This window comes from Pseudoalteromonas sp. S554, assembly GCF_005930865.1.
Classification (GTDB): domain Bacteria; phylum Pseudomonadota; class Gammaproteobacteria; order Enterobacterales; family Alteromonadaceae; genus Pseudoalteromonas; species Pseudoalteromonas marina.
The window spans coordinates 1-57671 of record NZ_PNDV01000027.1; the positions used below are offsets into that span (position 1 = coordinate 1).

A 57671-nucleotide genomic window follows, 5' to 3' on the forward strand; every position below is an offset into this window, starting at 1 on the left:
ACACAATATAAAGATTCTTTGTGTTAGTTAAACACTAACGAATTCTGGCCATTGCCTATAAACACATTTTACTTTGCTAAAGCTACTGATTAAGCTCTTAGCCGTTTCTATGGGTTAACTTTAGAGTTATTACTCAAATTTCACAAGCGATAAAAATAAACCTGATAGATGAAAAAAACTAAACTATAGACCTTAGTCTAATAGCCATGCTTTAAGTAACGAAATATTTGCCTGTAAGGCACTCGGTAAATCTTTACTCTATTAGGCATAGAACAACTCAATGCCCCTGTATGAAACTAAGTAAACCATTATTCTTTAATGTTATTTATGACAAAACCAGTCTGTTTCTTATTAAGTAAAATGAATTTTTTAAGTTGAATGTGTATTCGTTCCCTGAACAGCAGGCACAAAAAAAGCGCTATAAAAGCGCTTTTTGTTCTAAAAAAATATTTAAATTATTTGGTTTTCTTTCCAAGCTTGCTCTTTAGCTAAGCGCTTTTTTCGCTTGTCACAAGGATCATCGCAATCACAGGCTTTATCGATGCCTACCGAGCCTAATCCACCGCAGCTGCTGGCCATCGATTTTCTTTGCACGATCATACCTACAGCCATTGCTGTAACAATTAAAATTAGTAAGCCAAAAGTAAGAAAAAAAAGTGACATTGCTTAGCCCCTATTGATCAGCAATAAATTAAGCCCAAACTATTTTTGGGCAGTTAATATTATATACCCAACCTCTATGGAAATAAACCAGCTTTGAATACTTACAAGTAGGGTTCAAATGCAGGGCTTGAATACGTAACTAAGCCATCAGGCGATTTAGCAATTAAATACACTGCTAAGTTATTAGCTTGTGCATAAGCTTGTGCTTTTTCCATACCCATAACTGTTAAAGCAGTTGCTAAGCCATCTGCGGTCATTGCACTTGGGTGTAATACTGTTACAGAAACTAAGTCGTGCTTAATTGGCATTCCTGTTACAGGGTCAATCAAATGGGTGTATGTTTCGCCATCCATTATATAAAAGATACGGTAATCCCCAGATGTAGCAATTCCCATAGTGCCTGGTAGTAAAATTCGGTGCACTTCACGCTTACCTGGCTCTGCATCTGGTTGTTCTATTGCAATTACCCAGCCTTGTCCATTTGGCTTTTCGCCAGACATACGCAGCTCACCGCCAATCTCAACCATGTAATTAGTAATGCTATGGCTTTCTAGTAATTGCGCCACTTTGTCTATGCCGTACCCTTTAGCAGTTGCAGAAAATGATAGTTCTAGTCCATCAACTGTTTTTGCTAAACCTTGTTCATTTAATACAAGCTTATCTACACCAATATTTGCAACCATTGCCTGAAGCTCATCATCAGTGGGTCGTTTGGTCGGCTTTTTATCAGGGCCAAATCCCCATAAATCAATCAATGGTCCCATTGTTACATCAAGTGTATTGGTAGACTCTCCTATACGAATGGATTCGCTTATAACGGCTCTGAAGTCTTCACTTATTGGCATAAATTGATTTGCTGGCAAGCGATTAAATGTATTTATCTCCGAGTCTTTAATGTATGTAGACATAGACTGGTTTACATCGACTAATACAGCATCTATTTGTTCTTGTATTTGAAGAGCAGACATTACCTCTTGCTCGTCATAATATTTAATATGATAGGTAGTCCCCATGGTTTTACCTTCTAAATAGGTTTCCTTTGGGACCGATTCTGCGCATCCAGATAACAGTAAAGTCAGCGTAATGATAAATAAGGCGATTATGCCCTGGGGAGTATTTACTTTGTTCATAACAACCCTACTTAATAGGTTAAAAATTAATAAATAAGAATAAAAAAGCCTCGTAACACAGAGTGCTACGAGGCTGATATTTTAACCAAAACTAATCTGTTTTGATATGCGTGTTAGCCACCGAAATCATCTAATAAGATATTTTCGTCTTCAACACCTAAGTCTTTAAGCATATTGATAACTGCTGCGTTCATCATTGGAGGACCACACATGTAGAACTCACAATCTTCCGGCGCTTCGTGGTCTTTAAGATAGTTCTCAAATAACACGTTATGGATAAAGCCAGTATAGCCTTCCCAGTTATCTTCAGGTTGTGGATCTGAAAGCGCTGTGTGCCAAACGAAGTTATCGTTTTCAGCAGCTAGGCCGTCAAAATCTTCAACGTAGAACATTTCACGCTTAGAACGCGCACCATACCAAAAACTCATTTTGCGCTTAGAATTTAAACGTTTAAGCTGGTCGAAGATATGTGAACGCATTGGTGCCATACCTGCACCACCACCTACAAATACCATTTCAGCGTCAGTTTCTTTAGCGAAGAACTCACCAAATGGACCTGAAATAGTCACCTTGTCACCTTCTTTAAGTGACCAAATGTACGAAGACATTTTACCACAAGGTAGGCTTAGGTTTCTTGGCGGCGGCGTAGCGATACGCACGTTAAGCATGATGATGCCTTCTTCTTCTGGGTAGTTAGCCATTGAGTAAGCACGAATTGTTTCTTCGTCTACTTTTGACTCCAGGTCAAAGAAACCAAAATGATTCCAGTCGCCACGATACTCTTCAGGAACATCGAAATCGGCGTATTTAACATGGTGAGCTGGTGCTTCTATTTGGATGTAACCACCCGCACGGAAAGGCACTGATTCGCCATCTGGAATTTGTAGCTTAAGTTCTTTAATGAAAGTTGCTTTGTTATCGTTAGAGATAACTTCACAGTCCCATTTTTTAACACCGAAAATTGACTCTTCAAGTTCAATTTCCATGTCATTTTTAACATTTACCTGACACGCTAAACGACAACCTTCGCGGGCTTCACCTTTAGAGATGTGATCAAGTTCAGTTGGTAGAATATCGCCGCCACCTTCTTTAATGTGAACGCGACACTGACCACAAGAGCCACCGCCACCACATGCAGAAGATACGAAAATACCCGACTCAGATAGTGCACCTAATAGCTTACTACCTGCTGATGTTTTAATGGCTTTGTCTGCATCGCCATTAATACCGATGATGATATCACCGCTTGCAACTAGTTTAGACTTAGCACCAATGATGATTAAAACTAGTATTACAACGATAGCGATAAAAACACCAACGCCTAAGAAAATATCCATGATTGACCTCGCTATTATTACAGTGAAATACCAGAAAATGACATAAAGCCAAGACCCATCAAGCCAACAGTGATAAAGGTAATACCTAAACCACGTAAACCATCTGGTACGTCTGAATACTTCATTTTCTCACGGATACCTGCAAGTAATGTAATTGCAAGCGCCCAGCCCACACCAGCGCCAATACCATATACAACAGACTCGCCGAAGTTATAGTTACGCTCAACCATGAAGGCTACCGCACCAAAGATTGCACAGTTAACTGTGATCAATGGTAAGAAAATACCTAATGCGTTGTATAGTGGTGGAAAGAACTTATCTAATGCCATTTCAAGAATTTGCACTAGTGCTGCAATAACACCAATGAAAGTTAAGAAACGTAAAAAGCTAAGATCAGCTTCTGGGTAACCTAGCCACTCAAGTGAACCTGGAGCTAATACCGCGTGGTAAACCAAGTTGTTAACTGGTACAGAAATACCAAGTACAACAATAACCGCTACGCCTAGGCCAATTGATGTAGTTACTTTTTTAGACACGGCTAAAAATGTACACATACCTAGGAAGAACGCTAAAGCTAAGTTTTCAATAAAAACGGCTTTTACAAATAAACTAATATAATGTTCCACTTATCGCCCCTTACGCTTTAGCTTCTACTTGGTCTTTCTTATAAGTACGAAGTACCCAAATGAATAAACCAATGATGAAGAATGCACTCGGTGGTAAGATCAATAGACCCATAGGTTGGTACCAACCACCATTTTGTACTAATGGAATAATATCAACACCGAATAGTGAACCCTTACCGAATAGCTCACGAATGAAACCAACAGTAAGAAGTACTACAGAGTAACCTAAGCCGTTACCAATACCATCAAGGAAAGACATTAATGGTGGTGACTTCATCGCGTATGCTTCAGCACGACCCATTACGATACAGTTAGTAATAATCAGACCAACGAATACAGAAAGCTCTTTTGCCGTAGCATAAGAGAAAGCCTGCAGTACTTGGTCAACAACGATTACTAATGACGCAATAATCGTCATTTGTACGATAATACGCACTGACGATGGGATGTGATTACGAATAGTCGAGATAAAAAGGCTTGAAAATGCGGTTACCAAGGTCAATGCGATTGACATGATTAATGCGTTTTTTAAGCTAGACGTTACAGCCAACGCAGAACAAATACCGAGTACTTGAAGTGCAATTGGGTTGTTAGCGAAAACTGGCCCAAACAGGACCGCCTTCATTTCTTTAGTATCAGCCATTATTTCAATGCTCCATTACGTACTTTAGCAAGGAAAGGGCCAAAGCCGTTTTCGCCAGTCCAAAAATCAACCGCGTGATCAACACCGTTAGATGTTAATGTAGCACCTGAAAGACCATCGATTTTATGCTCATCACCGCCCGCAGTTCCTTTAACGATCTGGATTGGTAATTCTTTACCTTCCCACGTTGCAGTCCACTGTGGGTTTTGAATTTCACCACCTAGACCAGGTGTTTCGTTGTGCTTATAAAAGATGATGTCTTTAATTGTTTCACCATCGCTTTCAAGCGAAATAAAACCGTACATCAAACCCCATAAACCATAACCCTGGATAGGAAGAATAATTGCATCTGTAGAGCCATCGTCTTTTTTAGAGATGTAAACAGGTGCACGCTTAGTGATACGTTGTATACCAGCGATGTCCTTAATTCCATTCTCTTTTAAAGATTTGCTCAGCTCTGCATCATATTTGCTTTTTTCAAAGTCAAAGTCTTCTACAGGGTCTGCAAAATCACCGCTTTGCATATCAATAAAGCGTGTTTCGATTTTAGCTTCAAACGTTTCAGCAACGTTATCAACTTTGCTAATACCCGCGGCTGCTAAAATATTGCTTTGAATATCTTTTGCTTTGTTTGCTTTTTGCAAAGGACGAAGTTGCACTGACGTTAGCGATACAATTACTGCACACACCAAACATAATGAGACAACAACAGCTAGCGTTTTGCCAATTGATTCGTTATTACTAGACATTACGTGCCAACCTCCGCTTGATATTAGCTTGCACTACAAAGTGATCGAATAATGGTGCAAACAAGTTAGCAAACAAGATTGCCAGCATGATGCCTTCAGGGTATGCAGGGTTAACAACACGGATCATGATAACCATAAAGCCAATAAGCGCACCGTATGCTAATTTACCTTTATCAGTAAATGCAGCAGATACAGGGTCAGTAGCCATAAAGAACATACCAAATGCAAAGCCACCTAGCACCATGTGCCAGTACCAAGGCATAGCAAACATTGCATTAGTTTCTGAACCAATTGTGTTTAGTATTGATGAAGTGATCACCATACCTAGGAATACACCTAGCACAATACGCCAAGAAGCAATGCGAACGTAAATTAAGAATAAACCACCAATAAGTACAGCAAGCGTTGACGTTTCACCCATAGAACCTTGGATAAAGCCGTAGAACGCATTCCACCACATTTGCATGTTAGCGTAACCTAAGTCACCACCTAACGTACCTGCAAATGCTTGACCTAGCATAGTTGCACCAGAGAACGAGTCTACGGCAGTCCATACTGTGTCACCTGAAATTTGCGCTGGGTATGCGAAGAATAAGAACGCACGACCTGCAAGAGCAGGGTTTAAGAAGTTACGACCAGTACCACCAAATATTTCTTTTGCGATTACAACACCAAAAGTAATACCTAGTGCAACTTGCCATAAAGGAATTGTGGCAGGCAAAATTAGTGCAAATAGCACTGATGTTACGAAGAAACCTTCATTTACTTCATGCTTACGCACAGAAGCAAACAACACTTCCCAAAAACCACCAACAACAAACGTTGTTGCATAAATAGGTAGGAAGAAACACGCTCCGTAGAACATTTTTGCGCCCCAACCTGCATCGGCAGTCAAATCACCACCTAGTAGCTGGAACAAACCTACTTGCCAAATGTTAGCTAGCTCAAAACCATTACCAAGCGCCATAGCTGCTTGATGACCGATGTTGAACATACCAAAAAACATGGCAGGGAACGTCGCCATCCACACTAAAATCATCATACGTTTTAGGTCGATGTTATCGCGAACGTGAGTTGAACCTTTGTTTACATAACCTGGTGTGTAAAAAATAGTCGCGGCTGCTTCATACAGTGCGTACCATTTTTCGTGTTTTCCACCTGGTTCAAAATGCGGCTCGATATCTTCTAAGAAAGTTTTTAAACCCATTTTAGCCTTCCTTCTCGATCGTAGTTAAGCAATCGCGTAGGGCTGCGCCGTACTCGTATTTGCCAGGACAAACGAAGGTGCATAACGCTAAATCTTCTTCATCTAATTCAAGCGCACCTAATGAAATTGCACTGTCTAAATCACGAGACAATAAGTCACGTAGTAATAGCGTTGGCAAAATATCAAGTGGCATAACACGCTCGTAGCTTCCAAGTGGAACCATGGCACGTTTTGAACCACCCGTAGACGTTGTCATTTTGAATAAACGACTCGGAGTAAGGTGAGACAAGAATGTACGCGTTACAGAGAATTTATCACTACCTGGTGCAATCCAGCCAAACAATTCCTTTTCGCGACCTTCAAGTAAAACAGATACTTGAACATGGTAACGACCTAAGAATGCATGAACACCAGACGACGTAGCACCTGCAAGTACAGAACCAGAAATAACACGGTTATCACCGTCTTCTAATTCCCCTGCCACTAAGTCATCTAATGAAGCACCTAATTGTGTTTTCACTAAACGTGGATTTTTAACGCGAGGACCTGCAAGAGAAACAACACGATCTGTGTAAATTTCACCAGTAAGGAATAGGTGACCATACGCAATAACGTCTTGGTAACCGATATGCCAAACTTGCTTGCTAGCAGATACAGGGTCAAGGTTGTGAATATGAGTGCCTACAAGTCCAGCCGGATGCACACCACCAAACTCATGTACTTCTACTTGAGCAATAGATGAGCTAGGGATTTGGCTGCCAGCTTGCTTACAAACAAATACTTTTCCATCGGTCAAACGCGATACAACAGCTAAGCCTGCTTCGAACGCTTGCGCATTTTCAGCAATAATCACTGCAGGATCTGCAGCAAGAGGATTAGTGTCTATAGCGGTAACAAATATAGAGCTAGGATTTGCATCCACAGCCGCTACTTTGCTGAATGGGCGAGCACGTAGTGCTGTCCATTGACCTGACTGAATAAGCACTTCTTTAGCTTTTTCACGATCTAAGCTTATAAGCTCAGATTCAGAGAAAGAGTCAAAGGTGATTTGCTCACTGCCGTTTACTTCAATAACAACAGATTGCAGCACACGTTTAGCACCACGATTTATTTCTTTTACAACACCAGAAGCTGGTGCGGTAAATAGGACGCCTGGGTTCTTTTTATCTTCAAAAAGTACCTGGCCTTTTTTAACTTGGTCATCCATACGAATATGCATGGTTGGACGCATACCTATAAACTCTTCACCTAGCACGGCTACTCTTTTGACGGGTGAACCGTCGTGAATAACTTGCTGAGGTGCGCCATCTAATGGTAAATCCAGACCTTTTTTTATGTTGATCATACGCACTTGCACTACATTAACGGAAAGAAACTGAAAAATCGTACCAACCACGTCGCCATTTAAGCTACCCCAAGTTATTTCAATGTATAAAAGAAAAACTCGCTTTGGTCATTAAACAGGCAACGCGGTAAAAACTCTTCACATATTGCCTTAATTTTAACACCATTGTGGGTGACTATGCGAGTGTATTTATGAAAATTATACGACTGAAACGCTTATTTGGTTTTGTTAGCTAGATTTAATAAAATTTAAGTTAGACCAAAGTGGTAGCTTAAGCAAAGAATGAGGTTTTTTAATTGATAAAAGTCGCATGAAGCGACTTTTAAATTAGGGCATGTTGACTTTATAGGATTAAAGCTTACTGAATCTTAAGGCGGTACCTGTTTAGCAATAATACTTATTTATGGGCAATAACCACACAACATCAGTTCTGTATTACCGAAATGCCAAACAGTTTACCAAAAAAGACAAGCAAGCCCTGACTATTCACTTAATTGATTAATCAATCATATTTGCAATTGCTTGAACTGGCTCTACATCTTGGTCGTAATCAACTGACTCAATGCCAAAACCAAATAAGCGTAAAAACTCATTGTGATAACCAACGTAATCTGTCAACTCGTCAATCGTGCTGGTATCTACTTTGTCCCATACTGCTTGGATACATGCTTGAACATCGTCTTCAAGTTCTTTGTAGTTTTGAAATAAGTGTCCGCCATCATCAAAACGCGGCGTTTCACCGTACAGGTTTTCGGTAAATAAGCCATGAATTTGCTCAATGGTGCCTTCGTATGTTCCGTCCGCCTTCATTACCTTGAATAAAGCTGAAATATACAATGGCATAATTGGTATAGCAGAGCTCGCTTGTGTTACAACAGCATTTAGTGATGAAACATACGCTTGGCCATTTAACGCTTTAGTTGACTCTTTTATCGCAACCATTGCACGGTCTAAGTCTTCTTTTGCTTTACCAATAGTCGCATGCCCGTATATTGGCCACGTTAATTCTTTGCCTATGTATGTGTAAGCTGTGGTTTTAAAGTCATCTGCTAGCACGTCAGCGTCTTGAAGTGCATTAATCCACATTTCCCAATCTTCACCACCCATTACTTTAATGGTGTTGTCGATATCGTCTTGTGTTGCAGCCTCTACAGTAATTTCGTCAATTTCACGCTTTGACGTATTTAGATTTTTTGTTGTAACTGCGTTGCCGATTGGCTTTAACGTTGATGAGTAAACGTCACCCGTATTTGGGTCAGTACGACGAGGCGACGCTAAACTGTAAATGACCAGATCAACCTTGCCTAAATCTGCTTTAATTGTATCAATTGCTTTTTGTTTTATTTCGTTTGAGAAGGCATCACCGTTGATATTTTTAGACCATAAACCGGCTTCGTCTGCTGCATTTTGAAAAGCAGCCGTATTATACCAACCTGCTGACCCTGTTTTACGCTCGGTACCTTCTTTTTCAAAGAAAATACCCAATGTTTTAGCGCCGCCACCAAATGCTGCCGTAATACGCGATGCCAAGCCGTAGCCTGTAGATGCACCAATAACTAACACATTTTTTGGCGCGCTTTTTAATGCACCTTGTTGTTTTACATAGTTAATTTGCTCTTGCACATGTTCACTACAGCCTACTGGGTGAGCGTTTGTACAAATGAATCCACGAATTTTTGGCTTAATGACCATTGATGATCCTATATCTTTTACTATAAAAATTAGCGCTAGTTTAAAGGCTAATACTTAAAACACTGATCTGATCAGTTAAATATGGTTGTAAATAACTGTCAAACCTCAATTAATCAATCTAATTTAGATCCACCTAAACAGTTTGGCGATGCTGGCGCTTCGCCGCCATGTTCAGTGTATTCGTCAGGAGTGTAAGTATGAATAGCCAATGCATGTATGTGGTTTGCAAGCTCTTCTTTTAAAATTTCATTAATTTGACGATGGCGCTGCAAAAGGCGTTTACCTAAAAACTCTTCGCTTACCACAATAACTTTAAAGTGCGAGTCAGTGCCTTTGCTGTGCATATAACTTTCGTTAATAACATTTAAATGCTTACACGCAATAGCATTGCTGACTTTTTCTTGGATTTGTTGCTGCATTGACATATAAAACCATTATTTATAGCTAATTTATGAACTTATCATAGCAAGCAGCCCTGCCCGTTGGCTAACTAAATTACGCAACTAGCCTTGTTTTATATATCTAAAGGTTAAACTTATTCGCGGGTGCACTAAGCTGGTTTGCTTCAAAATAGCATGCTGAAAGTCTCGCTGGCTATTGCCACTCATGACCAAACAACTACCACTGTGTAATTTTAAATCCGTTATTTTATTACTGGTTTTGTCTTTTAGCTTTAATACTCGCTCTGCTCCAAGCGATATACACACTATAGTGGGCTGATGGCCTAACTCAATTTCATCATCACTGTGCCACCCCATAGTGTCGTTGCCATCGCGATAATAGTTGACTAATAAAGAATTAAAAGGCTGGTTTAAATGTGCCTCTAACCTTTTTCGCATTGCCATTAATGCACTAGGCCAAGGTTCAGTTATTAACTTACTGTTTGAATAGCCGTATTCAATTTTATGGTCGCCAATAAAGCATTGCAGCCGTGGAATTGGTCCAGTTTTAGAGTAAACCGTGACTTCTGGCTGCTGCCAGTTAAGGTTTTTTTGCAGATAATAAAATAAATCGAGGCTTTTTTGTGCGCTAAGCGCCTTTGTTTGATAAGAAAAGCCATTAGGCAACTGTTGGGGGTTGGCGTTTTGCCGTTGCATGTTAGAATTTACCTACATTAGTTTACTGATACAAAAACCACTATGACGACGCAAGCCCAGCTAGGCGATAAAACTTTTACTCTTGAACGCTTCCCTTTGGATCAAAAAAACCGCAGTTTACAAGCGTGGGATTCGGGCGATGAGTACCTTATCAATTATGTTAACGAACATCATCCTGATTGTCGCTCATTGCTTATTTTAAATGACAGCTTTGGTGCTCTTGCCTGTAGTTTTAATCAATTAACGGTTTGTTCAGTTAATGACTCGTATATTAGCCACCAAGCCGCAGCATATAATTTACAAGAGAATAAGCTATCTACTGTGCAATTTACGCAATTGGACAGCCTCTCGGCACTTCCAGAAGACGTAGATTTAGTGTTAATCAAAATACCACGTAATGTTGGCTTTTTGCAGTTTCAATTAAGTGAGTTAAGCGAAGTTCTTGCACCAGGCACACCTGTTATTGCAGCTGGTAAAACGAAAGATATTCACAACTCAACAATTAAGGCGTTTGAACAGTTTATTGGTGAGACTAAAACAAGCTTAGCGGTGAAAAAGTCACGCCTTATTTTAAGTAGCGCAAAAGGCGGCTATAAAGCTGCTGATTACCCTGTTTCATGGCAACTTGAAGGCACCGAGTTTAATATTACAAACCATGCAAATGTGTTTTCGCGTGATTCGTTAGATATTGGTGCGCGCTTCTTTTTTAACTACTTGCCGCAAACACCAAAAGCTAAACAAATTATTGATTTAGGCTGTGGTAATGGCGTAGTTGGTGTTATGACCTTAGCGCGCTGCCCTAAAGCCTCTGTAACGTTTGTTGATGAATCGTACATGGCGGTCGAGTCTGCACGACTTAACGTAGAGCAAAACATGGCAGAACGATTTGATGATTGCGAATTTATCGAAAACGATTGCCTAACCAGCTTTGAAAAAAACAGTGTAGATATGGTGCTATGTAATCCACCATTTCACCAAGCACAAGCGGTTACTGATCACATTGCTTGGCAAATGTTTAAACAAGCTAAAGACACGTTAAAAGAAGGTGGTGAGCTGCGTATTATTGGTAATCGTCATTTAGATTATCATGACAAGTTAAACCGAATGTTTGGTAACTGTAAGCTATTAGGTTCAAACAAAAAATTTGTGGTTTTAAGTTCAACTAAAAATAGTGGGGTGTTATAACAATGACAATAATAAACCGTATATTTGGCTGTGCTGCATTTTGTATTTTAGCCGGCTGTGCAAACCAACCAAGCCAAGTCATACTTAACCCGGTTTACCAAAGTGGCCAAGTGAGCACTATAAATAGTAGCCTGAGCACGAGTGTTATTGATGTACGTGGCGATACTTCTACCCTAACTCTAGTTGAGTCAGACAAAACCAAAACATTTGCAAGCCAAGGTATTACAGAGTCTATTAAAAGTGCACTAGACAGTGCACTTAGTCGTAATGGCGCGAGCATTTCAAATTTAGCCACCACTCGATTTGAGCTAGATATAAATGCCTTACAAGCAGTGGTTACTGAAACCTTAGTAAGCCATAAAAGTGAAGCAAAAATTGAACTGAGTGTTCGCGTAATCCGTGCTACAAGTAATTTTACAAAAAAGTATAGCGGTAATGCAGCGCTAGAAGGCCCGCTTGGCCATGACAGAGCTAAAATAGAAGGTCAACTCAATAAGTTGACTGAACAAATGATAACCCGCATTGTGTCAGATCCTGAATTAATACAGTTTTTAGAAGGTTAACCATGAAACGACTTTTTATACTTTGTTTAGCTCTTTGTTTTAGCGCAGCAAGTTTAGCAGCCCAAGAGGGCAGATTTGTACAAAAAGACAATATGTTTCCACGTGTTGAAATAGTGACATCACTAGGCAGTATTATTGTTGAGCTAGACCGTTCTCGGGCCCCTATTACAGTTAATAACTTTTTGACTTATGTATCAGATAAAAGTTATCAGGGTAGTATTTTTCATCGTGTTGAGCGCGACGAAGAAAACGAACGCGATTTTGTTATACAAGGTGGTGGGTATGATAAAGACATGGAAGGCTTACATCAAAACGATCCTATTTTTAATGAAAGCGGGAATGGTCTAAAAAATGATATGTACAGTATTGCCATGGCATACCAAGACAGACAGCCGCATTCAGGTACTCGCCAGTTTTTCTTTAATATGGATAACAATGACCATTTAAATCCTGGAAGAGACTGGGGATTTGCGGTGTTTGGTACTGTAATGGATGGATACGAAACCCTTGATAAAATTATGGCTGTTAAAACAATTTACAACGAAAAAATTGGTTATGACTTTGTGCCAGAAACACCAGTGGTCATTTTAAATATTAAAATGATTGAGCCAACACCATTATAATTAATGAGGTGCGGTATAGCTGCACCCACTCGCCAATGAAGGCCCTATGAGCAACTCTCTCTCTTTCAGCGAATACTTTTCGTATTTTAAAGATAAACGTTTAATTAATGTGTTTATTTTTGGTATTAGCAGTGGTTTTCCCTGGGTATTAATTGGCTCTGTAATGTCGGCATGGCTAAAGGATGAAGGCCTGAGCCGAAGCATGATAGGCGTATTTGGTATTGTATTTGGTGCCTACAGCATCAACTTTTTGTGGTCGCCCTTAATCGACCGTACAAAACTGCCTATTTTATATAAGTGGCTAGGCCAACGCCGTAGCTGGATATTGTTTTGCCAAAGCTTTATTTTTTTAGGAACATTACTTCTTGCTGGCCTTGACCTCAAAGCTAACTTGGCGATTGCTGCAGCACTGTGTTTATTAATTGCAATTGCATCTGCCACACAAGACATTGCGATAGACGCATTTAGAATAGATACCCTAAGCGAAAGTGAATCACACAAAGCAACTGCTGCCGCAGCCATGGCCACCTCAGGATGGTGGACAGGCTACGCGTTATTGGGTGCGATTCCATTTTATATGGCAGATATTCCTTCACTCGGTTGGCCACAAGTTTACTACTTTTTAGCTGCTGTGATATTGGTATTAATGGGAGGAGTGCTATTTGCTAAAGAGCCCGTTTCTAATAGAGAAGCCATTCACGAAGAACTAGAACGTGTTTACATTGAAAAGCTTGCTACTATTAATCAAACACCTCTCAATAAAGTCGTTGCCTGGTTGGTTGTTACAGTAATTGACCCTTTTAGAACATTTTTTGCAAAGAACGGGGTTAAAACTGCACTCGCATTACTTGCTTTTATTTTCTTATTTAAAATTGGCGAAGCGTTTTTAGGACGAATGTCGATTGTTTTTTATAAAGAAATAGGTTTTAGCAATAGCGATATAGCTACTTTTTCAAAAGTTGGCACCGCAGTGCTCACCATTGCCTTTACCTTCGTAGGCAGCTTATTTAATCAAAAATATGGCATTGTGAAAGGGTTATTTGTTAGTGGTGTAGCCATGGCTGCATCTAATTTAGCTTTTTCTGCTATTGCATTAGTGGGCCCTAACTTAGGTTTATATGCTTTTGCTATAGTAATTGATGGCTTTACACAAGCATGGTCTCTCGTTGCTATGGTCGCGTTTATATCTATGCTATGTGACAGAGCGTTTAGTGCAACACATTATGCGTTGTTGGCGTCGCTGGGGAATTTAGGAAGAACATTACTTTCGAGTTACAGTGGGGTTGTTATTGATGATTGGCTAATGGGAAATTGGTCGTTATTTTTTGTATTAACCGCTTTAATGGTGCTCCCCTCTTTACTATTTTTGTATGCAATAAGACACAAATTGTATGAGCTTGAGAAAAACTACCATAGTAGCTATTAAGCTTAATGCATCCATGCATTAATATTTTGCTTAGCACATTTAATATGCCCCTGAATGAACTAAGCAACACACTATTAATCTACTTTAAGCAGGCTTAGTGCTTCATGTGGGTCAACTTCTAGCGCTGTACAATAACGAACAAACTCAACTACATCTAAACGGCGTTCTTGATTTTCAATTTTGCCGATAAACGAGTGAGGCGTTCCAAGCACCTGTGCAAGGCTTCTCATTGTATGGCCTTTTTCATGGCGTTTGCTTTTAAGCCATGTTGTTAACTTAGCGTTCTCTTCTGAAGAAACAGTTTTCCCCATCATTTTACATCTCCTACTAGACGATTAGACAACACCACAAAAGCAGCAGTCGTTACCATAGCTGTAGGCAAGTAAGCAGTAACTTATGTTTTAAATAGCAATCTATCGCTTCTCAAAGCACTGGTTGCTACTCACTCCCACCCACATAGCTAAAAACGACGCTTAAAATGTGGTAAAAAGTTTTTGTTATTAGAATGAAATTTTGCCCGTCTCATTCTTGGATACATTATATACTATTAACACTTTGGTTAAATAGTTAATTGCTCGCCTTAGTCAAAATCAACCCCAGTGAACATTTACAAACACTGAATATTTCAGCTAAGTTATCAAAAACATTAAAAATAATATTTTTATTATAAAAATATAAATAGGCATTTTTATAACAAATTTATTTCATGTTAATGTTATTCGTTTAATATTAGGCAATAATCAACACAAAAAAGGTTACATAATGTTCAGGCTTCTTTTTTTATTACCGATTATTTTATGTGCAGGGTGGTACTTATTCTTGCGCCATAATGGCGTGCCAATTAAGCAAGGTAAAAAAGGGTTTATGTATATTTTAGTACTATCTGCATTTGTACTGGGCTTTTTTGTATTGATGATGCAGATCACAGAGTATGCCCCCTCTAATTTATAGGCATAAAAAAAGCCGCTAATGCGGCTTTTTTTATTAGTCTGTGTTTACACACTAAAACTTGCACCACAACCACATGTGGTTGTGGCGTTCGGGTTAGATACAAAAAAGCGTGCACCTTCTAAGCCCTCAGTATAGTCAACTACACCGTCAACTAAATATTGAATACTCATAGGGTCAACCACTAGCGTTACGCCATTTTTTACAATTTCTAAATCGCCAGGATTTGCTTTTTCATCAAAAGTAAAACCGTACTGAAAGCCAGAACATCCACCACCCGTTACGTAAACACGCAGTTTTAGTTCTGGGTTTTCTTCTTCATCGATTAATTGTTTAACACGAACAGCTGCTGCATCGCTAAACTGAATTGGTAATTCTTCTGACATTTTAAAACCCTCAATATCGTAATGGCGTGATTATCTAATACCCGAGTGTTTTAATCAAGTATAGTCAATTAACGCTTTGCTCTAAGTTATACCCATAAATACATTAAAAATGACTGTATATCGCTTATATCGACTGAAAAAAAACAGCAATTTAATATGCAACTAATGGCATGTGAAATGAGCAATTATTTTAACTAAAAAAACTTCGTTTTATTATTTGCCATAAATAGCTAATTTAAGTTAATAATTTTATAAAATCACAAGGACTTAGTGGTTGGCTTTTGCTAAAATACAGCTGAAAAATGCACTGAGGAAAAAATGCATGTGGCTGGAGCAGCTCAGGCGTCGACTCGCACAACCTAAAACATCTGTACAATTATGCCTTTTAGGCGTAGTTGCTGGGTTAATTGCTGCATTTTTTATCATTTTATTCCGCTTAACAATTCTATTTTTTCAAAGTTTATTTTTAGAAACCCCAGACGACTTTACAACCTTGCCAACTCTTGAACGTGTTTTAATGCCTTTAATTGCAGCATTTTTAATTGCGTCATTTGCCGCTTTTACTGGTTTCAAACATTATCGGTTAGGTATCCCATTCGTTATTCACCGTATTAAACGTCATTACGGGCAAATGCCTTTATACAATACACTCAACCAATTTGTTGGGGGTGCTTTGGCATTAATCAGTGGTTTTTCGGTTGGGCGAGAAGGCCCATCGGTACATATGGGAGCAACGGGCGCCAGTATTTTAGCCGATAAACTCCACTTACCACACAATGCCATGCGTACATTAAGCGGCTGTGGTGTTGCTGCGGGTATTGCAGCATCCTTTAACACGCCTCTTGCCGCCGTTATTTTTGTTATGGAAGTCGTGTTAAGAGAATACAAAGTTCATATTTTTGTCCCTATTATGCTTGCTGCAGTAACAGGTGCACTTGCTACTCAGTTCGTATTTGGGGGAGGATCAGAACTTGCACTCATAACAATTGCTCCCTTGAGTGGTTGGCACTATCCATATTTAATTTTATGCGGTATGGCACTGGGCGCGATTGCATACAGCTTTAATCAAAACTTAATGTTAATTATTAAAACATTTAAACCTTTAAGTATGTTTCCTCGTTTACTCATTGCAGGTTGTATCGCAAGTTTAATTGCTTATGCCGTTCCCCAAGCTATGGGATCTGGCATGAGCGCGATAGCTATTGCGGTGGAGTCGCCAGATAATGTGCAATTACTCACCACTATTTTAATTGCTAAATTACTAGCAACTTTATTTGCTATAGGTTTGGGTATACCGGGAGGGTTAATTGGTCCTGTTATTGGGTTAGGTGTTTTAGTTGGGACTATGATGGCATTTTTTGCTCAGTTTATTAGCCCTGGTACTGATATTGCCGGAACTTATGGTGTATTGGGCATGGCTGGGTTAATGGCTGCCACATTACATGCACCACTTGCAGCGTTAACAACAGTAATGGAGCTTACATCGTCGCCAGAAATAATTGTTCCAGCGATGCTTGTGATAACAACAGCTTATGTAACCGCATTACAAGTGTTTGGTAATCGCTCAATATTTTTGCAGCAACTTGATTTTCAGGGGCTTCCCTATCATGTTTCCCCTGCCACAGAAGCGCTACAAAAGGTGGGAATAATGGATGATATGGATGAAAACTTTAAATTGCTGTTTTCAAATGACAAAGAGCAAATAAAAAATACGCTCGATGCCATGGACAGCCAAACTCCATTGATTGTGTTTGACGAAGAAAACGGGTATCGACTTGCAGAATACGATTTAAGCTTAATGTCTGATCAAGCAATCAACCTGAACTATGTAAACTTACAAGGTATTAGCAGTCAAGCAACGTTAGCTGATGCCTTTGATATACTAAAAGATAAGCGCAGTGGCGCTTTATATGTATACAACCTGTTAGATAATCAACAAATAATGGGGCTGTTACGTTGGGATCAAATTCATCATATTTTAACCATCCGTAACAGCTTACTATAAATAATAAGGGTTATTATGAGCGCATTACTGATTTATAAAACGCTGCATATATTTTTTATGATTGCATGGTTTGCAGGCATTTTTTACTTACCACGGTTATTTGTTTACCACGCAATGAGCCAAGAGCGTGCATGTAACTCTATGCTAAAAGTAATGGAACGCAGGCTCCTTTATTTTGTAACGCCATTTGCTATTTTAACGGCTGTTTTTGGTGTACTAACGATTGTGGAATATGGCCGTGAATGGTTTAAATACAGTATGTGGCTGCACTATAAACTAGTGCTAGTTATAATTTTATATTTATACCATGCGTACTGCTTTAAATTACTAGCCGACTTTAAACACGACAGAAATACTAAAACAGATCGTTTTTACCGAATTTTTAATGAATTACCTGTTATTGCATTACTTATTATAGTTGCACTGGCAGTGATTAAACCGAGCCTTTGAGCTATTTGGTATAAAAAATACCGTATTAATTACACACGACTTAAAATCTAATATGCGCGATTGCGTGCCCCATATTATGGATTATCGCGCCCTTTTGAAAAACTAGGAATAACCCCATGTTAAGTTTCCAAGGTGAACATATTCTGTCTGTTAATCAGTTAGACAGAGACTGCATTGAACGTATTTTTGCAGTAGCAAAAAAGATGGAGCCTTATGCTAAAAAGCAAAAGCAAACAACGGTGCTTGAGGGCGCCATTTTAGCTAATTTGTTTTTTGAACCCAGCACACGTACGCGCGTTAGTTTTGGAACCGCGTTTAACCTGCTTGGTGGAGGCGTGCGTGAAACAACAGGCATGCAAAGTTCAGCTCTTGCTAAAGGTGAATCTTTATACGATACAGCGCGTGTTATTTCAGCTTATGCAGATGCGGTTGCTATGCGCCACCCAGACGCAGGCTCGGTTAGTGAATTTGCCGAAGGCTGTACCGTACCTGTAATTAATGGCGGTGACGGCCCAAATGAACACCCCACTCAAGCACTGCTAGATTTACTTACTATAGAACGTGAGTTACACCGCTTTGATCAAAACATTGATGGTATGCACATCGCTTTGGTTGGCGATTTAAAATACGGTCGTACTGTTCATTCGTTATCAAAACTATTGTGCCATTACAAAAACGTTAAATTTTCAATGGTGGCACCCGATGGCTTGCAAATGCCAACCAGTATTTTAGATGCAGTAGAAAATGCTGGCCATAAAATAGAACTAGTGAACAAAATGGAAGGTAACTTAGCGGCCGATATCGTGTATCAAACACGTATTCAAGAAGAACGCTTTCCATCTCAAGAAGAAGCAAATAAATACCGTGGCGGATTTAGAATTAGCCAGTCAATTTATAATGCACACTGTAAGCCTAATTCAGTGCTAATGCATCCGCTTCCTCGTGATAGTCGTACTGAAGCTAACGAGCTTGATAACGACTTAAACAGCAACGACAATTTAGCTATATTTCGCCAAGTACAAAACGGCGTATTAATTCGTATGGCACTGTTTGCTTTGACGCTCGGCGTAGAAAACAAAGTTGAGCAATATGAAGTAGACGTGCCTTGGTTTAGCCGCAAACGCGACAGCTAACCCTTTTTTAAGTGACAATTTATAGGATTTTTCATGACAATTAGCCAAGACTTATTTGAACGCGCTCAAACCTCTATTCCTGGTGGCGTAAACTCACCAGTGCGCGCTTTTAATGGCGTAGGTGGCACACCATTATTTATCACAAAAGCTGAAGGTGCATTCACCTTTGATGCTGATGGTAATCGTTATATCGATTACGTAGGTTCGTGGGGCCCAATGATCATGGGCCACAATCACCCTGCTATAAAACAAGCGGTTCATGAAGCAGTTGAAAACGGCCTTAGCTATGGCGCGCCAACTGAAGCTGAAATTTTAATGGCTGAGAAAGTAAAAGCGCTTGTACCGTCAATTGAAAAAGTACGCATGGTTAGCTCAGGTACCGAAGCAACTATGAGCGCAATTCGCCTAGCGCGTGGCTTTACTAATCGTGACAAAATTCTTAAATTTGAAGGCTGTTACCACGGCCATGCCGACTCACTTTTAGTTAAAGCGGGCTCGGGTGCATTAACTATGGGCGTGCCTAATTCACCAGGTATTCCTGAAGACTTTGCTAAACACACATTAACAGTATCGTTTAATAACATTGAAGAAGTGAAAGCTATTTTTGAAAAATACGCTGACGAAATTGCCTGTATTATCGTTGAGCCGGTGGCGGGTAACATGAACTGTATTCCACCTGTTGAAGGCTTTTTAGAAGGCCTGCGCGCAGTATGTGATGAATACAAATCAGTGCTTATTTTTGACGAAGTAATGACCGGTTTTCGTGTGGCTCTTGGTGGTGCACAAGCGTATTACAACATAAAACCTGACCTAACATGTTTAGGTAAAGTAATAGGCGGCGGCATGCCGGTAGGCGCATTTGGCGGCAAAACTGAAATTATGGATTACATAGCTCCTGTTGGCCCAGTATATCAAGCCGGAACACTGTCTGGTAATCCAATAGCTATGGCTGCAGGTTTAAAATCATTAGAGCTATTAAGTGAGCCTGGATTACACGACAAACTAGAAGCTATTTCAAAAGCAATATGTGAAGGCTTTGAAGCAGGCGCTAAAAAAGCAGGTATCGCACTTACAACAAACTACGCGGGCGGCATGTATGGCTTTTTCTTTACTGATGCTGAAAAGGTAACCACTTACAAACAAGCGACTGAGTGTGACCTGGAGCGTTTTAAACGCTTTTTCCATCTTATGCTTGAAGAAGGCGTATACCTTGCGCCATCAGCATTTGAAGCTGGTTTTGTATGTGCTGCGCACACGGAACAGGAAGTACAAGAAACTATAGCTGCAGCAGAGCGTTGTTTCGCAAAGCTTTAATCGCAAGTATTGCCTAAACGGGGTTTATATACCTACTTTTAAAACAGGCAATCAATACTAAAGATTGAAAAAGCCCTTTAAGGGCTTTTTTATTTGTAAATTGATATAATTGAATGATAATTAAGCGTAACAAGGTCTACTTATCTTCACCCTACTTTATTAAATACAAGAGAGTCTTATGTCTGGATTACGGCAGTTAGCTGCGCCTGCAATGCGCTTAATGGCGAATCTAAAATACAAAACTAAAATAAGCATCACGTTTGGCATTCTCTTGATCCCACTTGCACTAAGCATGTTTTTTTTGGTGTCGTTATTGAGTAAAAGTATTGATGTGTCGAAAATGGAACAGCAAGGTTTAAAAGGCTATCGGGCAATACTTACCAATCAAATACAAGGGACAACCGATAAAAATATAAATGTGGCACGCTCGCTGGGCTTTAAAATTAAAGACAGCGAAGTAGACGATGTACTTGAGCTTGTTTCTATTCAATCTAATTTAGCGCTAGATAGCGAACTTGCCAGCGCCTATTTAAATCGTGCATTGGTAACCCGTGTCCCTGCTTTTATCACTCAAATAAACCTAACTGCCGCGAGCGCAAATACAGTACTGAACAATAACCAATTTACTCCAGATACCTTTATTACACTTTCAAACCTAAGTAAATCGTTACCCCAATTTGAGCAGCAACTTTTAAAAACACTAGCTATTTCAACGTCAGCGGATAAATCGGTAAATAAAGCGCTCTCTCCCACTTTAAATGAACTACAAAAATCAGTCTCAGCATTCAAGAACGCGATAGATAAAAAACTACTGGAACCCGACGACATAGAGTTAACTCAGCGTGAATTTTCAGCACTCACTGACAATGTTCAAAAAAATATTAGCGCTTTAATCAACATCAGTATTCCAACTCTAGAATCGTTAATTAGTAATAAAATACAAACCCAGCAGTGGACCAGAAACACTGTTCTGATTGCCTCTATAATAAGTTTACTGTTTGCTCTTTATTTAATGGTTGGGTTTTATTTTGCAGTCGTTGACACCATAAGTCGCTTCACTAAAGCAGCCACTAAAGCAGCTAACGGTGACTTAAAGGCAACCCTTAACTCAATCGGGAGTGACGAAATGAGCGTTATTGCTGAGCAATACAACGCCCTACTCAATGCCTTTTCACATCTACTTTCAGATGTTAAAGCCAGTACCAAAGAGTTATGCGATGCCACTCAGTCTCTTTCGCATGCCAGTAGTCAAACCAGTGACGACGTAATAAAACAGCAAACGCGGGTAAATGCAATTAGCCATGCATTAAGTGACATGGCGCAAACTGCACATACAATTGAAGAATCAGCCCATCAGGCAACACTTACTGCACAAAATGCCGCTGAGCATGTAAAACAGGGGTCGAGCAATACCATGGAGCTTGCTCAATACATGCAAGATTTAAAAATGGAGTTTACCGAAAGTCAGCAAGCACTTGACCGACTAGCTCAAGATAGCCAAGAAATTAGTAAAGTAAGTAAAGGGATCAGTGAAATTGCCGACCAAACAAACCTATTAGCACTCAATGCTGCAATAGAAGCAGCTAGAGCGGGTGAACACGGACGTGGTTTTGCGGTGGTCGCAGACGAAGTAAGAACACTTGCATTACGCACACAAACACAAACACAAGAAATTCACCAAATTATTAGCTCACTGCAAAAGGCATCTGACGATACACAAATTAAAATGCGTTCAAGCGTTGAAAAAATGGAGTTATCTGTCGAAGCCGCAAACCAAACAAACACAGTACTGCAAAGCGCAGAAAGTAGTATGGGGGATATAAAGCATCAAGGCGAGGTCATCGCTGAACGAGTTAAACAGCAAGCCAATGCGACGACTCAGGCACTTAATGACTCGCAAGAAGTTAATAACTTAGCTGATCATACATTAGTGTCAGCGCAATCAACGCTGCAAGACGCCGAGCAGCTTTCACGCTTATCGAATGATTTAACAACGTCAATGCGCTTTTTTAAGTCTTAACTTTTAATATCTATAAATAGCGGCTTTGTTATTTGAGTTATCAATTTATACAGCGAGGCCTTGGCTCAAATTCACTCACTCTTAATGGAAGCTGTATCACTTTCCCACACCCTGGAGGAGCTTGTTTACCTGTGTGCTCGTTTACAAAGGCCCAACGGATTGAAGGGGGGCGAGTATCTGCAATGGCTTGTGGGTTGAGTGGTTTTAAATAACGGATATAGGCTTCTAGCGCCCCGACACTGCCAGTTAAACCGGTGCTTTTATTATCATCGCGGCCAAGCCATGCAACGGTTACCGTGTTTTGATCAAACCCTGCAAACCAGCTGTCACGTAAATCATTGCTAGTCCCTGTTTTACCAGCTAGTTGAATAGACGGAAAGTGTAAGTTTAACCGCTTTGCTGTGCCGTCTTTTGTTACACGCTTCATTGCATATTTGGTCATGTACACAGAGGCTTCATCAAAACGAGGCTCTGCACTTACTTGATGTTTGTATAGCACGTTACCTACAGAGTCAGTAAGTGCTGATATAGACGTCAACTTCTTATACTCACCGTCATTTGCTATGGTGGTGTAAAGCTGGGCAACATCAAAACTAGATAACTCTAAAGCACCTAAGAGTAAAGACGGGTATTCATCTATTTGATCTTCCACTCCGAGTGATTTAAGCGTGTTTGCAACTTTTTCCACTCCTATATCTAAGCCTAAATTAACAGCAGGTATATTAATACTATTACTAAATGCTTGATAAAGCGGGATTGCACCACGGTATTGGCGATCAAAATTTTCAGGCTGCCATACATTACCTTCTTCGTTTGTTACCTGTAACGGCGAATCATCAAGTAATGTGGCTAAATTATAATTTGGTGATTGTAGTGCTGTTAAATAAACTGCAGGCTTAACTAAAGACCCTATATTTCTTTTTGTATCTAGCACTCTATTAAAGCCTGAATATCGAACGTCACGCCCTGCTACAAGGGCCGATACGCCACCTTTATCTGAATTTACAGAGATCATAGCAACCTCAAGCTTATCTGTTTTAGGGCGTTTCTCTAAATAAGGTAAGCTTTTCTCAACCGAGTTTTCCATTGCTGTTTGTTTTTGTAAATCAAAGTAAGTAAACACCCTAACACCAGCATCTAGTATCTGCTGATCGGGTAGTAATTTGTTTAATTCACGGTTCACCAGTTCTAAATACCCTGGGTATGATTTTTGTAAACTTTCTTTCATTGGCGCAATGTCAATTGAGCGCTTAAGGGATGCTCGGTATTCTTTTGTGCTTATTAATTTATTTTCAACCATGAGGCGAAGTACTAAATCGCGACGCTCCATAGTGCGCTCTTTGTAGCGGCGAGGGTTGTAATAAGACGGCCCTTTCACCATCGCTACTAGCAACGCTATTTGATCGTATTCAAGCTCATCTACTGGTTTTGAAAAATAAAACTCAGACGCCAAGCCCATGCCATGCACGCCTTGGTTATAAGATTGACCTAAATAAACCTCGTTTAAGTAGGCCTCTAATATTTGGTCTTTTGAGTAACGATAATCAAGAATAAGCGCAATAAACGCCTCATTGATTTTTCGCAGCAGCGAACGTTCACGGGTTAAATATATATTTTTAGCGAGTTGCTGCGTTAACGTGCTACCGCCTTGGACTGTTCGCCCTGCTCTAATATTGGTATATAGAGCGCGTAAAATAGAAAAAACAGATACACCGTGGTGCTCATAAAAATTACGGTCCTCCACTACTAGCAAAGTGTCTTTTAACATAGCAGGAAACTTATCAAGGGGAACAAATTCTCTATCTTGCTTCGAATCGTTACCAATGCGGGCTATTTGAACAGGTTCTAATCGAGCGTTGTTCAAGCGCCTACCAAATTTATCTTTTACAGAGGCTACCTTTTGTCCTGCAAAACGCAGTTCAACAATCTTAGACTTCTCCAGCCCATCATAAAATTCAAACTCTCGTCGGTAAATTTTAATACTATCGGCCGTTTTTACGTATTGGCCGGTCCGGCTGAGCCTATTAACAGATGAATAATTTAGACGTTCGAGTTCAAATTCTACTTCTTGACGTGATAAGAATTGCCCAGGGTAAAACTGCATTGCACGCGCATACACTTGAGCGGGGAGTTGCCATTTATTTCCTTCAAATACACGTGTGGTTTTTGAATCTAAATAAATAAAGTACATGGCCATAGCAATAAAAACAGCCAAACTTAGCTTCCAAAAAACTGACCATGTTTTTCTCATAAATGAGCGTTTAACAACAGTAGTTGCCGTTTTTTTTGTAGATTTGGGTTTAGCTTTACGTGGCGAACTGCTTGCTTTCGTTGCACGCTTTGAAGGGGGTTTACTACTAGGTGTTTTTTTATTATCAGCCATGTAAGTGTAATGTGTTCCAACGGTTTATTTACAAAGGGGAGCTTAGCATATTGGCCATAACCCTAACACCTGAAAAATTAACCTTCCCTGAAACGAAAAAAGCTCTACCTAAAGTAGAGCTTTGATGAACACACTATATAAATTTAGTTATTACGAACAGATACAAACTCAGGGTAAGCTTCTACACCACAGTCGTGTTGATCCATACCGTTAAGCTCTTCTTCTTCTGTAACACGTATACCCATTGTGTATTTTAATATAGCCCACACAATAAGTGACGCTACAAAAACAAATGCCAAAATAGTTACTAAGCCGATTAACTGATTAACAACGCTTGCATCACCGTTTGAAAGTGGAACCAGCATAATACCTAATGCACCACATACACCGTGTACAGAAATAGCACCTACTGGGTCATCAATCTTAATTTTATCTAAAGCTATAATGCTAAATACAACTAATGAACCGCCTAGTAAGCCTAGTAGACAAGCCATTAATGGAGAAGGTGAAAGAGGGTCTGCAGTAATAACAACTAAGCCCGCTAACGCACCGTTAAGTACCATTGTTAAATCAGCTTTGCCCCATAATACTTTACATACAAATAGTGCTGCAATTGCACCCATTGCCGCAGCCGCGTTAGTGTTAAGTAAGATTTGACCTACAGCCGTTGCGTTTTCTTTATCAGATAGTAATAACTGTGAACCACCGTTAAAACCAAACCAACCCATCCACAAAATAAATGTACCTAAAGTTGCAAGCGGTAAGTTAGAACCTGGAATTGGGTAAACTTCACCATTTTTTCCGTATTTACCTTTACGAGCACCTAGTAAAATTACACCAGCGAGTGCTGCTGCTGCACCTGCACCATGAACAATGGCAGACCCTGCAAAATCAACAAAGCCCATTTCAGACAAGAAACCACCGCCCCATGTCCAGTAACCTTCCATTGGGTAGATAAAACCAGTTAAAACAACAGTAAATGCTAAGAAAGCCCATAGTTTCATTCGTTCAGCAACCGCACCAGATACAATTGACATGGCTGTTGCAACGAAAACTACTTGGAAGAAAAAGTCAGACTCTAAAGAGTGGTCGGCATCAGCAGCTTGCGTACCAATTAACGCGCCCAGTGATGGCATAATTCCGCCCTCAGCGTTGTCTACATACATAATGTTGTAACCAACTAACAAAAACATGGTACACGCGATTGAATAAAGCGCGATGTTTTTAGTTAAAATTTCAGTGGTGTTTTTAGAACGAACTAAGCCCGCTTCTAACATGGCAAAACCAGCAGCCATCCACATAACTAATATACCCGATATCAAAAAGTAAAATGTATCGAGTGAAAATTTAAGTTCTACAATTGTATTTTCCATAAGCCCCTCTTAAATTGCCTCTTCGTCAAGTTCGCCAGTACGGATACGAACTATTTGATCTAAGTCGTACACAAAAATTTTGCCGTCACCAATTTTGCCTGTTGATGCAATTTTTGTGATTGCTTCAACAACGCGCTGACAATTTTCTGTACGAGTTGCAATTTCAAGTTTGATCTTTGGAATAAAATCGACTTGGTACTCTGCACCACGATATAGCTCTGTATGACCTCGTTGACGTCCAAAACCTTTAACATCAACTACAGTCATCCCCTCAATTCCTAAATCAGCGAGCGCTTCACGCACATCGTCTAATTTAAATGGTTTTATGATTGCACTAATCATTTTCATAGCGGCCCCCTCGGACTCTTTATTGTTATCCTGTTGGGTAACATAATCCAACCTTTGTGCCACTATTTAATTTAATTTAAAAACAACAACTTAACCGTTAAAGCTGAACTTACCATAAAAAAAACGCACCATTTAGGTGCGTTTTTTTAACAACTCCGCTACATTGGTGCACATATAAAAACGACCCCAAAATTGCGCTATAATATAAACAGTTACCCGATACAGTTTCTGCCTTTGCTTTTTGCTTCGTATAACGCCTTGTCGGCGACACGCATCGCATCTTTTAAATTGGTATTTTGAAACTCTGCAAGCCCAATACTCGCTGTTATCGTGCAAGACTTGTCACTAATAGAAAAATCGTAACTCGCCATTTTTTTTCTAAACGCTTCTAAATATTCGCGTGCTCTGGCTAAATCGATATCTGGTAGAACAATAGCAAATTCTTCACCACCCACCCTTGCTACAGTAAATTTTGCAAAAGTTGAGCGAATAAGAGACCCAACCTGCTTAAGCGCCTGATCGCCGCCTTCGTGACCAAATGTATCGTTTATATTTTTAAAAAAGTCCACGTCGAGTAGCGCTAGCGTATTATTTTGATTTTGGTTTTTTAATAACTTTTCAGCATATTGATAAAAATAACGTCGATTGTATAAACCGGTTAAATGATCTCTAAAAGCACTTTCTTTGATATCTGCAATCAGTGATAACTGTTCCATTGTTTGCAACACCCTGCAGTGAAATTCTTCATTCATAAAGGGTTTAGTCAAAAAGTCGTTTGCGCCATATTTTATAAAGCGTGCTGATAAACCGTGCTTGCCCGCTCCAGATAAACCAATTACAGCTAAATCGTCTCGGCCTCTAAAATTACGAACTGCTTTAACTAGTTCAAAGCCATCCATTGTTGGCATGGCGTAATCGGTCATTAGCAGCTTTATATCTGGATCAGCTTTTAATATTTCAAGCGCTTGCTGGCCGTCATTCGCGGTGCTTACATCAAACAATTGCTTTTCGAGCATTTGCTTCATTAACGAACGACTTAACATAGAATCGTCCGCAATTAATGCCTTACAACCTTGGTTTCTTAAAAGTTGAGAAACCAATTTAACGGCATAATGATAAGAATCACGGTTATCTTTTATAACGTAATCTACCACACCATCTTCTAGCATTTGCTGACGTTTGTACTCGTCTATCTTTGATGTAAGCACAACCGTAGGAATTGCTTTAGAAAGTGTATATTTGGCAACTTCGCCATTTGGGGCATCGGGGAGAGTTAAGTCAACAAGTGCTAATGAATAGTCATACTTTTCTACGTGCTCCTTGCATTCAGCTAATGACCAGGCAAAATCAACGGCAACATCTAAATACAGGGCGGTTAAGTGGCGTAAAACCTGCTGGACTACTTTACTGTCTTCAACCACTAATACTCTTTGCATAGACCTTCTCTTTGTTCTCATTATTTTTGCAACATCTGCTGCAAACACAAAATAATAAAACTTACTGGTACCACACTTTAAGCAGCAAAAATAAGTAAATAAAAAACATCCCAGAGCCATTGTTATTTAACGCTTTAAATACTAAAGCAAATTCCATTAACCAGCTTGTAAATCAATAATTGTAATAAAAACAAGCATGATGGCAAATATACCCGATTTTAATTCTTAGCTAAATAATTAAACAAAAATTTACACCATAAATAACTGATTATTTTACTTATCGGCTTATGTTAATTAACTCAACCAATAATATCGGCAGCTAGTCTCATTACTTTTGTTATTTTACTTATTTTTATCTTTAATACATTATCAAATATAATAAGGACTCCCCATGAAGCTTAGTCGTATTTTACCAATCACGGTTTTTTCATTAATGCTCAGCCCGCTTGCTGATGCTGATAATCAACGCCGTATTGATGTAGACAGTAAAGTAGTCACCCAACACAAAGCTAAAATTAATGGTCAACGCTTTAATTATACGGTTGCCACAGGCACTCAACCCGTATGGGACGACAAAGGTGATGCCGTTGCTACACTACAATACACGTATTACACGCGCGATAAAGTTGATGATAGAGCCAAACGCCCATTGCTCATTTCTTTTAATGGTGGCCCTGGCTCAGCCTCAGTTTGGATGCACTTAGCCTACACAGGCCCTCGCGTATTAAAAATTGATGATGAAGGCTATCCTATTCAGCCCTATGGTGTAAAAGACAACCCGTACTCTGTGCTTGATGTTGCCGACATTGTTTACGTAAACCCAGTAAATACTGGCTATTCGCGAGTTATTGAAAACGAAAAAGGCGAAATGCTTTCTAAAGCTCAACAAAAAGACATGTTTTTTGGCGTTAACGCCGACATCAAATACCTTGGCGAGTGGTTAAATACTTTTGTAAACAGAACAGAACGTTGGCGCTCTCCAAAGTTTTTAATTGGCGAAAGTTATGGCACAACGCGCGTATCAGGCCTTGCACATGAATTACAAAATAGCCAATGGATGTATATCAACGGTGTTGTATTAGTGTCACCAACAGACATTGGTATTAAACGCGAAGGCCCCGTTAAAGCGGCAAATCGCTTGCCGTACTTTGCAGCCACTGCGTGGTATCACAAAGCACTAAACGCCGACTTACAAGCAAAAGACTTAGATGAACTCCTTCCTGAAGTTGAGCAATTTACTTTAAATGAACTAATACCCGCATTAGCAAAAGGCGGTTTTTTAGCGCAAGACGAAAAGCGTCGTATTATTAAAAAAATGGCTGAGTATGCAGGCCTTTCAGAAACCTTTGTCGAGCAAAACAACCTCGATATCCCTACACAATTCTTCTGGAAAGAATTATTGCGTGACCGAGGACAAACAGTCGGCCGTTTAGACTCTCGCTACCTAGGTATAGACAAACGCGATGCTGGTGACTCACCTGATTACTGGGCAGAGCTGACTTCATGGTTGCACTCTTTTACGCCTGCGATTAATTACTACCTACGCGAGGAGTTAAACTATAAAACCGACATCAAATATAACTTATTTGGTAACGTTCATCCTTGGGATAGAAGTGGCAATAATACCGGTGAAAACCTTCGTCTTGCGATGGCTCAAAACCCTTACTTGAATGTAATGGTACAGGCGGGTTATTACGATGGTGCAACTAATTACTTTGATGCCAAATACACAATGTGGCAATTAGATCCAAGTGGAAAAATGAAAGACCGTCTAAGCTTTAAAGGCTACAGAAGTGGGCACATGATGTACCTTCGCCATGCTGATTTAGAAAGCTCAAATAACGACTTAAGGGAGTTTATACAAAACTCACTGCCTAAAGATTCTAAAGCAGCCAAATATTAAAATATTGATCAACCACCTATAAATGGCGTACCTGAGTCATTTATAGGTGAACACCCTTCCAGTTTTACAATAACTTATTTAACGGTTAGTTCGCGTAAATTACAACTTCCAACTTTAATAACCGGTTCGATTGCGGTGTAGCTTTTAGTTTCTAACATTGTCCGTAAGTTAACGAGCGTTTTGAAGGTACTTTTAAGACCCACTTTATTGTATAGCCACGTTGGTATATTTCCCCCTGGTAAAGCGTAAACCTGATACTCAATATTTAAATCTTCGCCCTTTTGTGTAAGTAACCAATGTGCGTTTAGCGTTTTTATTCTAACTACCCGCTTAGTGACTGGTAACTCTTTAGGACGCGATTCAATAGAAAGCTTGGTTTGCTGAGGAGAGAGTCTTGAGTAACACGAATAGGTAACGGCATCACGGTTTGCCACTGGCCAAGGGGAGTCGATATAACTATAAACAAGGTTTTCTGAAGGGCTTAAAGCTTTAATTACACGTACTTTAGACGTGTTTTCAAGCCAGCTTGAAGCAATACGCGTATCACTTAATAAGTCTAAAAAGTCATTGGCTGTTACATCTTCAATATTAAGCTGACCTTTTACAATAAACGTATCATTAGAGAATTGCTGATATTCAATATTTACTCCTTGCTCGTTTTTGTATAATTGCCAACGGGGCTCAGAGTAAGTATTAAAGCTTAACAAAATAATTAATAAACTAATGCACTTTTGCATAGGGGTTAACTTACAAAAGTGCTTTATCATCATTTTTGCCAATAAGGCGCTATGTCATACGAAGCAAGTCTACTTTGCTCCATTGCACTGACTAAATATTCAGACTTTTGCTCCAACCAAGATTGAATTTTTGCAAGGTGCTCATCGTCTTGACCTGCGCATAATTGCTTTAAGTACTCTAGGGTACTGAGTTCATAAACACCATGCGAAATATCTAACCACGGCAACCTAAACTCAAGACGTTCTTCTTTATCGAACATCGATCCTAAGCAATTACCACTTAGCAAGCTGTTTTCAAGCTGCATTCTTAAATTAAGGTAGTCAAGTACACCTAGCGTTTGCTCTTTAGGCAATAATTGATGTAGGTTTTTCCAGTCTTTATTAAACAATCTTTCAGCAATAGAAGACACTGGATTTTCTGCAGCTTGGAGCTCTACCTGCCCCCAATCTTTTCGCCATTGCTTGTCAATCAACCACGTTGTTAACGAGAGCAATAAACGATTGTAACGAGCACTATGAAAAAGCGCATTAATGTCATCAATACTAGGCTGTAGCTCTTTTAAATCGTTAATAACTTGCGCCAAAGCTGGCGCCGCATTTATTTTTTTATAAAATGCATGACGCTTTGACGTATAAGTTTTTAACTGAATTGCATTTTCTACCCATGCTAACTCACTCAAAAGCCACTTAAGCTCGGTACGAAGCTGTTCGGTACTGTCTTTAGAAACTATATCGTCAAACAACCAAAAAGTATGGCGAATTAAACTAATACCATCAGTCACCCTTTTTAAGGTTTTTAAGCTCGGTTTATCGAAATAGCACTGCTCATGCTTTTGCACAAACCGAATACCAAAGTTCATTGCTTCTTTTAAAGCGCTTTCTTGGGTTGCAGAACGAGGAAGCTTAACAAAGCCAATCGACTTACTAGGCTTAAGCGGATTGTCGTCGGCTAAACGGTAGCCGCGTGCTGCTTTTGAATATAAACCGAGTCGAATACAGTTTTGGCTAACTAAAATATCAGCCAAAGCAAACAGCTCATTGCGGCTGCCTTCAATTAATTCTATTTCCAGCTCGCTGATCATCTCAACTTGCCCAGAGGCTGCAATTTCGCCTTTATCAAGCACCACTTCAATTTTTGCACCAGCTTGCGTTTCAATTAACCACGTACGGCGAATAAAGTTAGTGCTGAAAATAGGATACAAATTTTGTGAAATTGCATCTACTTGCATGCCATGTGGCCAAATATCAGCACTAAACGCCATTAAGTTAGGGCGGCTGGAATCAATGGGTAAGTTATATTCTGGGCGCTGATGAAGGCCCCCTACAACTTCGCCGGCAAGCTTGATAGTTTGTTCGCACTGATTGTCAGAACAACGGGTTCTAAAGCCAATATCAAGTGCTCGAAGTTCACGGCTTGGCGTATCGTAATAGGCATTTTGCAAACTACGCGATGGTTTATTTATAACCGTTTTAGCAAATTGAGTAATTAGTGAGGGGATCAGTGGGACAACGGCATCTGATACCAAAAATTTCAGTTCTATCTCAGTATCCATTCGGTCTGCGGATTACCTTTAAAATAAATAAGTGGTCAAAATAAACAAAGCGCTCTAACAATGCAAATTTTTTAGGCTTATTAAGTGCTTTAATCATGTCAGGGTTACAATATCAGCCTTGCTTTTAAAAGGCTAAATCCCTACTATCTTGCATTATATGTGAATTAAAAAACCATGTTCATAACGGACTCAGTAAGAACAACAAGGTAGATAAATGCTAAAACATTGTTTATTCGGGCTACTTTTAACAGCCACTACGTTTATAAGCTACGCACAAGATGAAGCACAAACAGCGAGCTCATCAGATGCAAATACCGCTTACGTTATTGATAATTTGTATACATTTATGCGTTCAGGCGCGAGCAAAAATTATCGACTACTTGGCTCTGTAGACGCAGGAACAAAAATAACCGTACTATCTAGCGAAGAAAACGGCTTTATTAAAATAAAAGACGATAAAGACCGCGAAGGTTGGATTGAAACTAAATTTATTTCTACTACACCTGGGTTACATCAACAATACCAAGTTTTAAGCAGCGAAATGAGCACCATGCAGGAAAATTTACGCCTTGCTCAAATAGAACTACCGCAGCTACAAAAGCAAAATCAAACCTTAACCGATCAAAACCTGCAATTATCAGCGCAAATTACAAGCCTGCAAACAACACTCGCGCAAGAGCGCACGCAAAAAGAAGCCGCTAGTTCAAAAGAAAAACGACAACTACTTACCTACGGCGGTGCGATTGCATTTTTAGGGTTGTTTTTGGGAATTATTTTAACCATTGTTTTGTCGCGCCGTAAGCGTTACGAAGGCTGGGCATAAATTAATTGAATGAATGTTGGTTCAATAAAAAAGCCGCTATTAGCGGCTTTTTTATTCGCATATCAAATATTGAGCTATGCATATATAGCACTGGCTTAACTATAAAAAAATAGATTAACTTACGATTTTACCAGCGGCTGTACTTCTTTATTTTCGTTCATCTCTAACTTTGGCGCATTCATTCCCTTTAATAAACGACCGAATATATCAGCACCAGTAATAATACGCTTCTCATCACCCCATACCAGCACAACGTCGTGATCAATAGCACCATCAAACGATTTATCGAGCGAATGATTTGCGCGTATTTTTAAAATAACCTCACTTAAACGCAGTGTTTCATCCGTTACAATAATAGGTCTGTGGCAAAAATGGTAAGGGTCAAAAATATCTGGCTCAAATAATGCTGATCTTAAAAAACCATCTGCATCAACCACTAATAACGGCCACCCATCGTTGTTAGTCAAAATTACCCAGTTATAGCCCGATTTGTGTAATTTACGTAAAAACTCATTATCGGCTGATAATGTCAGTTCAGGAAAAATAGGTAAATCAAGTTTAGTAGGTAAAGAGATTATAGAATCTGGATCAATTATTTCCCCTTCTTTAGTTACACTGATTTCGTCTAAGCTAAAAAAGTTAAGTGCACCAATACCTTCAACATGTTGCACATCAGCTTCTTCTGCCTCAATGTGTTTACGTATTATTCCTCTAAGCTCGCTTTCAGCAAAATAGGTAATACCTTCTTTGCCCAGCCATGCATCAAGTACCAAGGCCGTTGGTTTAGCAACAACATAAAACAAAACTTGATAAAACTTTATTAATGGCGAAAGCATACTCGCCATTTTTAATGCATTACGAGAAAAATAAGCTTGAGGTGTTATCTCACCGATTATCGTAATCGCAATCGTTGAGAATAAAAACGAGCTAGCGCCCATTAATACAGAATCAGAGAGCAACGTGAGTAAAACGTTAATACCCACGTTACCCCACAAAATGGTTGCTAGTAAAAAGTTAGAGTCGTTACGAAGTGCCATAACCTTAATTGCCGCTTCGTTTCTTTTTGAACTTTCCATTTCAAGCTGTAATCGGCTTAACGAAAAGAACGCCAAATTCAAGCCCGAAAATATTGCCGATTGCGAAATACACAGAGCAATAGCACACCAAATCATGACATCAAACGTCATTTTATTTTCCTGTTAAAAAGTTTATAGCAGCAACAAACTGCCTAAACCTAAAAAGGTCACAAACCCAACAATGTCGGTAACCGTTGTTAAAATAACAGAGCCAGATAACGCTGGATCTATTTTCATTTTGTCTAAAATCGATGGTATTACAACGCCCGCGAGCGAGGCCGCTACTAAGTTTAATAAAATAGCGACTGTAATCGTTACACTTAACATCAAATCGTTAAACCATAAGTAGGTGAGTAAACCAATTACAAATGCCCACACTAAACCGTTAACAGCCCCGACTCTTAGTTCTTTTTTAAGTAACGCATTGCGGTTTGAATCAGTCACCTGCCCCAAAGCCAAACCACGCACGATAACGGTTAATGTTTGACTACCCGCAATTCCTCCCATTGAGGCTACAACCGGCATAAGCACCGCTAAAGCAACCACTTGTTCTATAGTGGCGCCAAATAAACCAATGAACCACGATGCTAAAAATGCAGTGGCCAAGTTTATACCTAGCCAAATACCACGGTTTTTGGCACTTTTTCGCACACTGGCAAATAAATCTTCGTCCTCTCGTAAACCACCGGCCTTTGCGGTGGCTTCATCGGTTATTTCTTGGCGAAGTTCGTAAGCAGAGGCAATTGTTAATCGCCCTAATAATTTATTATCTGAATTTACAACCGGCATAGCCATTTGCTCAGAGTGAATTACGACTTCAGCAGCTTCATATAAATCATCGTCTGCATGCAACGATGAAAAATCATGATTTGCCAGTGTCATTAAATTATCGTTATCGTGTGCTTTAATAACATCGTTAATGGCCACTTCACCAATTAAACTGCCTTTGCGGGTCACTAAATAAATAACTTCGCTGTATTGCGGTACACCTTTGAATAAAAGTTTTTTTGCACCACCAGCTGTTAACTTGTCAGACACCTTTAAAATATCAAAACCTAGCCAGTGACCTAATTGTTCTGGTGGGTATTGCTGTGCTAAATCGTACTGCTTGGTTTGCGCTTCATCTAATTGCTTTCTTGCATAGTCGACAAACCGCTCAGGTATAACTTCTTCTAATTCGAGTAGCTCTTCTACATTTACTTCATCAAGTAATTTAAATGCATCACTGTCATCAAGTGTTTGCAGTAACCATAAACAACTGTCAGGGCTTAAATTTACAAAAATTTCATGCTGTGTATCTTCGTCAAGCAATTGCCAAATTTCGAGTCGCTGCTCTTTGGGTATTGCTTCAAACAATAAAGATAGATGCTCTGTAGAAAGTGTGCTTTGTGCGTCGATCAACAGTTTATTCTTACGTTCTGTGGTGTCGCATTGCAGTAAGTCGTTTATGAGTTGTGGAAGCTGATCTACCGGATACTCAATCATTAAAAAAACCTTAAAATTAAAAAGCACATTATTTACAGTTTACCTTCTCAATTAAAAATTGCAGAAAAAACGGTACTTTAATTAAAGATGTGCATGCTATTTTGCGCATTGTATGGGCAAAACAAAGGCAGTACTATTTATTTTTATATAAATTAAAAGTATGAAATTAAGGTATTAGAAAACAAAAGGGAAAGAAGTTGGGCAACTATGAATACTAAAGCATACAAGCATTATTTTGTATGCTTTAAATAAGTAAGATTAAATTTCGATTAATAACCCTTTGTCTTTTTTTACTTTTTCAATAACCATATAAGTATGGTGTGTGCCTACACCAGGAATATCAACTAAGTCACCCAACACTTGCCTGTACTCTTCCATGTTAGATACACGTATTTTTAATAAGTAGTCGTAACCGCCTGCAACCATGTCACATTCTACAACTTGTTCCATTTTTAATATGTGTTCTTTAAATACTTTAAATACAGCAGTATTTGAGGTAACCAACGACACTTGAACATGAGCCACTAAGCTTTGATTTAACTTAGCTTCGCTTAATTTAGCATAATAACCCTCAATATAGCCTTCTTGCTCTAATCGCTTTACGCGATCAAGGCATGGGCTTGGGCTTAAATTAACTTGTTTTGCTAAGTTAACGTTAGAAATTCTGCCGTTTTTTTGCAAAACGTCTAAAATTGCTAAATCAATGCGATCTAGCATGCGTAATCTATTTGGATTTGTCATACAGAATTTTATGCGGATAAGTTAAATTTATGCCCTGTAAATTATCGTAAATCGACAAATTTAACCAGCATATTCTGCTGAATTTTATTTAGAATGCACTCTCAATATCACTGGTATTTTATTGGTAATTAAATTTACTTTAAATCTTAACACTGCTAAGGGTTGCTTATGTTATTCAACGGCGATTTAACAACTGACTGTCCTATAAGACAAAAAATCCGTGACTTTTACCGCATAGACGAAAATGCGGTTATCGATCATATTTTACCGCTTGCAGAAGTAGGCGTTAAAGCACGAAGCCGTGCCTGGGAAAGAGCCCGCCAAATTGTTTTAAACATTCGTAAAGAACTAGATGGTCAAGGCGGTGTAGATGCGCTACTGAATGAATTCTCGCTTTCAAGTGAAGAAGGCGTAGTGTTGATGTGTTTAGCCGAAGCGTTGCTTCGTGTACCAGACAAAGAAACCCAAGAAGCCCTTATTCGCGACAAGTTAGCAAAAGGTGATTGGAGCTCTCATTTAGGCAGTAGCGACTCTTTATTCGTAAATGCATCATCTTGGGGCCTATTAGTAACTGGTAAAATGGTTAACTACACAGATAAAACCAAAGACCAACAGTTTGGTATGCTTAAAAAGACCATTGGTCGTTTAGGTGAGCCTGTTATTCGTAAGTCTGTAAACTTTGCAATGAAAATTATGGGTAAGCAATTCGTTATGGGTCGTACCATAAACGAAGCAATTGAACGTGCTGCCGACACAGAGCAAAAAGGCTATGTATATTCTTACGATATGTTGGGTGAAGGCGCGCGCACAAGTAAAGATGCTAAACGCTACTTTGACAGCTACATGAATGCCATCCACTCAATTGGTAAAGCGGCAAATGGCCGTGGTCCTATTAAAAGCCCAGGTATTTCTGTAAAGCTTTCGGCTATTCATCCGCGCTATGAATTTACGCATAAAGACCGTGTAATGGCTGAAATTGTACCTAAGCTAAAAGAGCTTGCTCTGGCTGCAAAACAGTACGACATTGGTTTTACCGTTGATGCAGAAGAAGCTGACCGTTTAGATATTTCACTGGATATTATCGAAGCCGTATTTAGCGATAAAGATTTAGATGGCTGGCAAGGGTTTGGCTTAGCTGTTCAAGCGTATCAAAAACGTGCGATTTTTGTTATTGAGTGGCTAACAGAGCTTGCTACGCGTGTAGGTCGTAAACTAATGGTGCGCTTAGTTAAAGGCGCATATTGGGATACTGAAATTAAAACTACACAGCAAGATGGTTTAGATCACTACCCTGTATTTACCCGAAAAGCGACAACCGACGTATCTTATAAAGCATGTGCAATTAAAATGCTAGAAGCACGTGATGTGCTATACCCACAATTTGCAACACACAATGCATACACTGCAGCAACTATTCTAGAAGTGGCTAAAGGCGATAACACAGGGTTTGAATTCCAACGCTTACACGGGATGGGTGAATCGTTATTTGACCAAATTGTAAATGCAGAAAAAATTCAGTGTCGTGTATACGCTCCCGTTGGCCAACACGAAGACCTATTGGCCTATCTTGTTAGACGTTTACTAGAAAATGGTGCAAACTCATCGTTTGTAAATGCCATAGTTGACACCTCTAAACCGGTAGAAACACTGCTGCCAGATCCGGTAGAAACGCTGCAAGGGCTTCGCAACAAATACAATACGCAAATTAAAATGCCAATTGATTTATACGGCGAAGAACGCGCTAACTCTAAAGGCATGGACTTAACCGATATAAACGTGATTACCCCGTTTAAAGAAAACCTAGACAACTGGTTTAACGAGCACCTAATAGATCAAAGCCAAGTCCCTGATGGATCTCTTGCTGTTAAAAACCCAGCAAATCATAAAGAAATCATCGGCCATGTAAAACTACAAAGTGGCGATGAGATGAAAAAACTACTTGCTAATGCAGAAGCAGCGTTTGAGTCATGGTCGCAAACCCCTGTAAAAGACCGCGCTAATTTATTACGTCGAATTGCTGACATTTTAGAACGTCATCACGACGAGCTCGTTGCTATTTGTATCAAAGAAGCGGGTAAAGTAGCACAAGATGGCATAGACGAAGTACGTGAAGCAGTCGACTTTTGTCGTTACTACGCAGCACGAGCCGAAGAACTCTCAGAAGATGAGCGCTTTGAAGCACGGGGTGTAATTCTGTGTATTAGTCCATGGAACTTCCCACTTGCTATATTTTTAGGCCAAGTGGCTGCTGCCATTGTGACGGGTAACACTGTTATTGCCAAACCGGCTGAACAAACAAGCTTAATTGCATTGCGTACAATTGAACTTATGCTATCTGTGGGTTTACCAGAGCACGTCGTGCAACCTGTTATTGCACGCGGTAGTGAAGTGGGTAAAACAATTGTTCCTGATGAACGTATTCAAGCAGTTATGTTTACAGGTTCAACTGAAACCGGCACATTAATTTCTCAAACGCTTGCAGCACGAAACGACATACAAGTGCCATTAATCGCCGAAACAGGTGGTCAAAACTGTATGATTGTTGACTCTACAGCACTGCCTGAGCAAGTAGTTGATGATGTTATAAGTTCGGGTTTCCAAAGCGCTGGTCAACGTTGTTCAGCACTGCGAGTATTGTTTATCCAAGAAGACGTAGCCGAGGGCATCATTGAAATGCTTAAAGGTGCTTTGGCTGAATTACACATTGGCGATCCATCATTGTTATCTACCGATGTAGGACCTGTAATCGATGAAAAAGCACTTAAAAACTTAACCGAACATGTTGAGTATTTAAAAGGCAATGCAACACTTCATTACGAATGTAAAATTCCGGATAACAGTGAAAATGGTGCGTACTTCTTTGCGCCACGCCTTTACGAAATAAAAGACCTTTCTGTACTTAAGCGCGAAGTATTTGGTCCATGTGTTCATATTATTCGCTTTAAAGCGAATCAACTTGATGACGTAATCGATCAAATAAACAATACAGGTTACGGCTTAACAATGGGTGTGCATTCACGCATTGAAGAGCGTTGCGAGTATCTTGCTAAGATGTCTCGTGCGGGAAATGTATACGTAAACCGTAATATGATAGGCGCAATTGTTGGTGTGCAGCCATTTGGTGGCCGAGGCCTATCGGGCACGGGTCCTAAAGCCGGTGGCCCTAACTATCTACAACGTTTGGTGAAAGAAAAAGCATCGCCAGAAAACGTACAAATGACAAACCTAACGCCAGATGAGCTTGATTTACACCACTACAGTGGCGCAAATGCTCAAGTAGAAAAGCTAATGGCTAATTCAATGCGCGATGAAAAAATTTGGCGAGCAACCCCGCTAAATGATCGTGTATCTGCTGTTCGTCAACTACTAGCCAAAATTGCTACGGTTGAAATTATTGATGACCTTGCTGACGATTTAGCTTTAACGCTAGCAGATGCGCGCGCACAGCTAAACCGCCTTGAAAAGCACATGCGTAAATTTACAACATTGCCTGGGCCAACGGGTGAGTCTAACACGCTTCACTTAGAAGCTCGCGGCTGTGTTGTTTGTTATGCAGATAAGAGTACCTCTTTTAACTTTTGGGCGTTATCTATTATCACAGCATTAGCTGCGGGTAATACGGTAATTACAGTTGCCTCTGAAATGTTTTACGAAGAAGCTGAAGCATTCAGAGAGAAGTTTATTGCTACAGGTGTTGCCGAAGGGGTATTTCAGGTAGCTAAACCTAATCAGTTACAAGCTATTTTGGCCCACCCTCATTTAGCAGGTGCAGTTGTTGCAGCGCGTTCGTCGCGTTTAGGTTACTTCAGCCAGCAACTTGCACAACGTAAGGGCGCTATATTACCTGTGATCAGTTCTGAATATTACGACACATTAATCAAGCGTCTTATTACTGAAAAAACAATTAGTGTAGATACAACGGCATCAGGTGGTAATACATCCTTGATGACCTTAGTTGAAGATGATGATTAATTAAGCTAATACTAATTACTTATAATGTTTATTAAAGGCACCTTTTGGTGCCTTTTTTCTATTTAAAGTACGTAAAGTTTGCTATTTTCAATATAGATTTATTAGTTAAGTAGTTAAATTGAAAAAGCTCCCTGTTTCTAAATTACTCCCTGGTATGTTTGTGCAAAGGGTCACAAAACAAACGGGCAGAGTAAAAATAAAAAGCCAAGGCTGGGTAAAAACCCAAACGAGTATTGATAAGCTTATTAAGGCGGGTATTTTAGAGGTCGAAATTGACCCAGATAAAACACTCACCAAAACAGTACCTGAAAAAGAACAAACCAAAACACCTGCCACAAAAATAAAACGCGATCCTTGGCAAAAAACGCATAGTGCAGCTCAAGAAATGAATAAAGCTAAAAAGCTTTATGACGAAGCTAAAACGCTGCAAATAAAAGCATTTAAAGATATAAAGTCCGGCCTGAACATTGATATTGCTCCATTTAAAGAGCTTGCTAGCGGTTTTATGGATTCAGTTTTTAGAAACCAAGACGCCCTAGCCTGCCTCACGCAAATGCGCCAAAAAGATGCATACTTACTAGAGCACTCTATAAACGTATCTATCTTAATGGGTATTTTTGCAAAACACCTTAATATTGAAAAAGACATTATTGTAGAGCTCACCACAGGTGCGCTGCTGCATGATATCGGTAAAATAAAAACGCCAGATGAAGTCCTCAATAAGCCTGGGCGCTTAACCGAAGCCGAATTTGAAATAATGAAGCAGCATGCGGTTTACTCTAAACAAATTTTGGAAGAGTCAGGTTTAACTGGTATTGCTGTAGATATTGCAGGCATGCACCATGAACGCATAGACGGAACTGGTTACCCTTTTGGTAAAAAAGGAAATGAAATAAGCCAGTATGTTCGCATGGCTTCTATTGTAGATGTATACGACGCCCTAACAGCAGAGCGAGTTTATAAATCGGGCATGGAACCCATTAAGGCATTTAAAATATTAAAAGAAGGCTGCCCAAATAGCTTTGACGGCGAATTACTAACTAAGTTTATTCAGTGTATTGGAATTCACCCTGTGGGCACATTAGTAAAGCTTTCAAGCCAAATAGTCGGGCTTGTGACAGAAAGTAATCCCGCGATGCCATTAAAGCCGATTGTTAAAACCTTTTATAGTGCAAAGCACAGCCGTTATACAGAAGTGCTCGATATTGATTTGTCGAACAAGCGAATTGAAGACTCACTCGAAACAACCGTAAAAGCCGGCGATTTCAACATTGATTTAGAGCGTTTTTACAAAAACTCCGTATTACCTTAAATAGTCAAAATAAGCTCAATGTTACTCATTGAGCTTATACTTTTTGTTACTCTGGCCAATCCTGCAAGGCTTTTAAACTAAACTCGTAACCGTCAAAATCTATTACGCTTTGCTCAGGTGTAATTTCTTTTACCATTAATGCACCAATACTATCACCTTCGTGAAGCTCTCGCCCATTTAGCTTTATCCAGCGTTTATCTGCACTTGATGAATAAATATGTGCTTGATACTTTATCCTAGGTAGCATTGCTTGTAGGCCATCTGGTAACAATTCTACAGGCTCTACCCGAGATGACGATTTAGAGGCCTGAGTTACCTCATAATCTTGGTTTTTATCGACATCTTGCACTGCCTGCGCAAACGCATTTTTAAGTGTAGTTGGCACAGCATCAAGCTCAGGGTCACTTTTAGGTTCAGCTTGCGTTACACCACTAATTGGCTTACCCAACACTTTATATTTACTCATATCAATAGTTGCTGACGACGTACTTTGAGTTTGTTCAAAACCGCCTTGGTTATAAGTTAACTGTGTATTTGAATTAAGTTGACCTTGGTTTGGCTGATTATAATTTTGCGTATTTACAAGCGAAGGTTGATTAAAAGTTTGTTGGATGCCACTAGCTGCACCTGTTGATGGCATTGGAATATACTGCCCAGTTGGTGTTAACAACATTTGCTGAATACCCGTGGGTGTTTGCACGTGCACTAATTGCCCTTCAATAGTTGCGGTGTTGCTTGGTGCTTTTTCAGGTTTAGGCTTTACATTCACCTCAGCTTGTTCAGTGGCAGGTAATGCTGCTGTCTGTAACTCAGTCGTTACTTGTTCATTACTTTGAGTGCTAACTACATTTGAGGGTTCAACAGAACCAAGTGATTGGACCCATTTACCAAAAGTAAATCCGGCCGCCACCGTTACAAAGGCCGCCAAGCTGCCACCCAAAACAAAGGCGATACGCCGGTAGCGAGCGAGTGCTTGTTGCTGTTTTAACTGCTCCGACTGTAAATCGTATTGCTCGGCGCTCATATCAGCTTGTTGAGATTGCTTTAATGCATCTAATAAATAAGACATAAATCACCTAACTATAAAATAAAGGAAAGCCCAATACCTGCGGCAAACAAAGCGCCGAAAGCAAAGCAATAAATTAAAATCGATGGCGACTGCTCAGGCTTATTCGTTGTTGCAACAAAGTCAGAAGGTAGTGATTCTTGCGCAGATTGTTTAACAATTTCAGCATCTACAACAAGTTGCTGCTTCGAAAAAGTACCCACTAAAGCTCGTTCACACACTAGGTTCATCAAGCGAGGTATACCGCCTGTCATTTTATGAACCATCTGCATTGCATCCATCGAAAACAATCCTTTATCGCACCCAGCAATATGCAAACGGTGCTTGATATACGCCACTGTTTGGCCTTGTGTTAAAGGTAATAAGTGATAACGCGCGGTGATCCGTTGAGCAAGCTGCCTTAACTCATTACGTTTTAGTAAATCTTGAAGTTCTGGCTGACCTACAAGCACGATTTGCAATAGCTTTTTGTGGTCGGTTTCTATATTAGTTAATAAACGAAGTTGCTCAAGCACGTTGGGGGCTAGAAGCTGTGCCTCGTCAATAATTAAAATAGTATGGCCACCCGCCTTGTTATTACTCTCTAAGTGTTTTTTTATTATATCGGTTAAACTTTTAAGCGTCGCATTTTGTGCGTCATAACTAATTTTCAATTCATCGCAAATACTGGCTAACAACTCAAGTTCTGACAGTGCAGGATTATGAATCATCGCTACTTGTGTATTTTCAGGTAATTGCTCTAGCATGCTGCGGGTAATTGTTGTTTTTCCGGTGCCTACTTCACCCGTAAGTAATACAAAACCACCGTCTTCACCCAATCCATAGGTTAAGTGTGCTAAGGCTTCTTTGTGGCGCTCGCTTAAAAATAAATAATGAGGGTTAGGCGAAATCGAAAAAGGTTTTTCGTTCAGGCCAAAATAGCTTAAATACACCGCGATGTTCCTTCGTAATTAAATCACCGCCTATAATGGCAAAAAAACGCGCACAGTAACATCGTTGTAAGCGCTTTATTGTTGAAATAAAGTAAATTTATGTAAAAACAAAAAAGCGCAACTACCGGAGTCACCTCCAATAACTGCGCTTTTTAATCAAACTTATTTGGTCTTTATTTTTCGTAGCGAACTAGGCGTAAATAAACATCACTGGTTTTAGGACGTAAACTATTTAGCCCGCTGTCAAACTGATACACCCAGGCCGAACTCATACTGCTAACACCCGATGTGCTAGACCAATAGTTTTGAGATTTAGTGCCTAAAAAAACAACTTCATTTATGCTTGGCTCTGTACAACTGTGCTCTAAAATACTGGCTAACTCTTTAATATTAGGCACCTGCCAATCATCATAATTTGCAGTTGTATCGTTAGTCGCGCCTCGTAAAGCTTCTTGCCACGTCACTGCAGGCGTAGACCCTTCGCACAGTAATGTTTCTGTATTATAGGTTTGAGAATAACTACAACGCTGCCACATTAAGCCGGTTTCAGTGTCAGATACTGTCCCATCGGTATTAACAGTAAACCTATCAGTTGGGGTTGTTGTGTCGGCACCGCCGTAACATGTTTGCGCCGCCACATTAAAACTAAAGCCAAAAACTATGAACGTATTTAATAATTTTAATTTCATAACACTCTCCTATCGGCTTCTGACTAAACGAACATACGCGTTGTTCTCTTTTGGATAGGCAAGATCATTACCGTTACTCATATCAATAATATAAGCCTGCGATAAACTGGTGCCATCCGCAGCAGTTTGAGATGTCCAATAAGGTAAGTTAACGTTTTCAATGGCGCCTGGTTCAGGCATGTTTGGGAAAAAAGCCGTGTCAATTAATACGCTTTGCCCTTGCTTACCATAATCAATTAACCCCAAAAGCTCTGTATACGTGGGGACTCGCCAATTTGTTCCCCCACAAAAATCGATGGCATTAACTGCATTTACATAGGTTTGTAAGCCACAACTTGTGTCGTTAGGGCATGTTGTATTTGCCGTACTATCTGCATCGGTAGTTGTGTCGCCAATGTCCCAATAATAACTGTTTTGCGCATCCCGTAACGTTGTATTTGGTAAAATACCAGATGAGGGTGACTTAACTTCCCAAACAAGCCCAGTTACGTTGTCACGAATACAGCTAAATACCTCACTTGAGTCATCCACCTCGTCGGCAAACTGATTAAGCTTTGTATAATCAAACGCGAGATTACCTATGCCTGCTTTATCTATGCGGTTAGCAAAGCTATCTCGACCGAGCTCTGCGTCTTGCTCAGGAAAGTCATCACTGCCACAATTTATGCGCTGCGTATTGTTGTAACATTCTCCCATACCACTGTCGTTTATCAGGCCAAGCGCTTTTGGCGTTATATCAATAAACACCGTATCGGTATCGGTGCGTCCTTTCGAATCGGTAACGGTTACTTCAAAGCTAAGCGTGGTGTTGGTGTCTACATCGGAGGCAAAAAAGGTAGATACACACTGTTGGCTATCGCTTAGTGTTTCGGCATTCCCGGTTAATTGTTGCCACTCGCACTGATAAGTATCCGTGACTGTTTCGCTATTGCTTGCATCTAGTGTTACCTGGTCAAATTCTTCAACATTTTGATCATCCCCTGCATTTGCGGCAACTAGCTCATTAGTTTTATTAAGGCTCATTGTGAATTGAGTACTGGCTTCGCCACCCTCATCGTCAGTAACCGTTAAGCGCCAAAGCAAAGTTGTGTTTGCTTCTAACAAAGGGTGAGTAAAGCTTAATGTTGAATTATCAAAGCTAGAAATATCTAAGTCAGGGCCTGATATAAGTTCCCAAAAATAGCCATTTACTATTCCATTTTCATCCGGATCGCTTGAGTCTAGAGCACTTAATATAATGGTATCTTGGTATACAGAAGGGAGCGTAGCTGGCGCTGTTTGGGTTATTACAGCTAGAGGCAGTTGATTGTTAGAACTAACCGAAATTAAAACGTCGTCACTTACTGTGCTATTGCCAGTGCTTTGATAACTGACCCTTAATACAATTTCGCTATCTGCTTTTACATCAGGTGCAGTCAGTGTTTGCTCAGCGCCTTCAAGTGGAAAACCATCTATACTTGGTCCGCTAACTTGTTGCCAAGTAAAAGTTCCATCAGCTGGAGAGCCTTGTGCAGTGATTGTAAAATCAATTTTTTCAATAACTTGTATATCTGAACCCGCATTCACTGAGGCTTCAATATTTGTGGTGCTGTCACTACCGCCACCACCGCCGCAGGCTGTGATAAAAATGCAGGAAAAAAGAGGGATTAACGCTAACGCTTTCATTCGTAGCACCTTGTGTGTCAAATAATTACCATGAGGTAATCACAAGCAAAAAAGGTGCCACTAAAGCTTACATGTAGGCGTCTTGATGAATACGAACAAATAATTTAGTGCCAATTTTACTGTAATCAACTTTATATTCACGCCCATCTAACGACTGAATAAAAAGTAACTGCTTTTCTTCACCAAATACTTCGGCACTACTTATATACACCATTTCTAGGTAACGGTCTTTTGCGTCGCGTCTATTTTTTGGTAACTCTTCTTTAAAGGGCTCTAAGCCGTTTTGAGTTACTTTAATTCGTGGGTGGATGTCAGAGTTAACAACCACTAAATCAAGTTTTTTGTCTTTATGTATTATGGTATTACGACCACTTTTTAAAAAGGCTCTTTCTTGGCTCATTGTCTTTTCCTACAGCCGCAGTTTAATCTTTAAGCTGCGACGCTATAAACTGATGTGGCTCGCGCTTCCATTTATTTAAATTAGCGCTAAAAGCCCAAATATCGCTGTCTAGTACACTGGCAGGTAGTAATAAATCATACCCTGTTAGCAACTTAAGGTGCTTGGTTCTGTTTGCAAACATAGCTATTAAACCATTATAGCTAATTCCGCGCGCAGATCGATGTTGTGTATCTTCTACTAACCATTCTGATGGGCAATTGCCATTTTTGCAATGATTTTGAACAACCTGCATAAAAAAGTGTCGTTGTTCTATAAGTAATTTACCCGCAATTCTAGGGGTTATACTCATTAAAAACTCATCAATATCATTTAGCTTTAGCCCAACCGCGTTTAGCTCTAAATGCTCTAAGCCTTTTTCTACTTTTGGAACACCGCAAGAATGAAAGTTTTTATGAGATAGACACCAACGGCCATATTTATGCCTATACTCTATAGCAGATTCGCTCAAAATTAAGCTGTAATAAGGTTCTTGAGTTTTTAAAAAACCCACAAAAATAGCCCCAAGGCAGGCACTGACTAAAAAAATTTCAACAATGCTAATAGTGCCTGATCTTAGTAAATTAAATGCCATAATAAATACTAAACCAATAGCGCCCACAATCAGGATTTCAATACCATTACGTGAACCTTGCGCACGGTATTTAATGCGTTTTTTAGTGTGTTTATCCATACTGATAAAAAACCATATAAAATATAAACATAATAATAGCCCATAAAATTACTTTCCTGGCTGTCAAACAGGTCTTGCAAGATGTTTTAAAATTCATATATTTATCGCTTTAATTAAACAAAAACCGGTACACACCTTTAATATTACTTACTTTTACGCCTAACGCACAAAATTATGAGACACATAACAGACTTTATCCGGTCTTATTTCGTACAATACTTATAATTAATTTTCAGGTATGAAAACGATGTACTCTAGACAATCAGGCAAAGCTCTTTTTCCATTCATTATTACACTACTTTTAATATTTAGTGTTTACTTATATTTACCCTCAAGCCATGGCGAACAAGCCAATTTTTCTAACATGTCTACACAGGTTTCTGCACATACAGTAACTTCGCAAGAAAACGCTGTAATGATAGAAGCAATTGGTAGCGCACGCGCAAATCAAGCTATTTACATTAAAAGCGCACAAAACGACTATGTTACCGACATATTTTTTAAAGATGGTGATTTAGTGAGTAAGGGCCAAAAACTTGTGCAATTGCAAAGCAGACAAGAAGAGTTAGCCGTTGAAGAACTCAGCATTAATTTACAAGAAGAAAAGCGTCAGCTTAACCGTCTTACAGAACTTTCACGTACACAGTCTACAGCTAAATCGTTGCTAGAAGAGCAGTTGTCTGTTGTAGACGCGACCAAGTCACAACTCGAAAGCGCTAAAACAACGTTAAGTGAAATGACCATTCGTGCACCTTTTTCTGGCCTGCTAGGTAAACGTGAAATATCCGTAGGTGCTTATGTTAATAATGCAACCATACTCACTACCCTCGATGATATTAGTATTATAAAAGTCGACTTTAAAGTCCCTGAAAAATATTTGGCGCAACTTGCCATTGGCATGAAAGTATTAACGCAAAACGACGCTTACCCTGGCCAAACATTTACAGGCAAGGTCACGCATATTAGTTCGCGTATTGACGCCGTTACACGCAGCATTGAAGTGACCGCTAGTTTTGCCAACAAATCTGGCTTATTACGTCCAGGCATGCTGCTAAATACCGCACTTGAGTTAAGTACAAGCCAAGCACTTATGGTCCCAGAAAAAGCCGTTATACCACTGCAAGATAAACACTATGTGTTTAAAATTACAGATGGCGTAGCCAACAAAATAGAAGTACATGTTGCAAGCAGAAATAACGGTTGGGTAGCTATTGATGAAGGCTTAACCGATGGCCAGCAAATTATTACTGAAGGGCTGATTAAAATTCGCTCGGGCAGTAAAGTTAGCGTTAAGGGGTAATACGTGAAAATTACCGACACTAGCGTTAAACGCCCCGTTTTTGCGATTGTAATTAACTTATTGCTACTAACCTTTGGTTTAGTAGCATTTAGCATGTTACCGCTACGCGAATACCCTGACATTGAAACTCCGATTGTAAATATTAGCACCTCATATACCGGGGCATCAGCGGAGATAATCGAAACTAAAATAACCCAAGTTATCGAAAACCGTATATCGGGTATTGAAGGTATTAAAAGCATTAATTCGTCGAGCCGTAATGGTCGCTCAAACATTACTATTGAATTTAATATTAGCCGCGATATAGATGCAGCATCTAACGATGTACGTGAACGTGTTGCACGTGCACTCGACAGCCTACCTGAGCAAGTTCGTCCGCCTGAGGTATCTAAATCAAACAGTGATGAAAGCCCTATTGCATGGTTTGTACTTAATAGTGAAACCATGGACTCATTACAGCTTTCTGATTATGCACAGCGCTTTATTGTTGACCGCTTAGCCGTTGTGGATGGCGTATCTAATGTGCGAATTGGCGGCGAGCGTCAATACGCTATGAAAATTTGGTTAAACCGCCAAGCAATGGCTGCGCGCGGCATAACTTCAAGCGACATAGAAAACACTCTGCGCACAGAAAATGTTGAGTTACCTGCCGGTGAAATTGAATCAATTGATCGCGACTTTACGGTACGTACGGCCCGAAGCTACAAAGATCAGCGCGACTTTAAAAATTTAGTTATTAAACGCGGTGAAGATGGCTATTTAGTTCGCCTTGGCGAAGTAGCCGATGTTCAACTAGAGGCCGCCGACGACGAAAGTTTGTTCCGTGGTAACGGCCGCAACATGATTGGCCTGGGTATTGTAAAACAAGCTAAAGCAAACACATTAACCGTGGTAGACAACGCACGTAGTGAGCTTGAAAAAATTAAACGAAACCTGCCTGAAGGCACAACAATTCAAGACAGTTACGACTCGTCTGTATTCATTAAAGAATCGATTAGCGAAGTATACAGCACGCTTGCCATTTCAATGGGCTTAGTTGTTTTAGTAATATTTTTGTTTTTAGGCAACATTCGTGCAACGCTTATTCCCGCTGTTACCGTACCGGTAGCTTTGGTAGGTAGCTTTATGTTTTTACTCGCTATGGGGTATTCAATCAACTTGCTAACACTACTTGCGTTAGTCCTTGCCATTGGTTTAGTTGTTGATGACGCTATTGTAATGCTTGAAAACATTCACCGCCGCATAGAGCTTGGCGAGCCACCATTACTTGCAGCGTATAGAGGCGCACGAGAAGTTGGCTTTGCAATTGTAGCAACTACACTTGTGCTTATTTCGGTGTTTGTTCCTTTAGTATTTATGGATGGCCGGATAGGCGCGTTATTCACCGAATTTGCAATGGCTGTAAGCGCAGCTGTTTTTTTCTCAAGTGTGACCGCGCTTACGCTTGCACCAGCATTGTGTTCAAAAGTTCTAAAAAGCGCCGACAAGCCTAATAAATTCAGCCAATGGATGGACCGCCAGCTTACTAAATTAGAGCGCAGTTACCGTAATTCACTTTCAACAAATATGACCAAAAAATGGGGCTTGTTAGTCAGCTTAGTTTTAGCGGGTTTTGTGAGTTATTCACTATTACTGCAAGTGCCATCAGAGCTAACACCTAAAGAAGACCGCGGCACCTTTTTCATTATGATGAGCGGACCTGAGGGTGCTAGCTACGAAAATAATGCCGCCAATATGGCAAAAATTGAAGAACGCCTTATGCCTTACTCTGAGTCTGGCGAGCTAAGCCGTGTGCTTGTTCGTGTTCCTGGCTGGGGCGGTAGCGGCGGTGTTGCTATTGTTGGTATGGCTGATTGGGACAAACGCAAGCGCTCTACGTGGGAAGTAATGGATGAAATTAGTGGCAAAATGCGCGAAGTCACCGATGTACGTGCGTTTGCTATTATGCGCCGAGGTATTGGCGGTGGCGGTTCATCTCGCCCTATTGAATTTGTTCTACAAGGTAATGATTATGCTCAGCTTGCCGATTGGCGTGACCGGATTATCAAACGTGCAGAACAAAACCCAGGCCTTGTTAGAATCGATCACGATTACAAAGAAACATTCCCACAGTTTTTAGTAAGCATTGATAAAAATAAAGCGGCCGATCTAGGGGTGTCTGTGTCTGATGTTGGTCGTACACTCGAGACCATGCTGGGTCAGCGTCGTGTGACAACCTTTATAGATAGAGGTGAAGAATACGATGTCATTTTGAAAGGTACAAAAGAAGACTTTAATAACCCGACCGATATTTCAAATATATACCTTAAATCACGCAGTGGTGAGCTTGTTCCGCTAGACAGCCTAATTAGCTTAAAAGAAGAGGCAACGGCCTCACGCTTAAACCGTTACAACCGTATGCGCTCAATAACCTTAAGCGCAAACTTAGCCGATGGTTACACACTCGAACAAGCACTTAACTTTTTAAACAATGTTGCCGCAGAAGAAAACGACATTGACGGCGCAATAGACTACAAAGGTGAATCTCAGCTTTATTACGAAGGCGCATCAGCAATGACCTACGTATTTGTATTAGCGCTAACAGTCACCTTTTTGGTATTGGCAGCGCAATTTGAAAGCTTTATGCACCCATTTGTAATTATGCTAACGGTCCCCCTTGGTTTAATGGGCGCGATGTTTGGTCTTTGGTCTACCGGACTGACGCTTAATATTTACAGCCAAATTGGTATTGTTATGCTCATAGGGTTAAGCGCTAAAAATGGGATACTCATTGTTGAATTTACCAACCAATTACGCGACAAAGGTGTAGAATTTAGCGAAGCAATATTACAAGCGGCTACACAACGTTTACGCCCAATAATAATGACATCGCTAACAACGGTTATGAGCTCAGTGCCATTGGTATTAGCATCAGGCCCTGGCGCTGAAAGCCGTATGGTAATTGGTGTTGTGGTATTTACCGGGGTTATTGTTTCAACGCTACTTACTTTATTTGTTGTGCCAGCAGCGTATTATGCGCTTGCTCGTAACACACAATCACCTGAATATTTACAACAAAAACTTAATAAACAAGCAGCCGAAAAACCGCTTGAAGAGATCTAAGCAAGCTAACGCGTCGTAACCTTGTTGTTATGGCGCTAAGCTTTATGCTTTGCGTGACCTTTGTCAAATATTAGGAATAATTATGAGTTCAACAACGCAAGTAGCAACCTTTGGTGGTGGCTGTTTTTGGTGTATTGACGCAGCATTTAGGCGTGTAAATGGCGTGTCTGATGTAAGCTCGGGTTATACCGGTGGCAATACTGACAATCCAACATACAAATCAGTATGCAGTGGTACAACGGGCCATGCCGAAGTAGTAAAAGTTGAATTTGATAGCACTATTGTAAGCTTTAAAACATTGCTCGCTATGTTTTTTACTTTGCACGATGCTACGCAATTAAATCGCCAAGGTAACGATATTGGCACACAATACCGAAGTGTTGTTTATTACCATAATGACGAACAACTTGCGCTTACTAACACTATGATTGAACAGCTACAAACCCATGTTAGTGAGCCTATTGTTACCGAAGTCAGCCCGGTGACAACTTACTACCCTGCTGAGCACTATCATCAAGATTACTACAACGAAAACCCGCAACAGGGTTATTGCAGTATCTTAATCGCACCAAAATTACATAAGTTTGAAACCGTATTTAAAGAGTTTTTAGCTGAGTAAAAACACAAAAAAGCCCGGTAAAACCGGGCTTTTTATTTAGATTATTTAAAACTGGTAATCTATGCCAGCAAAAAAGCGGCGCTCTGGCGTGTTGTAGTAATACACCTGCCCTGTTGTAAAATCAGCGTTAGAATCGACTACGTTGTATTCCTTATCGAATACGTTTTCTATACGAAGCGACACCGTAATTTCATCATTTACTTGGTAATTGCCTGCTAAATTCCAAAGCGTATACGAACCCAATTGCGAAACCGCCCCTGCTCGCTCACCGCGATATTGCATTGCTATGCTTGTATCAAATGCACCAAACTGTTTTGTAAGCTCCCAATTAAAGGTTCGTTTGGCAACGTTTCTAAGCGCTTCGCCTGTTTCTTTATCTTCGGCACTTAGGTAAGCAAAATTCACATTACTATCAAAACCCAAAATTTGATTGGCTAAACTAAATTCAACACCTTCATATTGGGCCTCATTAATATTGGTGAGTGCAAAATTAGCGTCATAATCAATTTTATCCTCAATTTCATTTCTAAAAATAGCGACATCGACACGTACAGTATCAAAGTCGACGTTTAAGCCAAGCTCACGATTCACTGACGTTTCAGGTTGAAGATTGGCATTGCCGTAAAGAGGAAAGTACAAATCATTAAATGTTGGCGCTTTAAAGCCCGTGCTTTGGCTTATTCTAAATGTTGCGTCTTCAGATAAGTGATAGCCAGCTGCCGCTGTGTACGTTGTTTCATTACCAAATTGCTCATCGTCATCTTGACGAACAGTTAAATTGGCAAGCAACTCATCCGCATCGTAATATGCGCCAACAAATACAGCTAATACATCGCGCTCTTGCACTTCAAACGTGGTTGAGCTTTGTGATACGTCATCATTGTACCAATTAATACCACCACTAATGTTTAACGTGTCGTTTAAGCGGTATTGGCCGTTGTAGTCAATTTGTGAGCGCTTAGTAACAAACGTACTTGTTGTTGGCCCTTGAGAAAAATCAACATAACGGTTGTCTGAGTCATCCGTTGCAGATGCTATATCAAGGCTGTGAGTTTGGTTTTTGTAGTCTTTATTCCAACCAGCCGAAAGCTGGTAATTTTTAAAATCCCCTCGCTCAATCGTACTATCGGCAGGACTAAAGCGGCTGTCGTAATCAGCAAAGCCTTCGTTGTATTGCCCTAGTAACTTAAAGTTACCGAAATGTGTGTCGGTGTAGTTTACTTTAAAGCCAAGGTTTTTATTTTCAAAACCGTCTTCATCGGGTGCTGCGCCCTGAAGTACATCAAAGTTGTCCGTCTTTTCAAACCCTGCATTAAAAGCCGTTGTTACATCGCCTGCTTTTACAGAACCAGCAATCTGGTAGTCTTGGTACGCGTCAGATCCAAACGTAGCACTGACCGAAAGGTTATCTGACTCACGAGTAATAATATTAATAACACCTGCTAACGCATCAGAGCCATAAATAGCTGCACGTGAACCTTTAATTATTTCTATGCGTTCAATACTATTTAATGGCACATTACTTAATGCTTTTTGACCAAGCGTTGCCGAACCGGTGCGTACACCGTCTATTAAAATGAGCGTATCACCTGACCCTGTACCGCGCAATGAAACACCGGCATTTTGACCAAAACCGCCGTTAGGGTTGACCTGAAACCCAACTTGAGTGGTTAGTAGCGTTGGTAAGTCGCGAACATTACTGGTTTCAATGTCATTACGAGTTATAACATTTACACTCGCTAATACATTAGTAATTGATTGTTCAAACTTATTAGCGGTTACCGTAATGGTTTCGATTGATTGCTCTGCAGCAGATACAGATAGTGACAGCGCAGCAGTAATTGCAACGCCAAGAGTTGTTTTTTTTAACATGAAGTTCCCCTTCTTTGCCCACCGCAAAGAACTAAGTAAGATTACATCAAGGCCGGTCTCCGGACTCAGTAAATACATCGCTTTATGTATTACTTTACCGTTGCGGGGGCAGTGTTGGGATTGTAGTCATCATGAAAACGCACCAACTTCCCGATTATCTCATTAAAAAAATCAAACCATTGAAAAGATTAATAAGCACCTTGAAAATAGGCCGCTATTGTGAGGAGTTTAATAAAAAATGTCAACGGACGTCTATACAGCTAAAAAGAAAATCAATTAAAAACAAAAACGATGCCGCGTTCATAAAAAAAGCCAAATAACCTGCGCGGCTATTTGGCTTTTTATTTATAAAGTGCACAAAAAGGCTTTTATAATTAATCGCGGAAGTTTTTAAACTGAAATGGCTGACCTAAATCGGCAGTACGCACCACTTGCATAGCAGCTTGTAAGTCATCACGCTTTTTACCCGTTACGCGTACTTCCTCGCCTTGAATAGCCGCTTGCACTTTTACTTTAGAATCTTTAATGGCTTTTACTACTTTTTTAGCCACATCTTTTTCAATACCTTGCTTTAGCGCAACGTTACGAAAAACATTTTTACCTGCACGGCTAATATCTTGTAACTCTAAGCTCGCTACATCCATACCACGCTTAGAAACTTTACCCGCTAAAATATCAAACAATTGCATAACCTGTGAATCAGCTTCAGCTTTTAGCTTAATTGTTTTGTCGTTTAGCTCAATAGATGCATCAACACCTCTAAAGTCAAAGCGAGTCTCAAGTTCACGGTTGGCATTATCTACCGCATTTTGTGCTTCGTTCATTTCTACTTCAGATACAATATCAAATGAAGGCATTGGTTTTCTCCTAACTATTCAATCTTAATTTTATGGCGCAATTATAACGCTAAAATTATAAATCTTTACATTTTTCTGCATCTTGTTCAGGTGCGATACTAATTTAGTTTGATATACTTAAGCTTCTTTTTTAAGCGACTCTAGGATTTTACGTGACAAGGCGTGTTTACCAAGCTGTTTTTTTGCTCAGCATCGTAGCGTTTACTTTTTTATTTGCCAAAGAAATAAAAGGTGCAGCTAACCTATTTCCACACATTGATAAAGTAGCCCATTTTGGGATTTTTTTTGTGCTTGCCATTATTATGGATAAAGCGTTTAAGCTTCCTTTGTACGCACAAATTTTGTTATTGGCCGGTTACGGCGCATCAATTGAAATAATGCAAGACGCACTCCCCTACCGGCAGGCCTCTATTGGCGATTTTATAGCTGATTTTGCTGGTGCTGCTAGTTACTTTTTACTAAGAGTTATTTTTACACCTCGAAAAAAGAATCCCTATGACTAATATTTTAATTATAGGCGATGGCGCTATTGGCTTGTTACTAAGCCACTTTTTAAGTCACAAAAATAATGTTCATGTTTTAACACGCAAACCAACCTGCAATACGCGTTTTTATAGCCGTAAAAATGCCCCGTCACATAACATTAATGCACGCTTTATTAATTTAAGCGATCTGGCGCAACAACCTAGTTATGATGTTGTCATTTTTACAGTTAAAGCTTTTCAGGTTCAAGATGCATTTTCACAAGTAAAACCTTATCTTGCTGCAAATTCAATATTAGTCGTTTCTCATAATGGAATGGGAAATATTGAAGAGCTTATTCCTCAGCTGAACACTCAGCAAGCACTATACTTTTTAACCACCAGCATGGCCGGATTTAAGTCTACCCAGTACATTGTGCAACATACCGGTGAAGGGCAAAGCGTGATTGGTGGCTGTAATAAACTTGCAGCTAAAAATCCACAATTTATATCACCACTACTTCAAGCAATTCCTAATTTAAAAATGGTCAATAACATTGAGCAACTTCGCTTTGAAAAGCTGTTGGTTAATGTGGCTATTAACCCACTAACTGCACTTCACAATATAAAAAACGGCCAATTGCGTGCCCCTGCATTTAGCGCAAAGATAATGAGTTTACTCTATGAGGGCTGCAGGGTTGCTAACGCAAAAGGGTTGAATATTGCTTTAGCTGATGCGTTAAATAACGCTTACACCGTAATGTCGCTTACCGCTGAAAATTATTCTTCAATGCAGCAAGATATTGCTAATAACAGGCCAACAGAAATAATGGCTATTTGTGGGTATATTAGCGAGCAAGGCAAACGTTACAACATTAAAACCCCAACTAATAATGAGTTACTTGCTAAAATTCAGGCAAAAAAAAGCGTGGTTTAAACCACGCTTTATAAACTATTAACGTATTTACTTACCCTTTAAGGACGATACACTTTTACAGTTGTAAAGCCTTGCTCGTGTAAAATAAGCGCTTGCAACTGGCTCATTACACCTCTATCACAATATAGGTAGTAGTCTTTATCTTTTGGTAGGTCGCCAAACTTCGTAGCTAAGCGGAAAAACGGTAGGTGAATTACTTCAATACCTTCAATCTCAAGCGGCGCCGCGTCTTCTTCTTCTGGAGAGCGAATATCAACAACAACTGAACCTGGCGGTAAATCGGCAACCGATTCTGCCTCTTTAAGCTCTTGCTTAGCTTCTACGTCGATATCACGAACATCCATAACACGCGCGTTATCTATAACGGTATCAAGTACATCAAAGTCGAACTTTTCTTCTTCGCCTTTAATCACGTCTATTTTTGCTTTTACCGTTGGCTTTTTAGATATAACACCACAGTATTCTGGCATCGTTTCGGCCATTTCAGCGGTACCGATTTGGCGCGCAATGTTTATAATCTCTTGCTTATCATGTTGAATTAGCGGGCGTAAAATAAGGGTTTCAGTTACGCGGTCAATCACACTTAAATTAGCCAACGTTTGGCTAGACACCTGCCCTATACTCTCACCCGTTACAAGCGCTTGAATATTTAGCTTTTCGGCCACTGCGCTACCGGCACGCATCATCATACGCTTGAGTACAACGCCCATTTGGCTGTTCTCAACGTTTTCTAAAATTTCGGCAACAACAGGTTCAAAGTCGACCGTAATAAATTTTACTTTATGAGTCGAGCTGTATTTTTTCCATAAAAAGTAACTCGCTTGTTTAACGCCAATTTCGTGGGCAGCGCCACCTAAATTAAAGAACAAAAAGTGCGTACGCGCGCCTTTTCGTATCATTTGGTAGCTAGCTACGCCTGAGTCAAACCCACCCGACATTAACGACAGCACATCTTCTTGAGTTGGCAAAGGGAAGCCCGCCATACCCAAATGTGTTTGCGTTACAATGTAGGCTTTGTCATCTTTTACTTCTAGACGAATAGTCACCTCTGGGCGGCTAAGTTTTACGCGGGCACCTTCAACGTGTTGGTTTAAACCACCACCAACGTAACGCTCTAAATCAGTTGAAGTAAAGTCGTGTTGGCCTATACGCTTTGCACGTACACAAAATGTTTTACCCGCAATTGTGTGGCCAATTAACTCAAAGGTTTTTTGATAAATTTCGTCCAACGTACTAAATTCGACTTCGGTCACTTCAATAAATTGCACTATACCTGGAATGCGTTGCAAACCATCAATAAAGTCTAACCGAGTTTGTGCGTCAGTTAATTTGGTGACAACTGAAATGTTATCCCAGT

General features: G+C 39.9%; 50 protein-coding genes and 1 riboswitch (1 of these 51 running past the window's edge). Of the genes, 19 read left to right on the plus strand and 31 right to left on the minus strand.

The genetic code is table 11. The annotated features are described in order from the left end of the window. Nucleotides 1-450: 450 nt before the first annotated feature. The 11 genes from nqrM to CWB65_RS06530 all read right to left on the minus strand — a co-directional run bounded on the left by nqrM (nt 451) and on the right by CWB65_RS06530 (nt 10489). Nucleotides 451-663 (minus strand): (Na+)-NQR maturation NqrM, encoded by a 213-nt coding sequence (nqrM, locus tag CWB65_RS06480; RefSeq protein WP_010557000.1) that lies wholly within the window; start codon nt 661-663, stop codon nt 451-453. Nucleotides 664-764: 101 nt separating this feature from the next. Continuing rightward, the gene (locus tag CWB65_RS06485) at nt 765-1793 is read right to left on the minus strand and encodes an FAD:protein FMN transferase (RefSeq protein WP_138740206.1); all 1029 of its coding nucleotides are present in this window, start codon (nt 1791-1793) and stop codon (nt 765-767) included. A gap of 113 nt (nt 1794-1906) precedes the next feature. Continuing rightward, nucleotides 1907-3130, minus strand: a complete 1224-nt coding sequence (nqrF, locus tag CWB65_RS06490; protein ID WP_010556998.1) for an NADH:ubiquinone reductase (Na(+)-transporting) subunit F — start codon at nt 3128-3130, stop codon at nt 1907-1909. 17 nt (nt 3131-3147) lie between these two features. Beyond that, entirely contained in the window at nt 3148-3756 is a 609-nt protein-coding gene (gene nqrE / locus CWB65_RS06495; protein WP_006791490.1) for an NADH:ubiquinone reductase (Na(+)-transporting) subunit E, read from the minus strand. Nucleotides 3757-3766: 10 nt separating this feature from the next. Further along, nucleotides 3767-4399, minus strand: coding sequence for an NADH:ubiquinone reductase (Na(+)-transporting) subunit D (locus tag CWB65_RS06500; protein ID WP_006791491.1), 633 nt, complete (start codon nt 4397-4399; stop codon nt 3767-3769). Beyond that, the gene (locus CWB65_RS06505) at nt 4399-5148 is read right to left on the minus strand and encodes a Na(+)-translocating NADH-quinone reductase subunit C (RefSeq protein WP_010556997.1); all 750 of its coding nucleotides are present in this window, start codon (nt 5146-5148) and stop codon (nt 4399-4401) included. Before CWB65_RS06505 ends, CWB65_RS06500 begins: the two co-directional genes overlap by 1 nt. Then, entirely contained in the window at nt 5141-6355 is a 1215-nt protein-coding gene (locus CWB65_RS06510; protein ID WP_006791493.1) for an NADH:ubiquinone reductase (Na(+)-transporting) subunit B, read from the minus strand. Before CWB65_RS06510 ends, CWB65_RS06505 begins: the two co-directional genes overlap by 8 nt. Nucleotide 6356: 1 nt before the next feature. Next, on the minus strand, nt 6357-7700 hold the full coding sequence (locus CWB65_RS06515; protein WP_138740207.1) for a Na(+)-translocating NADH-quinone reductase subunit A: 1344 nt from the start codon (nt 7698-7700) through the stop codon (nt 6357-6359). Nucleotides 7701-8198: 498 nt separating this feature from the next. Continuing rightward, a complete protein-coding gene (gene fabV / locus CWB65_RS06520) occupies nt 8199-9392 on the minus strand; it encodes an enoyl-ACP reductase FabV (RefSeq protein ID WP_138740208.1) in 1194 nt (397 codons plus the stop codon). A gap of 113 nt (nt 9393-9505) precedes the next feature. Further along, nucleotides 9506-9817: a BolA family protein gene (locus CWB65_RS06525; RefSeq protein ID WP_138740209.1), complete on the minus strand. Its 312-nt coding sequence runs from the start codon at nt 9815-9817 to the stop codon at nt 9506-9508. A 78-nt stretch (nt 9818-9895) separates the two neighbouring features. Then, the gene (locus tag CWB65_RS06530) at nt 9896-10489 is read right to left on the minus strand and encodes an alpha-ketoglutarate-dependent dioxygenase AlkB family protein (RefSeq protein ID WP_138740210.1); all 594 of its coding nucleotides are present in this window, start codon (nt 10487-10489) and stop codon (nt 9896-9898) included. Nucleotides 10490-10531: 42 nt separating this feature from the next. On the opposite strand from CWB65_RS06530, the gene CWB65_RS06535 reads away from it, so the two are divergent. Genes CWB65_RS06535 through CWB65_RS06550 form a run of 4 tightly spaced genes read left to right on the plus strand, consistent with a single transcriptional unit; the run spans nt 10532 to nt 14286 of the window. Further along, complete coding sequence (locus tag CWB65_RS06535; RefSeq protein ID WP_138740211.1) at nt 10532-11674, plus strand: methyltransferase; 1143 nt, start codon at nt 10532-10534, stop codon at nt 11672-11674. A 2-nt stretch (nt 11675-11676) separates the two neighbouring features. Continuing rightward, nucleotides 11677-12237, plus strand: a complete 561-nt coding sequence (locus CWB65_RS06540) for a YajG family lipoprotein (RefSeq protein ID WP_138740212.1) — start codon at nt 11677-11679, stop codon at nt 12235-12237. A gap of 2 nt (nt 12238-12239) precedes the next feature. Then, a complete protein-coding gene (locus CWB65_RS06545; protein ID WP_006791500.1) occupies nt 12240-12860 on the plus strand; it encodes a peptidylprolyl isomerase in 621 nt (206 codons plus the stop codon). A 46-nt stretch (nt 12861-12906) separates the two neighbouring features. Beyond that, the gene (locus CWB65_RS06550; RefSeq protein WP_138740213.1) at nt 12907-14286 is read left to right on the plus strand and encodes an AmpG family muropeptide MFS transporter; all 1380 of its coding nucleotides are present in this window, start codon (nt 12907-12909) and stop codon (nt 14284-14286) included. A 74-nt stretch (nt 14287-14360) separates the two neighbouring features. Here CWB65_RS06550 and CWB65_RS06555 read toward each other — a convergent pair whose 3' ends face one another. Next, on the minus strand, nt 14361-14600 hold the full coding sequence (locus CWB65_RS06555; protein WP_006791502.1) for a helix-turn-helix domain-containing protein: 240 nt from the start codon (nt 14598-14600) through the stop codon (nt 14361-14363). A gap of 448 nt (nt 14601-15048) precedes the next feature. Here CWB65_RS06555 and CWB65_RS06560 point away from each other — a divergent pair, with 448 nt between their 5' ends. Then, nucleotides 15049-15237: a hypothetical protein gene (locus tag CWB65_RS06560; RefSeq protein WP_006791503.1), complete on the plus strand. Its 189-nt coding sequence runs from the start codon at nt 15049-15051 to the stop codon at nt 15235-15237. 44 nt (nt 15238-15281) lie between these two features. Here the strand turns inward: CWB65_RS06560 and erpA are convergent, their stop codons facing one another. Further along, entirely contained in the window at nt 15282-15620 is a 339-nt protein-coding gene (gene erpA / locus CWB65_RS06565) for an iron-sulfur cluster insertion protein ErpA (RefSeq protein WP_006791504.1), read from the minus strand. A gap of 322 nt (nt 15621-15942) precedes the next feature. On the opposite strand from erpA, the gene CWB65_RS06570 reads away from it, so the two are divergent. The 5 genes from CWB65_RS06570 to CWB65_RS06590 all read left to right on the plus strand — a co-directional run bounded on the left by CWB65_RS06570 (nt 15943) and on the right by CWB65_RS06590 (nt 22542). Further along, nucleotides 15943-17625 (plus strand): chloride channel protein, encoded by a 1683-nt coding sequence (locus tag CWB65_RS06570; RefSeq protein WP_006791505.1) that lies wholly within the window; start codon nt 15943-15945, stop codon nt 17623-17625. Between the two features lie 15 nt (nt 17626-17640). After that, on the plus strand, nt 17641-18075 hold the full coding sequence (locus tag CWB65_RS06575) for a CopD family protein (RefSeq protein ID WP_006791506.1): 435 nt from the start codon (nt 17641-17643) through the stop codon (nt 18073-18075). Nucleotides 18076-18191: 116 nt separating this feature from the next. Beyond that, nucleotides 18192-19208 carry an aspartate carbamoyltransferase gene (locus tag CWB65_RS06580; RefSeq protein WP_006791507.1) on the plus strand — a complete coding sequence of 339 codons (1017 nt, stop codon included), beginning with the start codon at nt 18192-18194 and terminating at the stop codon, nt 19206-19208. 33 nt (nt 19209-19241) lie between these two features. Beyond that, on the plus strand, nt 19242-20522 hold the full coding sequence (gene hemL / locus CWB65_RS06585) for a glutamate-1-semialdehyde 2,1-aminomutase (protein WP_010556989.1): 1281 nt from the start codon (nt 19242-19244) through the stop codon (nt 20520-20522). A 178-nt stretch (nt 20523-20700) separates the two neighbouring features. Next, entirely contained in the window at nt 20701-22542 is a 1842-nt protein-coding gene (locus CWB65_RS06590) for a methyl-accepting chemotaxis protein (RefSeq protein ID WP_138740214.1), read from the plus strand. Between the two features lie 40 nt (nt 22543-22582). On the opposite strand, the gene mrcB is transcribed toward CWB65_RS06590, so the two are convergent. The 4 genes from mrcB to CWB65_RS06610 all read right to left on the minus strand — a co-directional run bounded on the left by mrcB (nt 22583) and on the right by CWB65_RS06610 (nt 28082). Beyond that, entirely contained in the window at nt 22583-24925 is a 2343-nt protein-coding gene (gene mrcB, locus CWB65_RS06595; protein ID WP_138740215.1) for a penicillin-binding protein 1B, read from the minus strand. Nucleotides 24926-25068: 143 nt separating this feature from the next. Next, on the minus strand, nt 25069-26298 hold the full coding sequence (locus CWB65_RS06600) for an ammonium transporter AmtB (RefSeq protein WP_008130095.1): 1230 nt from the start codon (nt 26296-26298) through the stop codon (nt 25069-25071). Between the two features lie 9 nt (nt 26299-26307). Continuing rightward, nucleotides 26308-26646, minus strand: coding sequence for a P-II family nitrogen regulator (locus tag CWB65_RS06605; RefSeq protein ID WP_004587162.1), 339 nt, complete (start codon nt 26644-26646; stop codon nt 26308-26310). 212 nt (nt 26647-26858) lie between these two features. After that, the gene (locus CWB65_RS06610) at nt 26859-28082 is read right to left on the minus strand and encodes a response regulator (protein WP_138740216.1); all 1224 of its coding nucleotides are present in this window, start codon (nt 28080-28082) and stop codon (nt 26859-26861) included. A gap of 391 nt (nt 28083-28473) precedes the next feature. Between CWB65_RS06610 and CWB65_RS06615 the strand changes: the two genes are divergently transcribed. Further along, nucleotides 28474-29985, plus strand: coding sequence for a S10 family peptidase (locus tag CWB65_RS06615; RefSeq protein WP_138740217.1), 1512 nt, complete (start codon nt 28474-28476; stop codon nt 29983-29985). A gap of 74 nt (nt 29986-30059) precedes the next feature. Here CWB65_RS06615 and CWB65_RS06620 read toward each other — a convergent pair whose 3' ends face one another. Both CWB65_RS06620 and CWB65_RS06625 read right to left on the minus strand, forming a co-directional pair. Continuing rightward, nucleotides 30060-30752 (minus strand): START domain-containing protein, encoded by a 693-nt coding sequence (locus CWB65_RS06620; protein WP_138740232.1) that lies wholly within the window; start codon nt 30750-30752, stop codon nt 30060-30062. Then, entirely contained in the window at nt 30752-32275 is a 1524-nt protein-coding gene (locus tag CWB65_RS06625; protein WP_138740218.1) for a CYTH and CHAD domain-containing protein, read from the minus strand. The genes CWB65_RS06620 and CWB65_RS06625 overlap by 1 nt, the downstream gene beginning before the upstream one ends. Nucleotides 32276-32489: 214 nt before the next feature. Between CWB65_RS06625 and CWB65_RS06630 the strand changes: the two genes are divergently transcribed. Continuing rightward, nucleotides 32490-33098, plus strand: coding sequence for a TIGR04211 family SH3 domain-containing protein (locus tag CWB65_RS06630; RefSeq protein WP_006791519.1), 609 nt, complete (start codon nt 32490-32492; stop codon nt 33096-33098). 119 nt (nt 33099-33217) lie between these two features. Here the strand turns inward: CWB65_RS06630 and CWB65_RS06635 are convergent, their stop codons facing one another. The 3 genes from CWB65_RS06635 to CWB65_RS06645 form a co-directional block, all read right to left on the minus strand. Next, on the minus strand, nt 33218-34285 hold the full coding sequence (locus CWB65_RS06635) for a DUF21 domain-containing protein (RefSeq protein WP_138740219.1): 1068 nt from the start codon (nt 34283-34285) through the stop codon (nt 33218-33220). 21 nt (nt 34286-34306) lie between these two features. Then, complete coding sequence (locus CWB65_RS06640) at nt 34307-35659, minus strand: magnesium transporter (RefSeq protein WP_008129337.1); 1353 nt, start codon at nt 35657-35659, stop codon at nt 34307-34309. 258 nt (nt 35660-35917) lie between these two features. Next, nucleotides 35918-36400 carry a winged helix-turn-helix transcriptional regulator gene (locus CWB65_RS06645; protein WP_033035753.1) on the minus strand — a complete coding sequence of 161 codons (483 nt, stop codon included), beginning with the start codon at nt 36398-36400 and terminating at the stop codon, nt 35918-35920. Between the two features lie 168 nt (nt 36401-36568). On the opposite strand from CWB65_RS06645, the gene putA reads away from it, so the two are divergent. Next, nucleotides 36569-40372, plus strand: coding sequence for a bifunctional proline dehydrogenase/L-glutamate gamma-semialdehyde dehydrogenase PutA (gene putA, locus CWB65_RS06650; RefSeq protein WP_138740220.1), 3804 nt, complete (start codon nt 36569-36571; stop codon nt 40370-40372). A 118-nt stretch (nt 40373-40490) separates the two neighbouring features. Beyond that, nucleotides 40491-41684 carry a cyclic di-GMP phosphodiesterase gene (locus CWB65_RS06655; RefSeq protein ID WP_138740221.1) on the plus strand — a complete coding sequence of 398 codons (1194 nt, stop codon included), beginning with the start codon at nt 40491-40493 and terminating at the stop codon, nt 41682-41684. Nucleotides 41685-41730: 46 nt separating this feature from the next. Here CWB65_RS06655 and CWB65_RS06660 read toward each other — a convergent pair whose 3' ends face one another. From CWB65_RS06660 to CWB65_RS06685, 6 genes are all read right to left on the minus strand, one after another. Next, on the minus strand, nt 41731-42753 hold the full coding sequence (locus tag CWB65_RS06660) for a general secretion pathway protein GspB (RefSeq protein ID WP_138740222.1): 1023 nt from the start codon (nt 42751-42753) through the stop codon (nt 41731-41733). 11 nt (nt 42754-42764) lie between these two features. Then, nucleotides 42765-43682, minus strand: a complete 918-nt coding sequence (locus tag CWB65_RS06665) for an ExeA family protein (RefSeq protein ID WP_010556976.1) — start codon at nt 43680-43682, stop codon at nt 42765-42767. Nucleotides 43683-43855: 173 nt separating this feature from the next. Next, nucleotides 43856-44371 carry an Lcl C-terminal domain-containing protein gene (locus tag CWB65_RS06670; protein ID WP_138740223.1) on the minus strand — a complete coding sequence of 172 codons (516 nt, stop codon included), beginning with the start codon at nt 44369-44371 and terminating at the stop codon, nt 43856-43858. Nucleotides 44372-44380: 9 nt separating this feature from the next. Then, nucleotides 44381-46036 (minus strand): Lcl C-terminal domain-containing protein, encoded by a 1656-nt coding sequence (locus CWB65_RS06675; RefSeq protein ID WP_138740224.1) that lies wholly within the window; start codon nt 46034-46036, stop codon nt 44381-44383. Nucleotides 46037-46103: 67 nt separating this feature from the next. Next, nucleotides 46104-46436, minus strand: a complete 333-nt coding sequence (locus tag CWB65_RS06680; RefSeq protein ID WP_010556974.1) for a hypothetical protein — start codon at nt 46434-46436, stop codon at nt 46104-46106. Between the two features lie 22 nt (nt 46437-46458). Continuing rightward, complete coding sequence (locus CWB65_RS06685) at nt 46459-47166, minus strand: DUF2982 domain-containing protein (protein ID WP_138740225.1); 708 nt, start codon at nt 47164-47166, stop codon at nt 46459-46461. A 247-nt stretch (nt 47167-47413) separates the two neighbouring features. Between CWB65_RS06685 and CWB65_RS06690 the strand changes: the two genes are divergently transcribed. The 3 genes from CWB65_RS06690 to msrA all read left to right on the plus strand — a co-directional run bounded on the left by CWB65_RS06690 (nt 47414) and on the right by msrA (nt 52187). Continuing rightward, nucleotides 47414-48466, plus strand: coding sequence for an efflux RND transporter periplasmic adaptor subunit (locus tag CWB65_RS06690; RefSeq protein ID WP_006791531.1), 1053 nt, complete (start codon nt 47414-47416; stop codon nt 48464-48466). A gap of 3 nt (nt 48467-48469) precedes the next feature. Next, nucleotides 48470-51568 (plus strand): efflux RND transporter permease subunit, encoded by a 3099-nt coding sequence (locus CWB65_RS06695; RefSeq protein ID WP_138740226.1) that lies wholly within the window; start codon nt 48470-48472, stop codon nt 51566-51568. A gap of 82 nt (nt 51569-51650) precedes the next feature. Beyond that, nucleotides 51651-52187 carry a peptide-methionine (S)-S-oxide reductase MsrA gene (msrA, locus tag CWB65_RS06700; protein ID WP_138740227.1) on the plus strand — a complete coding sequence of 179 codons (537 nt, stop codon included), beginning with the start codon at nt 51651-51653 and terminating at the stop codon, nt 52185-52187. Nucleotides 52188-52232: 45 nt separating this feature from the next. Here the strand turns inward: msrA and CWB65_RS06705 are convergent, their stop codons facing one another. Both CWB65_RS06705 and CWB65_RS06710 read right to left on the minus strand, forming a co-directional pair. Next, nucleotides 52233-54059, minus strand: a complete 1827-nt coding sequence (locus CWB65_RS06705; RefSeq protein ID WP_138740228.1) for a TonB-dependent receptor domain-containing protein — start codon at nt 54057-54059, stop codon at nt 52233-52235. A gap of 33 nt (nt 54060-54092) precedes the next feature. Then, nucleotides 54093-54256: riboswitch (cobalamin riboswitch) on the minus strand. Between the two features lie 177 nt (nt 54257-54433). Then, nucleotides 54434-54916, minus strand: coding sequence for a YajQ family cyclic di-GMP-binding protein (locus CWB65_RS06710; protein WP_006791536.1), 483 nt, complete (start codon nt 54914-54916; stop codon nt 54434-54436). Between the two features lie 152 nt (nt 54917-55068). Here CWB65_RS06710 and CWB65_RS06715 point away from each other — a divergent pair, with 152 nt between their 5' ends. Together CWB65_RS06715 and CWB65_RS06720 are read left to right on the plus strand one after the other, a co-directional pair. Continuing rightward, a complete protein-coding gene (locus CWB65_RS06715; RefSeq protein WP_006791537.1) occupies nt 55069-55419 on the plus strand; it encodes a VanZ family protein in 351 nt (116 codons plus the stop codon). Next, nucleotides 55412-56314, plus strand: a complete 903-nt coding sequence (locus CWB65_RS06720) for a ketopantoate reductase family protein (protein ID WP_138740229.1) — start codon at nt 55412-55414, stop codon at nt 56312-56314. Before CWB65_RS06715 ends, CWB65_RS06720 begins: the two co-directional genes overlap by 8 nt. Before the next feature lie 38 nt (nt 56315-56352). Here the strand turns inward: CWB65_RS06720 and thiI are convergent, their stop codons facing one another. Further along, on the minus strand, nt 56353-57671 hold the 3' portion of the coding sequence (gene thiI, locus CWB65_RS06725) for a tRNA uracil 4-sulfurtransferase ThiI (RefSeq protein WP_008129371.1). The gene runs 139 nt beyond the window's last position; the window shows 1319 of its 1458 coding nt (coding positions 140-1458); the start codon falls outside the window, past its right edge — the gene reads right to left on this strand; the stop codon is at nt 56353-56355.

Excerpts from the sequence above, each read along its gene's own strand:
- CWB65_RS06720 (WP_138740229.1), top strand. The coding sequence starts at position 55,412 with ATGACTAATATTTTAATTATAGGCGATGGCGCTATTGGCTTGTTACTA.
- CWB65_RS06710 (WP_006791536.1), bottom strand. The coding sequence starts at position 54,916 with ATGCCTTCATTTGATATTGTATCTGAAGTAGAAATGAACGAAGCACAA.
- CWB65_RS06550 (WP_138740213.1), top strand. The coding sequence starts at position 12,907 with ATGAGCAACTCTCTCTCTTTCAGCGAATACTTTTCGTATTTTAAAGAT.
- CWB65_RS06680 (WP_010556974.1), bottom strand. The coding sequence starts at position 46,436 with ATGAGCCAAGAAAGAGCCTTTTTAAAAAGTGGTCGTAATACCATAATA.
- CWB65_RS06645 (WP_033035753.1), bottom strand. The coding sequence starts at position 36,400 with ATGACAAATCCAAATAGATTACGCATGCTAGATCGCATTGATTTAGCA.
- CWB65_RS06540 (WP_138740212.1), top strand. The coding sequence starts at position 11,677 with ATGACAATAATAAACCGTATATTTGGCTGTGCTGCATTTTGTATTTTA.
- erpA (WP_006791504.1), bottom strand. The coding sequence starts at position 15,620 with ATGTCAGAAGAATTACCAATTCAGTTTAGCGATGCAGCAGCTGTTCGT.
- CWB65_RS06600 (WP_008130095.1), bottom strand. The coding sequence starts at position 26,298 with ATGGAAAATACAATTGTAGAACTTAAATTTTCACTCGATACATTTTAC.
- CWB65_RS06580 (WP_006791507.1), top strand. The coding sequence starts at position 18,192 with ATGTTAAGTTTCCAAGGTGAACATATTCTGTCTGTTAATCAGTTAGAC.
- CWB65_RS06505 (WP_010556997.1), bottom strand. The coding sequence starts at position 5,148 with ATGTCTAGTAATAACGAATCAATTGGCAAAACGCTAGCTGTTGTTGTC.
- CWB65_RS06500 (WP_006791491.1), bottom strand. The coding sequence starts at position 4,399 with ATGGCTGATACTAAAGAAATGAAGGCGGTCCTGTTTGGGCCAGTTTTC.
- CWB65_RS06705 (WP_138740228.1), bottom strand. The coding sequence starts at position 54,059 with ATGTTAAAAAAAACAACTCTTGGCGTTGCAATTACTGCTGCGCTGTCA.
- CWB65_RS06575 (WP_006791506.1), top strand. The coding sequence starts at position 17,641 with ATGAGCGCATTACTGATTTATAAAACGCTGCATATATTTTTTATGATT.
- CWB65_RS06590 (WP_138740214.1), top strand. The coding sequence starts at position 20,701 with ATGTCTGGATTACGGCAGTTAGCTGCGCCTGCAATGCGCTTAATGGCG.
- CWB65_RS06515 (WP_138740207.1), bottom strand. The coding sequence starts at position 7,700 with ATGATCAACATAAAAAAAGGTCTGGATTTACCATTAGATGGCGCACCT.
- hemL (WP_010556989.1), top strand. The coding sequence starts at position 19,242 with ATGACAATTAGCCAAGACTTATTTGAACGCGCTCAAACCTCTATTCCT.
- fabV (WP_138740208.1), bottom strand. The coding sequence starts at position 9,392 with ATGGTCATTAAGCCAAAAATTCGTGGATTCATTTGTACAAACGCTCAC.
- CWB65_RS06530 (WP_138740210.1), bottom strand. The coding sequence starts at position 10,489 with ATGCAACGGCAAAACGCCAACCCCCAACAGTTGCCTAATGGCTTTTCT.
- CWB65_RS06545 (WP_006791500.1), top strand. The coding sequence starts at position 12,240 with ATGAAACGACTTTTTATACTTTGTTTAGCTCTTTGTTTTAGCGCAGCA.
- CWB65_RS06555 (WP_006791502.1), bottom strand. The coding sequence starts at position 14,600 with ATGATGGGGAAAACTGTTTCTTCAGAAGAGAACGCTAAGTTAACAACA.
- CWB65_RS06640 (WP_008129337.1), bottom strand. The coding sequence starts at position 35,659 with ATGATTGAGTATCCGGTAGATCAGCTTCCACAACTCATAAACGACTTA.
- CWB65_RS06620 (WP_138740232.1), bottom strand. The coding sequence starts at position 30,752 with ATGATAAAGCACTTTTGTAAGTTAACCCCTATGCAAAAGTGCATTAGT.
- CWB65_RS06610 (WP_138740216.1), bottom strand. The coding sequence starts at position 28,082 with ATGCAAAGAGTATTAGTGGTTGAAGACAGTAAAGTAGTCCAGCAGGTT.
- CWB65_RS06675 (WP_138740224.1), bottom strand. The coding sequence starts at position 46,036 with ATGAAAGCGTTAGCGTTAATCCCTCTTTTTTCCTGCATTTTTATCACA.
- CWB65_RS06510 (WP_006791493.1), bottom strand. The coding sequence starts at position 6,355 with ATGGGTTTAAAAACTTTCTTAGAAGATATCGAGCCGCATTTTGAACCA.
- putA (WP_138740220.1), top strand. The coding sequence starts at position 36,569 with ATGTTATTCAACGGCGATTTAACAACTGACTGTCCTATAAGACAAAAA.
- CWB65_RS06670 (WP_138740223.1), bottom strand. The coding sequence starts at position 44,371 with ATGAAATTAAAATTATTAAATACGTTCATAGTTTTTGGCTTTAGTTTT.
- CWB65_RS06660 (WP_138740222.1), bottom strand. The coding sequence starts at position 42,753 with ATGTCTTATTTATTAGATGCATTAAAGCAATCTCAACAAGCTGATATG.
- CWB65_RS06535 (WP_138740211.1), top strand. The coding sequence starts at position 10,532 with ATGACGACGCAAGCCCAGCTAGGCGATAAAACTTTTACTCTTGAACGC.
- CWB65_RS06630 (WP_006791519.1), top strand. The coding sequence starts at position 32,490 with ATGCTAAAACATTGTTTATTCGGGCTACTTTTAACAGCCACTACGTTT.
- CWB65_RS06635 (WP_138740219.1), bottom strand. The coding sequence starts at position 34,285 with ATGACGTTTGATGTCATGATTTGGTGTGCTATTGCTCTGTGTATTTCG.
- mrcB (WP_138740215.1), bottom strand. The coding sequence starts at position 24,925 with ATGGCTGATAATAAAAAAACACCTAGTAGTAAACCCCCTTCAAAGCGT.
- nqrF (WP_010556998.1), bottom strand. The coding sequence starts at position 3,130 with ATGGATATTTTCTTAGGCGTTGGTGTTTTTATCGCTATCGTTGTAATA.
- CWB65_RS06560 (WP_006791503.1), top strand. The coding sequence starts at position 15,049 with ATGTTCAGGCTTCTTTTTTTATTACCGATTATTTTATGTGCAGGGTGG.
- nqrM (WP_010557000.1), bottom strand. The coding sequence starts at position 663 with ATGTCACTTTTTTTTCTTACTTTTGGCTTACTAATTTTAATTGTTACA.
- CWB65_RS06615 (WP_138740217.1), top strand. The coding sequence starts at position 28,474 with ATGAAGCTTAGTCGTATTTTACCAATCACGGTTTTTTCATTAATGCTC.
- CWB65_RS06485 (WP_138740206.1), bottom strand. The coding sequence starts at position 1,793 with ATGAACAAAGTAAATACTCCCCAGGGCATAATCGCCTTATTTATCATT.
- CWB65_RS06605 (WP_004587162.1), bottom strand. The coding sequence starts at position 26,646 with ATGAAAATGATTAGTGCAATCATAAAACCATTTAAATTAGACGATGTG.
- CWB65_RS06625 (WP_138740218.1), bottom strand. The coding sequence starts at position 32,275 with ATGGATACTGAGATAGAACTGAAATTTTTGGTATCAGATGCCGTTGTC.
- msrA (WP_138740227.1), top strand. The coding sequence starts at position 51,651 with ATGAGTTCAACAACGCAAGTAGCAACCTTTGGTGGTGGCTGTTTTTGG.
- CWB65_RS06685 (WP_138740225.1), bottom strand. The coding sequence starts at position 47,166 with ATGGATAAACACACTAAAAAACGCATTAAATACCGTGCGCAAGGTTCA.
- CWB65_RS06690 (WP_006791531.1), top strand. The coding sequence starts at position 47,414 with ATGTACTCTAGACAATCAGGCAAAGCTCTTTTTCCATTCATTATTACA.
- CWB65_RS06525 (WP_138740209.1), bottom strand. The coding sequence starts at position 9,817 with ATGTCAATGCAGCAACAAATCCAAGAAAAAGTCAGCAATGCTATTGCG.
- CWB65_RS06570 (WP_006791505.1), top strand. The coding sequence starts at position 15,943 with ATGTGGCTGGAGCAGCTCAGGCGTCGACTCGCACAACCTAAAACATCT.